This is a genomic window from Streptomyces sp. NPDC054863 (assembly GCF_053610825.1).
In genome coordinates this window covers 1-41007 of record NZ_JBSGZD010000039.1, presented here as the reverse complement: position 1 = coordinate 41007, position 41007 = coordinate 1, and the positions used below count along the sequence as shown (strand labels likewise).

Sequence of the window (41007 nt, the reverse complement as noted above, 5' to 3'; positions counted from 1 at the left end):
GCTCGCTGGGCTCATAACCCAGAGGTCGCAGGTTCAAATCCTGTCCCCGCTACTGTGCAGGATCCGAAGGCCCGGGACTCGCGAGAGTCCCGGGCCTTCGGCGTGCCCGGGGCAGCGGGCTCAGCCGCGCAGGGCCTCCAGCTGTTCCAGGAACCACTGCTGCGGGGGCAGTGCCGTCGCAGCCGCGGCCAGGCGCTTCGTGCGTTCCGCGCGCTCCGCCGGTTCCATCGTCAGCGCCTCGTGGAGCGCGTCGGCCGTGCCCGTCACGTCGTACGGGTTGACGACGATCGCGTCGGCGCCGAGTTCCTCGTACGCGCCCGCCTCCCGGGACAGGACCAGCGCGCAGCCCTCGTCCGAGACCACCGGGATCTCCTTCGCGACCAGATTCATGCCGTCGCGGATCGGGTTGACCAGGGCGACGTCGGCGAGCCGGTACGCGGCGAGCGAGCGGGCGAAGTCGTCCTTGACGTGCAGGACCACCGGGGTCCAGGTGGGCGTCCCGTACTCGGAGTTGATGTCGTCGGCGATGCGCTGCACCGACTCCGTGTAGTCGCGGTAGACGGCCAGGTCCTGGCGGGAGGGGTAGGCGAAGGCGATGTGCACGACGCGGGTCCGCCATTCGGGGCGGGTGTCCAGGAGGTGTGCGTACGCGAGGAGGCCGCGCACGATGTTCTTGGAGAGCTCGGTGCGGTCGACGCGGACGATCGTGCGGCGGTCGGTGCCTCCGACCTGCTCGCGGAGGGAGGTCAGACGTTCCTCGACGTCCGGCCGGTGTGCGCGCTCGCGCAGGAAGTCAGCGTCGGCGCCGAGGCCGTGGACGCCGATCCGCTTGCCGTCGAGGGCCTCCTCGCCGAGGATCTCCAGCGCGCACGCCGTGAACGCGTCCGCCCAGCGGCGGGTGAGGAAGGCCGCCCGGTCCGCGCCGAGAATGCCCCGCAGGAGCTGCTCGGCGATGTCGTCGGGAAGCAGCCGGAAGTAGTCGACCGGGGCCCACGGGGTGTGCGAGAAGTGGCCGATGCGCAGGTCGGGGCGGAGCGCGCGGAGCATCCCGGGGACGAGGCAGAGGTGGTAGTCCTGGACGAGGACGGTGGCGTTCGGGGCCGCCGACTGGGCCAGGGCCTCGGCGAAGGCCAGGTTGTAGGCCTCGTACGCAGCCCACCGGCGCCGGAACTCCGCGTCGAAGACGGGCTCCACCGGGGTCTGGTAGAGCAGGTGGTGGACGAACCACAGGACCGAGTTCGAGATGCCGTTGTACGCGGCCGTGTGCGTGTCCGCGTCGATGTCGAGCATGCGGACACCCGGCTCGCCGACCCCGCGGCGCACCGCCTCCCGGTCTCCTTCGCCGAGTGCGGAGCACACCCACAGCGCGTCCGCGTCCGGGCCGATCGCGGAGAGCCCGGAGACCAGGCCGCCGCCGCCGCGCTTGGCGGTCAGCTCCCCGTCGTCGCCCAGGGCGTACGTCACCGGGCCGCGGTTCGACGCGACGAGGACCTGGGCGGCGGCGGGGGACCGCGGAGGGTCGTACTGGGAAGCCATGTGGCGAAACCTAGCCGGTCCGCGATCCCCTCAAACGTGCGTACGGGGCGGCATGCCGATGATTCGGGCGGCGGTCCGCCGATTCAGGCCGCGTGCCGCTCCGCGTACTCCGCGATCTCCCGCATCGGCGGGCGCTCCTCCGTGTCCACAGGGTGTGTACGGGGGACGAAGGCGGTGCCGACGCGCTCGAACTGGGTGAGTGCGGGGCGGATCAGATGGCCCCGGGAGAGCCGGAGCTGGGCCGTGCGGTAGATCGCGGCGGCCATCCGGCCCAGGGCCTGGCCGTCCTGGTGGCGGTGGATGCGCACGCCCACGTCCACCTGGGCGAGCGCGTCGAGCCCGACCGTGTGGAGCGAGTCGATGAGCAGGCCGAGCTCGACCCCGTATCCGACGGGGAAGGGCAGCCGCTCCAGGAGGGAGCGGCGGACCGCGTACTCCCCGCCCAACGGCTGTACGAATCCGGCCAGTTGGGGCCAGTGGAGATTGAGGAGGGGGCGGGCCATCAGCTCGGTGACCCGGCCGCCCTGACCGGCTGCCCCGTCCAGCGGGCGGTCGTACGTCGCCTTCACGAAGTGCACGCCGGGGTCGGTGAGCAGCGGGCCGACGATGCCCGACACGAACGACGCGTCGAAGTCCTTCAGGTCCGCGTCCACGAAGCAGACGACGTCGCCCGTGGTCACCAGGAGCGACCGCCAGAGCACCTCGCCCTTGCCGGGCACGGCCGGAACGCGCGGCAGGATCTCGTCCCGGTGCACCACCCGGGCGCCCGCCTCCGCGGCCTCCTTCGCCGTGTGGTCGGTCGAGCCGGAATCGATCACCACCAGTTCGTCCACCAGGGGTGCGCCGGGGCCCATCAGGTCCCGGCGGATCGTGTCGACGATGCGGCCGACCGTCGCCTCCTCGTTCAGGGCGGGCAGGACGACGCTGACGGTCTGGCCACGGGCGGCCTTGGCGGCGAGCAGCTGCTCCAGCGGGCGGTCGGCGGCGGTCCAGGACCGCGTGCTCAGCCAGCGCTCCACCTCTTCCAGCACGCCCGTCACTCCTCAGTCCTGGAGACATCTGTGATCTATCTCGCGGTCCGGACGGCTGGCACGCCCGTCCGGGGGTTCGGTTACAGTCTTGAACAACGCGGACGACCGTCGCATGTCGGGGTCTGTACGCACACAAACACCCGGGCCGTACGCACGGCACCCGGAGTCATAGCGCTCATCCAGAGGGACAGAGGGAAACGGCCCGTTGAAGTCCCGGCAACCCCCCGAACGACCGCGAGGTCAGGTCGGGAAGGTGCCAATTCCGTCTCGTGGCGAAAGCCGTCGCGGGGAAGATGAGGAAGGACCTCGCCATCATGGCTGTGCAGACCACCGAAGCCACTCGGGCCGCCGAAGCCGCTCGGAACACCACTCCCGTAGACCTCGGCCCCGCCGCCGCCCTCTCCTGCCGCGAGTGCGGGGAGCGCTTCGAGCTCGGCCCGATCTTCGCCTGCCAGCTGTGTTTCGGCCCGCTGGAAGTGGCGTACGACCTCCCGACCGGAAGCCCCGAGGAGCTGCGCAAGCGCATCGAGGCCGGCCCGGAGAACATCTGGCGCTACGCCCCGCTGCTGCCCGTCCCCGCCGACGTGGCCACCAAGCCCAGCCTGAACCCCGGCTTCACGAAGCTGGTCAAGGCGGACAACCTGGCCCGTGAGCTCGGCGTCACCGGCGGTCTGTACGTCAAGGACGACTCCGGCAACCCGACGCACTCCTTCAAGGACCGCGTCGTCGCCATCGCCGTCGAGGCCGCCCGTGCCTTCGGCTTCACGACGCTCTCCTGCTCCTCCACCGGCAACCTGGCCGGCGCGGTCGGCGCCGCCGCCGCGCGGGCCGGCTTCCGCTCCTGCGTGTTCATCCCGCACGACCTGGAGCAGGGCAAGGTCGTCATGGCCGCCGTGTACGGGGGCGAGCTCGTCGGCATCGAGGGCAACTACGACGACGTGAACCGCTTCTGCTCCGAGCTCATCGGCGACCCGCTCGGCGAGGGCTGGGGCTTCGTCAACGTCAACCTGCGCCCGTACTACGGCGAGGGTTCCAAGACCCTCGCGTACGAGATCTGCGAGCAGCTCGGCTGGCGGCTGCCGGACCAGATCGTCATCCCGATCGCCTCGGGCTCGCAGCTCACGAAGATCGACAAGGGGTTGCAGGAGCTGATCAGGCTCGGCCTCGTCGAGGACAGGCCGTACAAGATCTTCGGCGCCCAGGCGGAGGGCTGCTCGCCGGTCTCCACCGCGTACAAGGCCGGTCACGACGTCGTGAAGCCGCAGAAGCCGAACACCATCGCCAAGTCGCTGGCCATCGGCAACCCGGCGGACGGCCCGTACGTCCTGGACATCGCCCGCCGTACGGGCGGCGCCGTCGAGGACGTGAACGACGAGCAGGTCGTCGACGCGATCAAGCTCCTGGCCCGCACCGAGGGCATCTTCGCGGAGACCGCGGGCGGCGTGACCGTCGGCGTCACGCAGAAGCTCATCGAGGCCGGTCTGCTGGACCCGACGCTCACCACGGTCGTGCTCAACACGGGAGACGGTCTCAAGACGCTGGACGCGGTGGCCCCGACCACGGGCCCCTCCGCGACCATCCGGCCGAGCCTGGACGCGTTCCGCGACGCCGGCCTGGCCCGCTGACACCCTCGACCCGTACGACGTACGCAACGGAAGGCTGAACACCATGAGCGTCAAGGTCCGCATCCCCACCATCCTCCGCACGTACACCGGCGGCGAGTCCGAGGTCACCGCCGAGGGCGCCACCCTGTCCGAGGTCATCGCCGACCTGGAGAAGAACCACACCGGCATCGCCGCCCGCGTCCTGGACGACCAGGGCAAGCTGCGCCGCTTCGTGAACGTGTACGTGAACGACGACGACGTGCGCTTCGAGAGCGGCCTCCAGACGGCCACGCCGGACGGCGCGGGCGTCTCGATCATCCCGGCCGTCGCGGGCGGCTGATCCCGCGAGGGGCGGTCAACCGCCCTCCCGTTCACCCAAGTTGCCCTCTCCGCTCACAAGCGGAGGGGGCAATTCTCTATGGTTGAAAGAGGTAGAGTAGGGGAAGCCCCGCTCTCCGCCTGTGCCCCGCGCATATGAGAACGAGAGAAGATGCGGGCCGCGCCCGCGAGCCTTTTGCCGCCGATGCGCACACTATGTCCGGCCCGACTTGCCCTGGAATCACGGTAGTTGACCGATCCGGGCGTTCAGGCGTGCGCAGAATTCTCGTCCGATTGACCTGTTGCAGAGGGCAGTTGGGCGGATACATTCAGCCGCGGTCGACGCGCTTCGGCGCACACCTACCGCGTTCCTGTCGGCGGGTGGGGTCTGACCCGGGGCCGCGAAGTGCGGTCCCGCGCAAGGGCCAGTAATAGGGGAGTTAGGCATGGCTCAGGGCACCGTCAAGTGGTTCAACGCGGAGAAGGGGTACGGCTTCATCGCGGTCGACGGTGGTGCGGATGTTTTCGTCCACTACAGCGCGATCCAGATGGACGGCTACCGCACCCTTGAAGAGGGTCAGCGAGTCGAGTTCGAGATCTCGCAGGGCCAGAAGGGTCCGCAGGCGGACATGGTCAAGCTCGCCGTCTGATCTCGGCGCGATCGGCCACAGACGCACTACCGATACTCACGCGCTCAGGGCTCGTACCTCGTCACAAGGGGTACGGGCCCTTGGTGCGTCCGGCGCCGGACGCCCGGCATCCGGCCCACGGCGTGCTGTTCCCGCCAGGATCTGTGGTAGCCGCTTGCACTCGCAGGGGTCGAGTGCTAATCATTGGCGTTAGCACTCTCCCAGTGAGAGTGACAGAAACTTGGACCAGGTAGGTGAGGTCCGAAGGGTGCGGGGGTAAGGAATCCTCCGCATTCTCGGGCCGTCCGTCGCGGGCACCGACCACCGGTCCGGAGAAATCCACCCCGTCCTGGGAGGACCACTTCACATGGCCAAGATCATCGCGTTCGACGAGGAGGCCCGGCGCGGCCTCGAGCGTGGCATGAACCAGCTCGCCGACGCCGTCAAGGTCACCCTTGGCCCCAAGGGCCGCAACGTCGTCCTTGAGAAGAAGTGGGGCGCCCCCACGATCACCAACGACGGTGTCTCCATCGCGAAGGAAATCGAGCTGGAGGACCCGTACGAGAAGATCGGCGCCGAGCTCGTCAAGGAGGTCGCGAAGAAGACGGACGACGTCGCCGGTGACGGTACGACGACCGCGACCGTCCTCGCGCAGGCGCTGGTTCGTGAGGGCCTGCGCAACGTTGCCGCCGGTGCCAACCCGATGGCCCTGAAGCGTGGCATCGAGAAGGCCGTCGAGGCCGTCTCCGCCGCGCTCCTGGAGCAGGCGAAGGATGTCGAGACCAAGGAGCAGATCGCTTCGACGGCCTCCATCTCCGCCGCCGACACCCAGATCGGCGAGCTCATCGCCGAGGCGATGGACAAGGTCGGCAAGGAAGGCGTCATCACGGTCGAGGAGTCGCAGACCTTCGGCCTGGAGCTTGAGCTCACCGAGGGCATGCGCTTCGACAAGGGCTACATCTCGGCGTACTTCGCGACCGACATGGAGCGTATGGAGTCCGCGCTGGACGACCCGTACATCCTCATCGTCAACAGCAAGATCGGCAACGTGAAGGACCTCCTTCCGCTGCTGGAGAAGGTCATGCAGTCCGGCAAGCCGCTGCTGATCATCGCCGAGGACGTCGAGGGCGAGGCGCTCTCCACCCTCGTCGTCAACAAGATCCGTGGCACGTTCAAGTCCGTCGCCGTCAAGGCCCCGGGCTTCGGCGACCGCCGCAAGGCCATGCTGAACGACATCGCCATCCTCACGGGCGGCACGGTCATCTCCGAGGAGGTCGGCCTCAAGCTGGAGAACGCCGGTCTCGACCTGCTCGGCCGCGCCCGCAAGGTCGTCATCACCAAGGACGAGACGACCATCGTCGACGGTGCGGGCGAGAGCGAGCAGGTTGCCGGTCGCGTCAACCAGATCCGCGCCGAGATCGAGAACAGCGACTCGGACTACGACCGCGAGAAGCTCCAGGAGCGCCTGGCGAAGCTGGCCGGCGGCGTGGCCGTCATCAAGGCCGGTGCCGCCACCGAGGTCGAGCTCAAGGAGCGCAAGCACCGCATCGAGGACGCCGTTCGCAACGCGAAGGCCGCCGTCGAAGAGGGCATCGTCGCCGGTGGTGGCGTCGCCCTCCTCCAGGCCTCGGCCGTCTTCGACAAGCTGGAGCTCACGGGCGACGAGGCGACCGGCGCCAACGCCGTCAAGCTCGCGCTGGAGGCCCCGCTCAAGCAGATCGCCGTCAACGGTGGTCTTGAGGGTGGCGTCGTCGTGGAGAAGGTCCGCAACCTGCCCATCGGTCACGGCCTGAACGCCGCGACGGGTGAGTACGTCGACATGATCGCCGAGGGCATCCTGGACCCGGCGAAGGTCACGCGCTCCGCCCTCCAGAACGCCGCGTCGATCGCCGCGCTGTTCCTCACCACCGAGGCCGTCATCGCCGACAAGCCCGAGAAGGCCGGCGCTGCCGCCCCGGGTGGCATGCCGGGCGGGGACATGGACTTCTAAGTCCCCCTCTCGCTGGTAGCAGTACGTACGCCCACCGGGGCGGTATCCCTTCGGGGGTGCCGCCCCGGTGGCGTTCCCGGCTGGGCGTTCCCAGGTGGCCGGCCGGGGCCGGTCGTCACAAGCTGAAGCGCATGGACTCCCTGGACTCAGTGATCGTCGACATCAACGACGCCTTCTGGAGTTACCTGCTCATCCCGCTGGTGATCGGCGCGGGGCTGTACTTCACGGTCCGGTCGAGGGCCGTCCAGGTGCGGATGTTCCCCGAGATGATCCGGGTGCTCGGCGACAAGGCGCTGCCGGACGCGCAGGGCCGCAAGGCCGTCTCGTCGTTCGGCGCCTTCACGATCTCGGCGGCGGCGCGGGTCGGGACGGGGAACATCGCGGGGGTGGCCGCCGCGATCACGCTCGGCGGGCCCGGCGCGGTGTTCTGGATGTGGGTGATGGCGACGGTCGGTGCGGCTTCGGCCTTCGTCGAGTCGGCGCTGGCGCAGCTGTACAAGGTGCGCGACCACGACGGTACGTACCGGGGCGGGCCCGCGTACTACATGCAGCGCGGGCTGGGGAAGCGGTGGCTGGGCGTGCTGTTCGCGGTGACGATCACGGTCACCTTCGGGTTCGTCTTCAACGCGGTGCAGGCCAACACGATCGTCTCGGTCGTCGGCGGGTCCTTCGGCGGTGCGGCCTCGTGGCGGGAGCCGGTCATCGGGGTGGCGCTGGCGGTGCTGCTCGGTCTGGTGGTCTTCGGCGGGGTACGGCGCATCAGCAGCGTGACGCAGGTGCTGGTGCCGGTGATGGCGCTGTTGTACCTCTTCCTGGGCGTGGCCGTGGTCGTCCTCAACATCACCGATCTGCCGCGGGTGCTGGCGGACATCGTGGGCAGCGCCTTCGGGTTCCGGGAGGTGGCGGGCGGGGCGATCGGCACGGCGATCCAGCAGGGCATCCGGCGCGGGATGTTCTCGAACGAGGCGGGCCTCGGGTCCTCGCCGAACGCGGGCGCGGCGGCGGAGGTCTCGCACCCCGTCAAGCAGGGCCTCGTGCAGGCGCTGGGCGTCTTCTTCGACACGATCCTGATCTGCACCATCACCGCGTTCATCATCCTGACGACCAACCCGGAGCTGGCGGGGGCCAGGCAGGGCGCGGACCTCACGCAGAACGCACTGACGTCGTCGCTGGGCGGCTGGGCCGGGCACGTCCTGACGGTGGTCGTCTTCATGCTGGCGTTCAGCTCGATGATGGGGAACTACTACTACGGGCAGTCCAACATCGAGTTCATCACCGGGGACGAGAAGAAGTGGGTGCTGCCGGTCTACCGGGCGCTGGTGCTGACGGTCGTCTTCCTGGGGGCGCTCGGGTCGGTGTCCATCGTGTGGAACCTCGCCGACATCTTCATGGGGTTCATGGCGCTGGTGAACATGGTGGCGATCATCCCGCTGTCGGGCATCGCGTTCCGGCTCCTTGAGGACTACCGCGCGCAGCGCAGGACGGGCATCGACCCGGTGTTCGTACGGGACCGGATGCCGGAGCTGCGGGACGTGGACTGCTGGCAGCGGTAGCGCCCTTAGGGGCGCGGGGCTCTGTTGGATTTGCGGCTCCGCCGCGTGGGCGCGGCCAGCCACCACGCACCCGCACGTACGGACTAGACCCCGACCGGCGTCTTCGGCTCCGCCGGGTCCGCAGCCGTCTCCGCCGCCGGAGTGTTCAGCTCCGACAGCATCGTCTTCGTGAAGCCGAAGTAGTACGTGGCGGCGAAGCCGACGATGTAGCCGATGAGGAGGCCGCCCGCGTAGACGGCGATCGTCGTGCCGAGGCCGTGGTTGCCCTGGAGGAGCGGGAAGAGGGCCCAGCCGGACGGGCCGATGGCCGTCGAGCCGACCTTGTCGCCGAGCATCGAGAAGAGCCCGACGAACGCGCCGCCCGCCGCGCCGCCCGCGCACGCCGTGATGAACGGGCGGCCGAGGGGGAGCGAGACGCCGTAGATGAGGGGCTCGCCGACGCCCAGGATGCCTGCCGGGAGGGCGGACTTGATGGTGTTGCGGATCGAGTGGTTGTTCTTGAGGCGCAGGAAGACGGCCGCCGCGCAGCCGACCTGACCCGCGCCCGCCATCGCCAGGATCGGCAGCAGGACGGTGAAGCCCTGCTGCTCGATGAGGGTGGTGTGGATGGGGATGAGCGCCTGGTGCAGGCCGAGCATGACGAGCGGGAGGAAGAGACCGCCGAGGACCAGGCCCGCGAAGGCGCCGGTGTGGTCGAGGAGCCAGTCCGCGCCCGTACCGATGGCGGTGGAGATCTCACCGGCGACGAACATCAGGCCGAAGATGGTGACCAGGCCGGAGAGCAGCACGGTGAGGGTGGGTGTGACGAGGACGTCGAGGGATTCGGGCACCCAGCGACGGCACCACTTCTCGATGTGTACGGCGAGGACGGCCGCGGCGAGTGCGCCGAGCACACCGCCCTGGCCGGGGGAGAGGATCTGGCCGAACGCGTCGATCTTCGCGACGCCGGGGAAGACGATGATCGCGGCCACGGCCCCGCCCAGGATGGGCGTACCGCCGAACTCCTTCGCGGTGTTGAAGCCGACGAAGACCGCGATGAGCGCCATGAAGCCGGACGCGATGGCGGCGAGCGCCGGGGTGACGGCGGGCAGCCAACCCAGGTTGATCAGCAGGCCGTTGAGGCCCGCGATGATGCCGCAGCCGATGAGGGCGGGGATCAGGGGGACGAAGATGTTGGCGATGCGGCGCAGGAAGAGCTTGAACGGGGTGGCGTTCTTGGCCTTCCGGGCGGCCTTGAGGGCGGCGCCCTCGGCGGCCAGTTCCTCGGCGGTCGGCGCGTGCGCGGCGGAGGTCCTGCCCTCTTCGACGAGGGCCTCGAACTCGGGGGTGACGCGGGCGACCGTGCCGGGCCCGAGGACGATCTGGTACGTGTCGTCCTCGACCACGCCCATGACTGCGGGCAACGCCTTGAGCGCGTCGTCCTGGACGCGCGTACGGTCGCGCAGGCCCAGCCGGAGGCGGGTCATGCAGTGGACGACCGAAGTGACGTTGTCCGCGCCGCCGACGAGCGGAAGGATCGCGGCGGCAGTGGCGCGGTTCTTGTTCTCAGGGGTGTCGGTGCTCATGGTGCGTGGTGCCTTGCTGTGCGGGGGAGGGGGGTTACTTCTGGTGCGCGGACCTGAGGGCCGCGCGCAGGTGCCCGTGCTCTTCGTCGAGCAGGGTCTTCGCCGTGGGGCCGTCGACGTCGCCGATGAGGATCAGGATGGCGTTCTTGACCTCTCCGTCGGCGGCCGTGAGGGCGGCCTCGATCTCGGTGTCACCGGCGCCGGTGGCGAGGGAGACGATGCGGCGGGAGCGGGCGCGCAGCTTCTCGTTGGAGGCGCGGACGTCGACCATCAGGTTTCCGTACGTCTTGCCGAGGCGGATCATGACGAGCGTCGAAATCATGTTGAGGACGAGTTTCTGGGCGGTGCCGGACTTCAACCTCGTTGATCCGGTGAGGAGTTCGGGTCCGACGACGACCTCGATGCCGTGCTCGGCGGCGGCAGCGAGGGCGCTGTCCGCGTTGCAGGAGAGGCCGACGGTGAGGGCTCCCCGCCTGCGGGCGTGCTCGACGGCGCCGATGGCGTACGGGGTGCGGCCGGAGGCGGAGATGCCGATGACGCTGTCGTTCGCGTCGACCTTGAGCGCGTCGAGGTCGGCGGCGGCCAGCTCCTTGCTGTCCTCGGCGCCCTCCACCGCCTTGACCATGGCGGAGGGGCCGCCCGCGATGAGGCCGACGACCTCGCTCGGGTCGGTGTTGAAGGTGGGCGGGCACTCGGAGGCGTCCAGGACGCCGAGGCGCCCTGCCGTACCGGCGCCCGCGTAGATCAGCCGGCCGCCGCGCGCCATCCGCTCCGCGATCCCGTCGATGGCGGCGGCGATCTGCGGCAGTTGCGCGGCGACGGCCGCAGGGACGGTCGCGTCCTCGCTGTTCATCAGGGCGGCCAGCTCCGGGGTGGACAGCTGGTCGATCTCGGCGAGCTCGGGGCGGAACGCCTCGGTGGTGAGGGTGTCGAGCTGGGCGCGCAGCTCGCCGTAGGGGGAGGCGGTGTTGTCGGTGGGGGTGCTGGTCATGGGGGAGGGGTCCTTATCGGGTGGTGCGGGGGTCGTGGCGGTGGGCGAGTGCCTCGTACGAGGCGGCGAGTGCGGGGCCCGCCGTGTCGTACGTACGCTGGGCGACGCCCACGAACAGGCAGTCCACGACGAGGAGTTGGCTGGTACGGCTCGACATGGCGGCCGGTCGCAGTTCGCTCTCGCGGGCCGTGGAGGTGGTGAGGACGTGGTCGGCGTACTGGGCGACGGGCCCGCCGGGGCGGCCGGTGATCGCGAGGGTCGTCGCACCGTGCTCGAAGGCGACCCGCAGCGGCTCGATGGTGTCGCCGGTCGACCCGGAGTGGGTGATGGCGATGGCGACGTCACCGGCGCGCAGCAGTACGGCGTTGGTCACGGCGAGGTGCGGGTCGCTGTGTGCGTGGGCGAACAGTCCGATCCGCAGGAGCTTCTGTGCGAGGTCCATGCCGACGAGGGCGGAGGCACCGGCGCCGTAGATCTCGACGCGGCGGGCCTGGGCCAACGCGTTGACCGCGGCGCCGAGCTGGACGGTGTCCAGACCGGCGGCGGTGTCGGCGAGGGTCTGCTGCTCGTCGTGCGCGAGCTTGGCGACGACGTCGGCGATCGGGTCGTCGACGGCGATGTCGGCGGTGACGGCGGGGGCGCGCCCGGACTGCTGGTGGGCGGCGAGTCCGGCGAGGGCGAGGCGGAGGTCGCGGTAGCCGGGGTAGCCGAGGAGGCGCGAGGTCCGTACGACGGTGGCTTCACTGGTCCCGGTGAGTTCGGCGAGTCCGGTGACGGTGAGCGCGGCGCACCCGGCGGGGTCGCTCGCCACGGCCTCGGCGACGCGCTGCATGGAGCGGGTCATGGAGGGGGCGAGGGTGCGGACCTTGGCGGCCAGGGCGGCCGGGGCCGGGGCGGCGGAGGCGGCCGGGGCCGGGGCGGCGGAGGCGGCCGGGGCCGGGGCGGCGGAGGCGGCCGGCGTGGCCGGGGCCGACCTGCTGGAACTTTTCTTCAGTGCATCGCTCACCTCTGAAAGATATTTTCAGGGAGGGGGTTCGTCAACGGTCCGGAGGTCCCGGGAGCGGTGGGACTTTGGTCACCCCCTTCGACCCGCGCGACAATTGCCTCATGGACCCCCTCGAACAGTCCCTGCACACCGCCCGCGCGCTCGTCATGGCCGACCTCGCCGCCCGCGACGTCGCCGACGCGGACGTCGTGTCCCTCGTGGAGGACGCGGTGACCCACCGCCGGTGGTGGGTCGAGCAGTGGCCGGAGGGGGCCGATTTCGTCGCGGGCCTGATCGCCCAGGACGTACAGGACGCCCTCCTGGAGAAGTACGGCCGCTGGCCGCTGTGCTCCGTCTGCCACGAAGGCGACCCGCACGCCCTGGAGGTCGAGCCCGAACTCGGCCCCGACCCGCACTGGGTCTGTACCAAGGCCGTCGTCGCCGTCGCCCCCGTCGGAAAGCTGCCGCCCGCATGACGATCTACATAGACCCGCCGACCTGGCCGGGCCACGGCCGCCTCTGGTCCCACCTGGTCAGCGACGTGTCGTACGACGAACTCCACGCCTTCGCGGCGGGCATCGGCTGCCCGCCCCGCGCCTTCGAGCGCGACCACTACGACGTGCCGGAGGGGCGGTACGCGGACGCGGTCGCGGCGGGCGCGCTGGAGATCGGCAGCAAGGAGCTGGTGCGGCGGATCACGGCGGCGGGGCTGCGGCGCCGCAAGCACGGTTACGGGGGCGAGTGAGGCAGCGCCGGTCGGCGTCTGTCGGGGATTGATCGGTGAGGTGTCGGTGGGGGCTGGCACGTTGGACGCATGTCGTCATCCACGTACTCCTCCCCGCCCTGGGACGTTCACCGGCTGCCGCGTGCCGAGGGCCGTGTCTTCCTGGTCACCGGCGGCAACGCGGGCATCGGGTACTTCGTCGCCGAGCAGCTGTCCGCGACCGGAGCCACCGTCGTGCTGGCCGGCCGCAGTCCCGCGAAGGCGGAGGCTGCCGGGGCCTCGATCCGTTCACGCGTACCGGGCGCGCGGGTGCTGTCCGTACGGCTGGACCTCGCCGACCTCGCCTCGCTCGGACCTGCGGTGGAATCGCTGGAGCGGGAGGTGGCACATCTCGACGCGGTGGTCCTCAACGCCGGTGTCGCGCTCGACGACCCGCCCCGCGAGGAGACCGGGGACGGCCATGAACGCATGTTCGGTACGAACCACCTGGGGCACTTCGCGCTGACCCGGCTGCTGATGCCGCTGCTGTCGGCCGCACCGGCGGCCCGCACCGTGACCGTGGGCAGCTTCGCGGCGAAGTCGGAGCGGCTCGACCCGGACGATCTGCAGTCCCGGCAGGACTACCGCCCCAAGCGCACTTACGGACGCTCCAAACTGGCCCAGATGTACTTCGGCCTCGAACTCGACCGGCGTCTGCGCGCCGCCCACAGTGCGGTGGCGAGCGTCGTGGTCCACCCCGGCGGTGCGCTGGACCCGCTCACTCCGTCGCGCCCGCCGGTCCATGTGCGGACCGCCGGTGCGCGGCTCCGCGCGGCACCGGCCGCCCTCCTCGTCCAGGGCAAGGACGCCGGTGCGTGGCCCGCGGTCCGGGCGGTGCTCGACCCGGACGTGCGCGGCGGGCAGCTGTGGGGACCGCGCGTCTTTGGCCTGCGGGGCAGGCCCCGGCGCGAACCGGTGTGGAGCCACCTCACCGACACCGCTGTCGCCGCGCGGCTGTGGGAGGCGAGCGAGGAGCTGACCGGAACCGGGTTCGGAACCGGGTTCGGTACCGGCGCGGGCTTCGCCACCGGCACCGGCTAGTCCCACTGGCCCGGGCCCCACCGGCCCGTGGCCCCTCGGGCTAGTGGCCCTCGGGCTAGTGGGAGGAGGAGCGGACGCTCTCCGCGGCGACCTCGCCCGTCGCCGCGGTCCCGTTCCCGCTCCCGGCCCCGGTCCCGGAGTCGGCCGAGCTCGCCACCAGCCGGGAGTGCTTCGCGTCCGAGCGCTGCCAGCGCAGCGACAGGAGTACGAGGCCCACCGCGACCACCGTCATGGAGGCCCCGGCCCACGCCGTGGCGGAGAATCCCCACCCGGCGTCGATGACCGTGCCGCCGAGCGCGGGTCCGCCCGTGTTGCCGAGGTTGAACGCGGCGGTGGTCGTCGCGCCGGCCAGCGTCGGCGCGGCGCCCGCCACGTTGAACATCCGGGCGTTGAGCGCCGGGGCGGTGAAGAAGGCCGAGAAGCCGAGGGCGAAGGAGAGGGCGATCGCGACCGCCGCCGTCCCGCCGAAGAGCGCCAGGGCCGCCAGCAGCACGGTGGAGGTACTGATCCCGCCGATCAGCACCCCGAACGGCCGCGCGTCCGCGATCATGCCGCCCACGGTCGTCCCGACGAGCGCCCCGACCCCGAACAGGCCGAGCACCCACGGCACCCACTTCGAGTCCAGTCCCGCCACGTCCGTCAGCAGCGGCGACAGATAGCTGAACGCGCAGAAGACGCCACCGGCGGCGAGGGCGGTGACGGCGACGGAGATCAGTACCTGCCGGTCCCGGTAGATGCTCAACTCCCGCTTCAGCTGCGGCTTCTCGTCGGGGACGGGGATGCGGGGGATGAGGGTGACCACGCCCACCAGGGCGACGGCGGAGGCGGCGCCGACCGCCCAGAAGGCGGAGCGCCAGCCGAGGCTCTCGCCCAGGAAGGCACCGGCCGGGACGCCGAGCACGTTGGCGATGCTGAGCCCGCCGATCATCACGGCCATCGCCCTGGCCCGCGAGCCCACGTCCACCATCGCGATCGCGACGGCCGCCCCGACCGCCCAGAACCCGGCGCACGCGAAGGCGCTCACCACACGGGAGGCGAACAGCAGCTCGTACGAAGGTGCCAGTGCCCCCGCCACCTGCCCGAGCCCGAAGACGGTGATCAGCGCGATGAGGGTGGTGCGGCGAGGAAGCCGCAGGGTGGCCACCGCCAGCAGCGGAGCCCCGATGACCATCCCGATCGCGAAGGCGGATATCAGCAGGCCCGCCTGCGGAATGGACACGTCCATGTCCCGCGCGATCGGCGGCAGCAGCCCCGACAGCATGAACTCGCTCGTGCCGAGGGCGAAGACGGCGAGGCCGAGCATGTAGACGGCAAGGGGCATACGGGCGCGGGCGCGCGGAGGCGACTGACGCGCCTGATCAGAGGGAGGCATATCCGCCTTCAACAAGCCGCCGAACCCGCCCATTCCCGCTCTGACGTGCGACGATTTGGTGCACTTGGCGAGGCTTTCAACTCTCCTGATGCATAAGCACGGTACGGACGGTAGAGATATGGATCATGCCTACCGAAGAGCTCGACATCCGAGTGGCCGAAGAAGCGATCCACGCCCTCCGCGAGGCGCTGATCGCCGCCGGTCTGAACCTCCCCTCCCTCACCCTGGACTCGGCGTCCTGCGCCCGCGACGTCCCCGTCCCCCTCATCGACCTGGGCCGGTGCGACGTGGCGACGGCGCAGCGGCTGGCGGCGGTGATCCGCGCGGGGGGCGGGGGCTGAGCGGCCCCTCACCCAGCGCCCCCGCTCAGTGCTGCGCGCTTTCGCGCTCCCGCTCCTGCTCCCGCATGTCGTACCGGATGCGCGCGGCCTTCCCCCGTACGACATCGGCGGCCAGTCCGCGCTCCTCGGGTACGTACGGCTGGCTGCGGCAGGGTCGGCAGAGCCCGCCGGGCAGCGTGGCGGGCTCCCCGGGCACGCCGCACTCGCTGCACTCCATGATCCGTACGCCCTGCCGCGGCGCGGGCAGCTCGGGCGGCAGCTCCCTGATCAGCTTGGCCTGCACGAACGCGAACGGGCTGTGCACGACCTTCGGCACGATCTGCCCGATCCCGCGCAGCAGCCGGTCCTCGGAGGCCCCGCGCCGGAGCCACTCGGCGGCGTAGGGGGCGAGCTCGCGGCACGCGTTCTCCGACAAGGTCAACTGGGGTACTTGATGGGCCAGTTGGGCCATGGCCCGGTAGGCACGCTCTTCCACTTCCTCGCCTTGGGGCGTGTCCTCTTCCGTGCTCTCGCCGCGCACCATGGACTGCCACCAGGCGTCGGGTCGCTGAGTGCGGGAGAAGTACGTGCGCTGCACCCAGCGGACGGTGTCGTCCGCGCCGCAGAGGGGTTCGCGGAATCGCCGCAGGTGGCCGGCGGCGGAGAGCTTGCGGAGGGCGGAGGCGACGGCCTGCTGTCCGTAGGCGGGGATCTCGCGGGAGAGGGTCTTGATGCTGATGTCGGAGCCGTCCGGCAACCGGTCGACGTAACCGGCGATGGCGGCTTCCCGCACGTTCAGATGCCCGAAGTCCGCTGCGCTGCGCGGTTGTTGGTCGGGCGCGGACTGCTTCCCGAAGCCGGGACCGGCCATCGGGTGCGCGGGCGCGTGGGGGGCAGGACTAAGCTGCTGAACAGCCATGGGGATCGCCTTCTCGGTTTCGATCTCGGTGGTCAGACCCCTGTGTGGTGTTGGTAGCACCGCATGGGGGTCGTTCTGTTGTGACGCACGGTACACGCTCACCACGCATGGTCGCGACACGGTCACGAAAAGTCATCTCACTTGCCACTGCGGCAAGTTGAGCGCTCGCGCAGGCCCGCGCACGCACGCGCCCGCGACCGGGGTGGGTGGTCGGGTAAGACCCGACCACCCATTCCTCAGAGAAAGCATCTCGACCATCGAGTCTTGAGTCTCCTCCCGTCGGCCGAGGTGAAAGCACCCGCTGGGAATCAGGCGTGACCAGTAGCTGGTCGGGCACTTTCTCTTCATGGAACATGGCGTCGCATGGGCGTTTGGGCTTGCCGAGGGTCTGCTGGCTGAGGCGTTGCCTCGGCGGTGGGCGCATTCGCAGGGGGTGGCGGAGCGGGCTGCGGGGCTGGCTCATGTGCTGGGGGCGGATGCGGAGCTGTTGAGGGCTGCGGCTGTACTGCACGACGTGGGATATGCGCCGTCCATCGCCGCTACCGGGTTTCATCCGCTGGACGGTGCGCGTCATCTGCGTGTGGCGCACGGGGCCGATGAGCGGCTTGTGCGGCTGGTGGCGAACCATACCTTCGCTCTGTGGGAGGCAGAAGAGCGTGGGCTGCGCGAGGAGTTGGAAGCCGAATTCCCATTGCTGGAGCAGCCGTTCCTCATCGACGCGCTGGTCTACTGCGACGTGACCACGACACCTGACGGGCGGCCGACCACTTCGGTGCAGCGGGTGGCCGAGATTCGGGGCCGGTACGGGGACGACAGCGTGGTTGGCCGGTTCATCCGGCGCGCAGCGCCGGAGTTGCACACGTGCGTGGCTCGGGTGGAGTCCCGTCTGGCTGCTGCCACGGAGGGGCCCGCTCACCCCAGGTAAGGGTATTTCCCGGTCAGATAGTGGTCGATCTGTTCACGCATGCTGACATGGATGTCGAGACGGGTGAGGTCGTCGGGCAGAGCCCACCGGACGCCATCCGCTTCGTCGTTGATGGTGGGAACGCCGCCGATGGGGCGGCCGATGTAGGTGGCCTCGTACTGCTGACGGATCTCGCCGTCGGTGTACGCGACGATGTGCGCGGGGTTGGAGTAGACCCCGAGGAAGCCGGTGATCTCGGCGAGGATGCCGGTTTCCTCCTGGCACTCCCGCACGGCGCACTGGGCAGGGCTCTCTCCGATGTCCTGGGCTCCGCCGGGCAGCGCCCACTGGCCGGTGTCGCGTCGTCGTTGCAGCAGGACGGCTCCCTGGTCGTCGACGACCAGGAGGTTGCTGGCAGGGATCAGGGTGTTGGCCCTGGGGGCCATGGGGTCCTCGTAGTACTCAGTCCTGCCCACGGAAATTCTGCTCCTGACGTTCAGGGGTCCAGGGGTGTGCGGTGCTCCACACGGCGGTGAAGCTGGTTTCGTAACCTCCGAACCATCCTTCCTCACCGCTGCGTTCGAGCTGCATCAATGGGTTGGCGCTGGCCGGTTGCCCCCAGACGTGCGGGTTTACCAGCAGGTGGTCGTCGTAGCGGAAGAGCGAGTTGTAGAGGGTGGTGTCGTGGAGGCGGACTTCGCAGCCCGGTACGCCGAGGAGTTCGCGGTAATACGTCAGCGAGGCTCGGACCTTCCCGGCCAGGCTGTCGCCGATGCCCTCTTCCTGACCTCGGAGCGCGATGGCACGGCCGTCGGGATCGCCGAAGCAGAGCCGCACCCGAACCCCGTCCTGCGCGCGTGCACGCAGCATCCTGGCGATCGACGGATTGGTCTGGGCAAAGAAGGTTCCGGAGAAGACCAGGACGTCGATCTGGCGCGTGGCATCGAGGAGGAGGGAGAGCCACAGCTCGCGCGGGACGCTGGCCCGGTTCGGGTAGACAGCGACCATTTCGGGGCCGAGGTCGTTGTTGCCCGCACGCCGGGGCCACAGTTCCGACTCCTCGGTGCCCAGTCGGCATGCCACCGCCCATCGGTGACGTCGGTGCGGGACCCTCCCCGAAAGCCACCGGTCCACCGTCTTGGGGTCGACCGAGCAAGCGGACGCCAGGCCCTCGGCAGTCAGCCCGCTTCGGACAAGTGCGTCCCGAAGTTGCGTGTTCACAATGAGTATCCAAGCGGGCTGACTGCCTGCGCCACAAGGCCACCAGGCGGTCTGCCGTCTCTGCTTAGGGTGGACCGGTGCCACTCATCGTGCTCTGGGACATCGACCACACGCTCATCGAGAACGCGGGCGTCAGCAAAGAGATCTACTCCGCTGCGTATACGGAGTTGGCAGGGAAGCCTCCGCTTCGGCCTGCCCGGACCGAGGGGCGTACGGATCGCAGGATTCTCGCGGACATGTTCCGCGACCACGACGCAGAGCCGCCGACCTGGGAGTGCGTGCTCCCGGCGCTGGAAAGGGCGGGAGCCGGACGGGAGACAGACCTGCGTACGCGTGGGCATGAACTGCCAGGTGCGCGTGCGGCGTTGAAGGCTGTTGCGGCCGAGCGCGGGATCGTGTCGTCCGTGCTGACGGGAAACATTGCGGCCAATGCTCGTGTGAAGCTCGGGGCCTTCGGGCTGGATGCGCTGCTGGACATGGCGGTGGGCGGCTACGGGGCCGACTCGGAGAACCGGGCGGACCTCGTGGGCTGTGCCCGGCAGCGCGTACTCGCGGCGTACGACCTGCCGTCCCGTACGCCCGTCGTGCTTGTCGGGGACACCCCCCGGGACGTCGAGGCTGCTTTGGCCTCGGGCTCGGGTGTGGTGGCCGTGGCTTCCGGTACGGACAGTGCTGAGGACCTGCGGCACGCGGGGGCCGAGACCGTGCTGCCCGACCTGCTCGAACTCCCCACCTTGATGCACTACTTGTACGATCGGAACGGCGCCTAGTCAAAACGTCCCGGGACGTCCCCGAAGCGTCCCGTGGCGCGGTTACGGCGTCCCCTGCCCGTGCCGCACGCTCACCTCATCGCCGCCATCGACCCGGCGGTCGAGGAGAGGAGCAGCCGGCATGCAGCAGTCATCGACCACGATGAGCCCGCCTGTCCACCTGGCACTGCCGCTGGAATTGCCGACGCCCGTCAATGGATGTGGCGTCTGCGCGGCACTCGTACAACAGCGGGAGCGCGCCTGCGCCGCACACGATTACTCGGCGGCGACTGACGCGGACGTCGAACTTCGCAATCATCCGCACGGGAGTCCGGCGTGAGGGATGAACCACCAATGAATGTCTACCCGTTGATGGTGCTGCGCGTATCCCGCGACGGCGGGCGGACGTGGTCTGCGACCCAGGTGGTCCGCAGCACGGACACGCTTACGCCGTTGGAGACCGGTGTCTGGCCGCCGTGCCGGTGCGACCGGTGCGCGGGGCGGGGCTCGTGACCTCCACAGCCCCGGCCCGTCGCAGAGTTCGCAACGATCACCAAGAATCGAAGGAGACCGCAATGGGATGGGGAACCGGCAAGGGTGGCGGCGGGGGTGACGGCAAGCATTCGGGTGCCAAGGATCCGGGGTCGAGCAAGCCGTCCTCCGACACGGCGAAGCCGAAGCCCGAGCCGAAGCACAAGGGGAAGTAGGCGCGAGGGAATGGCCATGATCGGAGCAGAGGAGCGGGCCGCCATGCGCGGCCTGCTCGCCTCGGTGAACGAGAACCTCGGGGCCGCGATGGCCCCGGCCTGGGAAAGTGCCTACTGGGCGGTGCCGCGGCACTGCTTCCTCCCCGCCACGGTGTGGGCGGGTGACGACCTTGTCGAGTGCTCGCGCGGTACGGCGCCGGAGACCTGGCTGCGGCACGCGTACGCGGACACCTCGGTGGTCACGCAGATCAACGACGGCCAGGAGGCGGGGGCTGATGACCGCTGGGCGTCGTGCTCGGCGTCGGCTCCCTCGATCGTCTTCCGCATGCTCGACATGCTCGACGTACGGCCCGGCCAGAAGGTGTTGGAGATCGGCACGGGCACCGGGTGGAACGCGGGCCTCCTCGCGCACCGCCTCGGCGCGGACCTGGTGACCACGGTCGAAGTCGACCCGGTGCTGTCCGCGCAAGCGGCACGGCGTCTCCATGGGCTCGGCCTGGAGCCGCAACTCATCTGCGGTGACGGGGCCTTCGGGGACGAAGCGGGCGGACCGTACGACCGGGTCCTGGCCACCTGCTCGGTGCGCTCGGTGCCCCCGGCATGGATCGCCCAGACGAAACCGGGCGGGGTGATCCTGCTGCCGTGGGAGTCGCCGTGGCTCTGTTACGGACTGTTGCGGCTGACCGTGGACGGGCACGGGGCGGCGTCGGGCTTCTTCTCCCCGCACTCGGCGTTCATGCTGATGCGCGGCCAGCGCACCGACCTGAAGATCTACCGGGACGTCGTCCGTGACGGCCACGAGCCGGCCGAATCCTTCACCCGGCTTGCTCCCGGGGCGGTCGCCGGGGACGACTGGGCCGCCCAGTTCGCCATCGGCCTCCAACTCCGGCGGGTGTGGCGGGCCTGGCACGAGGACCCCGACGTGGAAGGCGTCGAAACCCGCCTCTGGCTGGCCACCACCAATGCCGAATCATGGGCGGCAGTGGACTGGGACGGGAAGAGCTCGGAACGGTTCACCGTGTGGCAGCACGGCCCCCGCTTCCTGTGGGACACCGTCGAAGCCGCCTACGACTGGTGGCGCAATGCGGGCAGCCCCGGCCCGGAACGCTTCGGCCTCACGGTGACCCCCGACGGCACCCACACACCGTGGCTGGACACCCCGGACCGCCTCGTACCCCTACTCGGCTGATCCCCCCCGCCCACCCAAGGTAGGGGTTCGAAAAATGTCTCACTGAAACGTGTAAGTGAGACATTCCTGAGAGGGGGTACGGAGAGCCTGGGTTACCGGTGGGTCGAGCGGGTCTTCCGCTTCGCGGGGGACGGCTTGTGGTGGGCGGGGGGACGGGCCGTCGTCGGCTTCTCGCCGGCGCTGCTGCTGGGTTCGACCGGGCCCACGTACGTCCCCGGGTGCGTTGCCCCGTCCTGGAGCAGCACCGGCTGGAACGTCCACGGCAGCGAGGTGCTGTGGGTCTCGCCCGGCGGGGTGATCACGATCTTCGAGACCTTGAACTCGGCGTCTTTGCTGTTGCCCTCCGCGGAGTAGGGGAGGTAGGTGATCGTGAAGGAGCTTTCGGCGCCCGGCTTCAGCGTCACGTGCTGCGGCTTCTTCGCGGTCTCGCGGCCCAGTGACCAGGTGCCGTCGCTGGTACCGGTCGGGGCGGCTACCAGGTCGACGCCCGGGTAGCCGTTGAGGGAGCAGGGGGCGGTGCCCTTGTTGGTGAGGGTGAGGGTGATGTCGCCCTGGGAGTTGACCTCCTGGGCGCCGCTGCCGGGGGCGACGGCGAAGGCGAGGCCGGCGGTGGTGCAGTGGGTGGAGGCGGCGATGCCCTTGTTCTTGCCCTTGGGTTTGGTCTTGGACCTGCTCTTGTCGCTACCGGGGCTGTCGGGGTTGTCGTTCGTGCCGTTGTCGGAGCCGGGCTGTGCGGGAGCCGGAGCGCTGCTGTTCGCGCTCGCGCCCGTACCCGTACCCGCTCCTGTGTCGGAGCTGTTGCTGCAGGCCGTGAGGCCGAGGCCGGCTGCGAGGAGAGCGGCGGCGAGTGGGGCGGTGCGCAGGCGCATGGACTTCCCTGGTGTGGATTGTTGATCGTTTGGCTACGTACGGCTAAGACAACAGCGCACCGGGAGTGGTTGCAGCATCCGTGTAAGCGAATGGTGCTGCTTCGGCGTACCTGCGGTGGGGGAGGAGGGCACATTCGCGCGGGTCCCGGCCCGCCCCGAAAGCCACCGTCCCGAAAACCGGTGGAGCCGCGCTGCCCCGCGCCGCTAACGTGCTCCCGCACCAGGTCGACCTGTCCCCCCTGCTGTTGAGGACGTGCCGTTGTACACCAAGTGAGACACCCCGAGCGCTGATTCGTCGCGCGTCGCGCATGCGCGCCGTGCTCCTTTTCGCTGCGGTCTTCTCACTGGAACCGGTGTATTTCCATGTCTAAAACCTGGGTGGTCGTTCCCACCCGCCTGCCCGTTGTTCTCCGCCGTTGCCACAGGTGCGCCTCCGAGCGCTTCCGGGCACACGGCAAATTCCGCGTCAACGCCCATCACAAGCTCATCGACGCCTGGCTCCTCGCGCTGTGCACCTCGTGCGGCGACACCACCAGGATCACTGTCCTGGAGCGGGTCAACGTACGGTCCGTACGCCCTGAGTTCCTGGACCTGCTGCACGACAACGACCTTGGTCTGACAGGTGAGTTGCTCCAGGATCCGGTCCTGCGGCGCCGTAATCGCATCGCTCTGGACTGGGCCGATGCCTGGCGTCTCGACACCGGCGGATCGGATCAGGTGGATGCGGAGTCGGAGGGGGAGGCGTCGGAGGGTGAGGCGGTCGAGGTCTCGGTCCGTTTCGCGGCGCGGATTCCGGTCCGGCCGGTGCGGCTGATCGCCGAGGGCTTCGGCCTTTCGCGGGCCGAGGTCGGGAGACTACTCGCCGAGGGGAAGCTCGTCTCGGCGGTCCGTCTGAGCGGCAAGACCTCCGGCGACTTCGCCTTCATGCTCAAGCGGTAAGTGGGTACGGGGGAAGGCCTGTTCGGCGAGATTGCGGGGCAGGCCCTCCCCTCCCGGCCGGTTACGCGGGCAGCGGCCGGGTGTCGATCACGTTCTTCATGACGAGGGTGGAGGTCAGGCGCTGGACCCCGGGCAGCCGGGCGAGCTGCTGGTCGTACAACTGCTGGAAGGCGACCAGATCGGCGGTGGCGACGCGCAGAAGGTAGTCGGGTTCGCCGAAGAGGCGCTGGGCCTGGAGCACGTGCGGGATGTCGGCGACGGCCGATTCGAAGGCGGCGACGGTGTCGGGGGCCTCCCAGCGCAGGGTGACGAAGACGAGGGCCTCGAAGTTCAGGCCGACGGCTGCCGGGTCGATGACTGCCTGATAACCGCGGATCGCACCTTCGCGTTCGAGGTCACGCAGCCTGCGGTGACAGGGAGAGACGCTGAGCTGTACGCGCGCGGCAAGCTCGGTGATCGTCAGACGGCCGTCCAACTGCAGCTCGGTAAGAATCTTCCGGTCCAGGGCATCCATGGAGAAGATCCTCCCTCAAATCTCGCGATCATGGGGTAAAGACGCAAACACCTTCGGGCATATCCGACCTAGCCTTCCCTCTGGATCAAGAAGTGCGAGAGGGAACGATCGATGGATACGACGACGCTGGCGGCATTCCTGGCAGTGGATCTGCTGCTGGTGTTCACCCCCGGCGCGGACTGGGCCTATGCGATCTCCGCCGGACTGCGGGGGCGCTCGGTCGCGCCCGCCGTCACGGGGCTGGTCGCCGGACATGCGGCTTACGCGCTGGTGGCCGTCGCGGGTCTGGCGGTGATCGTGGCGAGCTCGCCGGCCGTGCTCACCGCTCTCACCGTGGCAGGTGCCGGATATCTGCTGTGGCTGGGGTGGGGCGTGCTGAGGCAGTCCGCGGTACCGGCGGCTGCCGGGGAGAGCGCGGACACTTCCCGCATGCAGGTCATGCTCAAGGGGTTCGGGATCAGCGGCCTGAACCCGAAGGCGCTGCTGCTGTACTTCTCCCTGTTTCCGCAGTTCATCGACACCGGATACGGCTGGCCGGTTGCCGCGCAGACCGGTCTGCTCAGCACCATGCACCTGACCGCGTGCGCCGTCGTCTACCTCGCCGTCGGCGTCCTCGCCCGTACGGTCCTGACGACCAGGCCGTCGGCCGCCCGGGCCGTCACCCGCGTCAGCGGTGTCATGATGATCGCCATCGGCGTCTTCTTGCTGGTGGAGAGCCTGGCCGGCTGACCCGCCCCGAGGGCCGGACGAGACGGCGCCGGGGGCATCTGCTTCATGCCGGTGACGGGCGTCGGGCAGAGCGGCAACGAGTCGTGGACGGTCCTGGCCGATCCGGCGGGGAACGCGTTCTGCGTGGTCCGTCCGAAGGGGACCCTCATCGGCCGGGCCCCGGCCGGGCGCGCCCCGTCTTCACGTAGAACTCGCCTTCTGTGCAAGGCTGTTCGCCACTGTGGCGATGGGGGAGCTGAGGGTTGATGAGCGCGTCTGTGTTCAACGTCAACTTCGACTGTGGGGATGCGTACCGGCTGGCGGAGTTCTGGAGCCGGGTGGTCGGGCATCCGATGGACGAGGCGGACCGGCCTGGGGACTCGACGGCGCGGGTCATGATGCCGGGTGGCATCCACCTGTTCTTCGCGGAGGTCCCCGAGCGGCAGCCGGGCGGAGCCGGGAAGACCGGCAAGAACCCGGTCCATCTGTGCCTCCAGCCGGACGGGCGGCGGGACGACGAGGTGGAGCGGTACGTGGCACTCGGCGCGAAGGTCCTGGACGACCGGCGGAAGCCGGACGGGGGCGGGTGGGTCGTGTTCGCCGACCCCAACACACCTGACTACCAGTTCTGGAGAACAGAGAGTTCTACAGAACCGGGGAACCCCGTACGGCACCGGAGCCGTACGGGGCTTTCTGCTTTTGGGCTCGTCTAGCTACGGGGCCGGAAGTCGTCCGGGGTCGGCCCCGGGGTGAGCTTCGGCGCGCACGTCGGGCAGGCGTACAGCGTCGTTCCGGGGCCGCTGGTGCTCTGTATGCACCGGACGATTACGGGGGCCGTGGTGTGGCGCTCGCAGCCGATGCAGAGCACCGGAGTCGGCTCGGGAAGGGTTCCGTTCAGCCACTCGCGCGTCATGTGCTCGTCCCCGTCGGTGTCGGTCGTCTCGGTGCTGGTGCTGGTCCACTTCTGTGCAAAGGCGTTGGCGTGGTCGCCCTGGTGGTGCTCGGGAAGGACGCACGGGATGCGGTGTATCCCGATGGCCGGTCCGCGCTCCCATCCGTGGCGGCGGGCTCCGCACTGGTCTCCCGTGGTTGCCGTGCTCATGCGATCACCGACACCGCGAACGCAGAGCGGGGGAACGGGGCACCCGGGTAGCTGTACGGGTAGTCATGCTCCAGCGCCGTGAACTCCAGCGCTGCCCGGCGTTCCTTCTGTACTTGGGCAAGCGGCATGGTCGTCTCGGCTTGCCGGCGGAAGAACGCGGCGGCTTCCTCTTTGGTGGGGCCGGTCCACGGTCGCGCCCACGGACTCACTGCGGGCTCGTCGGGCATGGGGGCGGGCTCGGGCCGGTTGTGTGCCTGGTGGCGTCCGTGTGCGGGCAGCAGGAGCCGCAGGACCCACACAAGGATTCGGGCGATAGAGTCGCGCATGTCGTTTCAGCTCCTAGAAAGCTGTTGCGGCGGAGCCCCGGCGGACCGGTCCTAAGCGGTCTGTCGGGGCGTTTTCGTTGTCGACGGTAACCATCTTGTCTACCCTCGTCTACCTAGATGGGTAGACGTACGCATCCGGGCGTGAACATGGCTGGTTGTCTACGGTGGCGTTATGGCAGAGAGCGAGATCGACCACGACGCCCCGACTCCGGTGTACCGGCAGATCGCAGCGTTGATCATTGCCGATATCGAGCGCGGGACTCTGACCGTGAATCGGAAGATCCCCTCTGAATCCGCGCTGGTCCAGCGCTTCGGCGTAGCCCGGGAGACGGCCCGCAACGCAGTGCGCTTCCTGCGGGACGAAGGTTGGGTCTTTACCGTCCCGCAGCGTGGTACCTACGTGGCCGACCGGAGTGAACCGGCGGGCAAGGCGTAGGAACGGAGAGCGCCCCACCGGCACGGGGTCGACACGCTGTGTGTACGTGTCTCCCGTACCGATGGGGCAGAGGCGGACGGTGACTAGCCGTCCTGCCGGTCCGCCGATACAGGGTCGGCGTGTGTCAGCGGACCGGGGTTCTGGGTGTTGAGCGCTGCGGCTATCTGTTCCACCACATCCGCGGGAAGGTAGCCCACATAGACGAGCGGCAGCCCCGGTGCGGTGACGGCGGGGCGCAACGAGCGGTAGAAGCGCTCACGGACACCGATCCTTACTAGGGCCGCCTTGACGGCTTCCGTAGCGTGCTCTGCCGAGCCGTAGGCACCGCGCCATGTCCGCAACTCCATGGCCGACGTGCCCACTGGCGGGCTGGTCGTCATCGGTGTGCTTCCTGCTTGTGTTCGCGGAGCCTGACGTTCTCGTCCGACACTGCGCTGTAGTCGCCCTCCGAGCGGAAGTTCTCTCGGCGGACGCAACGCGACAGACAGTCGTGGCACCCCGGGTGGGGAGAGGGCTCGCGGGGAAGCTCTTCGAGCGCGTACCCGGTTGGCTTCTGCGTGGGTGTGATCGCCATGCGTGCCGTCGTCCCTCCGTGCGGAATGTCGTCTGACGTGATGCTCTTCCGCTTGAGGCAACTGCGGCTAGGGCGTTTCCCGTTGCTGCAACAAGTCGTCTCGGATGCCTTCCAGGAGGGTCCGCATGGGGTTGCCGTGCAGGGCAGTAGCGGCGAATCCGTCGAACTTGGCCACGTAGAGAGTCACGTCACGCGGGTCGGTGACGATCACCTCCGCGTGCACCGTCTCTACCGTCACCGCCCGGTCGTCCCGAATGACGAACGCGTGATTGGCTATGTCGTGCTGCCGTCCACTGAGGGGGACGACCCTCACGTCCAGGTGCGGCAGCCGCGAAAGGCTGATCAGCCGGTCCAGTTGTCCGGCCATGACCAGTGGGGGCACGATCAGCCACCGGAGCACCGGTTCCGTGATGACGAACCGGAGCCGCTTGTTCTCGTCGTACAGCACGGCTTGCCGTTCGAGACGCGCGCTCACCGTCTCTCGTACGGTCTCCGCGCTCAGGTCTTCGTGTCGGGACAGGATGGCGCGCATGTACTCGGGGGTCTGAAGCAAGCCGGGCACCAGGGCGGGTTGAAAGACCCGCAGGAGGTTCATCCGAGCGTCTACGGCTTTGAGTTGCCGCTGCGCCTTGTGAAGTCCCGCGCGCTGGATCAGTCGCCATGCCGTCGCCTCGGTCGCAACGGCGCGGGCGGCATCCATGTACTCGGTCTTCACGTCATCCGATACGCCGATGGCGATAAGGATGCGTTCCACGTCGTCGGCATGGGGGCTGAGCTTGCCCGTTTCGATCTTGCTGAGCTTGCTTGCGGACATGACAGCGCCACGGGCCACCGCTTTGGCTTCCTTGCCGGAAGCGTCCCGCAGTGCCCGCAGCGCTGCACCCAACTCCGAACGGTTCACTCGCCGTGTGTTGCCCACCAGCCCGCGAACGGCACGGCGTGGGAAAGGGCGGTGTCCCGGTAGCCGATGAACTCGGCGGCCTGGTCATCGGGCAGCACGTCGGCCCGGAGGAACTTGCCGTCCGGGGTGTAGTGCATGGGTGCGGGTGTGACCGAGTCGAACAGCCAAAAGTCACCGGCGCTGTCGGGCAGCGGGTTCGGCTGGTCGGTCACGTCCAGGATGAAGAACTCTTCGCCGGCCATGGCGTTGGTGCGATACCCCCACCCAAGCTCGAACCGGAGATACGGAGTCAGGGGGCGGGTCAACACATGGACCCGGTACATACGTCGCCCGGAGTCGACGTAGTTCCGGACTTCCGCCAACCATTCGGCGTTGTAGTCGTCGGGCTTGTCCTCGCCCTTCACGAACGCACGGTAGGCGTCCGTACTGCCCGAGTTGCTGTAGTCGTCCAGCGTTTCCAGGCGGAACGCTTCGCGCTCGAAGGTGTCGAACAGATCCCCGAGGGACCTAGCCAAGCTGATCACCGAACGCCTTCATGATCAGGTCCATCGGGATCTCTACCAACGTTTCGTGCGCGGGAATGTCCAACCCATGACCGGTGGGCGTCTCGCCCTGCACCAGGACCGTGCCCCGATCGGTCTTGTAGATGGTGGGGCAGTCCTTCTTGTCACACGTCGTTGCCAACATGGTCACCTTCACGAGCGTTCCCCTTCCCGTGGTTTCTGGCCTGACTGCCGATCCTTCCGGGGTGGACGAACCTGAGGCAAGAGCTGGAGCTTTCCGGAACGGGAAATCGGCCCATCCTGCCACCCCGGAAGGCCGCGCAAACGCCTCCACCTGCGGCGCGAGTCTTTTGCCTCCCTGCCGTGCTTCTAGGACGGGAGAAGGGGGTCCCTGCCTGGGGGCGGGGTCACTGCCGACGGGGCTGGACCCTCTCGGCAGCCCATCCGCCGGGCTGGTGCTTCGCGGTCTCACGGTTGTGGCACGACGTGCACAGCGGACGCAGATGCTCGAACGCATCCGGATTCACCACACGCCGCGCGAGCAACTGCCGTCGTGACGATGGGAAGTGGTCGGCCACCGTCGCAGTGCGCGAACAGAGCACGCACCACGGATGCGCGTACAGGTACCGCTTACGGATCAGCGGCCAACGTCGGCCGTATGCGCTCGTCCCCGGTGTCACCCGCTGTGCGTTCGCTTCCTTCTCATGAGCGAGACAGCGCCCACCAGTTGTCAGCTCGGGGCACCCCGGGACAGAGCACGGGGGGCGGGGCTTACGCGGCATGGGGGCACCTCCCAAACGGGTGGGGGCAGTTCGTTGCGGCGTCTTCACGCCACCTTGTCGAATACAGGCCGTTCCGCCGAGAGTCATTGATCAGTGACGCTGCGTCCTGCGACGCTCTGACCAGGGCGGCAACGGGCCGACCAGCGAGGGGACAGAGCTATGGCGCAACAGGATGTTCAAGGGACAGTGGCGGAAGCACAGCCCAACAACCAGTTTCGGATTGAGCTGGATAACGGACATGTCGTTACGGGATACAAGAGCGCCCGATACCCCACGGCTGGCAACGTTGCAGTAGGCGACAAGGTCACCGTGAGGATCGAACCGACTAACCCGGATAGGGGCATCATCGTGGCGCGGCAGGGATAGGCGTTCGGCCCCGCTGTTTCGCAGCCCCGGTACGAGCCACCCAACGCCCGTACCGGGGCTTCATGCTGTCCAGCTCGGGGCACCCCGGAGCAGAGCACGGGGGGCTTGCGGGGCAGGAGGCACCTCCATCTGTCAAGGGGGATGGTGGACTGACGAAGCGCCATGGAAAGATCACTGGCGGTCGGCAGAGCGTCGACCGGGGAGGGGTAACTATGAGTGTCAGCAGGAACGATGGGACCGATGACCGCGAGACGTACGTGTATGACGGTGGGCGCGGCGCGTCAGCCCAGATCGAGCCGGACTCATCCGCACCCGAAGAGGGTGGGGTCTCCGGTGAAGTGACTGACTTGGGTTCGATCCCGGCGCAGAACACCGTGACAGAGTCGCCCACCGTCGCCGTAGCCCGCGATCGGCTCGTAGAAGCCATCGGCCGCGAAGCCGCATTCCTCGCCGACCAGCGAGCCGGACAGGCATCCCAGGGGCTCGAAGCACTGGCCCGTGCCTTTGCGCTGGTGTCTGGTAGCGCCGGGGTGCTGGTCGAGGGCGTCACAGCGATTCCCGCCCAAGCAAGGGCCGTCCCGCACAAGGTCGGACTGTGCCTAGAGCTGGAGCCCGAAGGCTCGTAGACCGGCGTGCAGTGGATCGAGAATGACTCCACTCGCTGACACCGCGACAGGCGTGCCCGCCCCGGTACATGCGCCGACACTGTGCCGGGGCGGAGCCATGCGCGGGGTGTGGGGAGTCGAACCCCGTTGCAGCCGGTTTGGGAGCAGGTGACTAGGCCGCCCTACCCGCCGCCGCGTGCACCGTGCACCAGGACGGCCGGTCAAGGCGCGTCCTGGTGCAGCGCGGGCAGCAGCGCTTCAGACTGCGTGTGGGGGCTCCGGCGGGATGACCGGCGGGGCAATCGGAGTTCCGTCCGGTCGGCGTGGTGTGAGATCCACCAGTACCAGCCGGCCAGGGTTGGCAGGGTCTCGCATCTGCTGTACCCCTCGCGGCATCACCGTCTCACCCTCCCCGTTCCTGCCCCGTGCATCCGACCACACCGGGTACCCGTCGGCGTCTCGCGGGAAGTACGGGTAGTCCCCGTTCGGTCCGGGGTCGAGAGCATCCACAGCCATGGTCAGTCCGTCCCGGATATGTAGGCTTCGCGCTTGTCGCTGAGTTCCTGGTCGAACCCGGAACCGAGTGCCGCAGCCTCAGTGTCTGCGTGCGCAACGATCTCTTCCAACAGCCGCGCGTCATACCAGCGATGCTCGGGAATCGTCTGCGTCTCGCCCAAGGCGGTCTGCGCGCGCTGCGCCTCCGTCAGAACGTGCCCGCGCTTGTGACGGGCCGCCCGGTACTCGACGTACGCCGCGAACCACGGTTCCGCGGAAAGGGCAGCCAGGAAGGTATCCCGGGCAGTGTCACCGGAGTGGGCCGCATCGTCAGCGCGCTCCCGCCATGTGTCGACGACCTGGCGGTTGTACTCCGCCGCACGCTCCGCGCGCCGCGCCAACTCCGCTTTCTGCGCTGCACGCAACTGTGCTTCGGCTTCCGCCAGAGGGCCCGACATGCTTTCTGCCTGTGCCCGCAGCTTCTCGACCTGCGCGGCTGCCTGTTCGATCTTCGTAGCCATCTTCACTTACCGCCCTTGCTCACGTCGCGCCCGTACTGCGCGGCAATCTGCTTGTCGTTCTCGTAGTAGCCAAGGCTCATGCGAGCCGTCGGCCCCATGCGCTCGAACATGTCCGGCTGCGCATCGCGGAGCACAGCAAGCTGCTCCATCGACTCGTTCCACCGCCACATGTCCGCCTGGGCTTGCCCCTTGTCCCGCTTCCCGTCCAGGAAAACGGCTCGGTTCAGACTGTCGCTCATTACTGATCACTCCATCTGTGTTCGGGCATGAAAAAGCCCCCATGACCTGTCAAGGGGGTGAACTGGTCTCGCTATGCGGTTTGTTGAGACTTGCGCTTGCGGTAGTCGGCTTGCTTGCAGCGTGGGGAACAGAACCGTTTGGGGCGTCCCCTGCCGGTCCATCCGGCGTCGTTGCCGCAATGGATGCACCGGGCTTCCTGCCGGGCTTTCAAGGCGTCCTCTGCGGCATACAGAAGGTCTTCTTGGGCGTGCATGCAGTCGTAGCCCGCCTCCTCGTTGTAGTCGCAGTACTGCTGCCGGGGATGCATGGCTTCAAAGAGTTCCCCGCACAACGGACACGGCAGCATGGGCGGGCGGGCGTCCGGCCGGTGGCGGGCCCGGTGGGCTGCCTGCCGGCAGGCATCGGAGCAGTAGCGTTCTTGGCGTCCAGTCAACCGGACGTCGCACCGGTCGCAGTACTCCGCCTGATCAGCACGGCCGTAGAATCCCACCGAGTACCCCCGATCTGCCGCGTATCGAATTGCAGTGATGAGTCACGGTTCCCTATTTTCTTCTTAGTTTTATAGAGAAAAACTAGAAACTGTTATGAGTCATCGGAATACGTAGTCATGACTGCCCCGCCTCCTTCCGCTGCTGCTTGTCGAGTTGGGCAGCCCACTGACGGCAGGCACCGGAGCAGAACCGGGGCGGTCTTCCACGGCCCCCGTAGGACAGTCGGACACCGCACCCGGTGCGTGCGCACTCCGGTCCCTCGGAAAGGCGTTCTGCGATCCGTAGGGCAGCGCCCGCGAGCCGGTGCACGTCTGCCGCGCTGCCCTCGCCCTGGTGGATCAGTGCCCACGCTGCCGTCTCGGTGCGCGCCAATGCCCGCATCAGCGCGTCATGTTGGGTTGTGCTCACGAGACTCCCTTGCGTGTGGTTGTGCTGGTGGTCAGCGGAGTTGCGTCGATGGCGCGGACCCTTGCTCTCCCGGGTTCCAGGGAGAGCAAGGGTTTCTTCTGCCCATCAGTAGGGACGGAGGGATTCGCGTCCTGCCCCATCGGCAGGAGCGGAGCTTTCCGGGGGGCCCAGGTAGTAGGGACCTAAGGTGTTCCGCATATTGGAACAATCGGCCCTTTTTGAAATGTGATCTGTATCGCACTACGTTGTGTAGCGCTTTACGCGGCAACCAGTTCGCGGGCAGCGTCAACCAGCCGCACGCTTGCCCCCTCGGTCGGGGTGTCTCCGCGTTCTTGGGATTCCTTGTCCCCAGCGACTACGGCCACGGCTTCCGCTGCGGGGTCCAGCTCACCCGACATGGTGAAGTCCACACGGCGTACGTCGAGCTTGCGCCACCCGCCCCGTACACCGCGCCGCACGTCCAGCCGAACCCCTGCCTCAATCAGCATGGCGCGCTTGCCCGCTGTGTCCTTCGTGGCCCACTCGTCGGCGAACGTGCGGCCCGTGGGGGTCACGATGCGCTGCGGCTCGGTCTTCTCTGCCGCTTCGAGCGTGGCTATGCGGTTGTCGAGAGCGTCCGCACGGGACTGCCACTCTGCCGCTGCGTGCTTGGACTTCTGCCGGCCCTGTTGCTTCTGGTGCTCGGCGAACTCGGCGACCGTGGCGCGTAGTTCCGGCTCGGGGTCATACCCGGGAATCTCAACTATGTGCATCGTCTGGACGGACCCGACCCGTGCCAGGAACTCGGCGGTCACGTAGTAGTCCACCCAATCGCCCCGGACGTGCGCGGGGGCTTCGCACTCGTCGCCCCGAGCGTGGAAATTGCACTTGTAGACCGGTGCTTGATTCTTCTTGCTCTCCTGCTTGTTCAGGTACATGCGTCCCCCGCACGAGTCGCAGTGGATCACCCGCAACAGCAGTGCGTCCGTGTCGGTGCGCTCGGTGTTGTCGACGCTGCGAGAGTCCAGCAGTGCCCCGATGCGGTCGAACTCGGCACGCGTGAGGATCGGGGTTTCGCTCGCCATGACGGGGTTGCCGTCTGCGTCCCGCACCGGCTTCCCCTTGTGCATCTTCCACCCGAGGAGCGATTCACTGCGGAGCATGCGCGTGATGGAAGCGGGGGCCCACTTGAATACCTCCCGCACGACGTGCGAACCCTTGGCCCCTCCCGTCTTGCCGCCGGTCTTGCGCCCGTTCTTCACTGCCCAGTGATCGCGCGGGCTCGGGACGTTGTCCGCATTGAGTCCGGCGGCAACGGCGGACACGGTCTTTGTCTTGCCGGTCTCGGTCTCCAGCAACTCCCGAACGATGCGTTCAATGATCAGCACGGCGTCCGGGTCCGGGACGAGCGTCCAGCCGACCCCACCGTGTTCGGCGGGCATGGGGGCGGGCATGTAGCCGTACGGGGGGCGCGAGCCACGCCACCGGAACGGCATCTTGCGTATGGCTGCCATGGCCCCGGTGACACGGTCTTTGATGCTCTGCGACTCCACCTGAGCGGCGAAAGCGAGCATCATCATCATGAGTTCGCTCATGGGGTCCATGGGGTTGCGGAAGTCAAAGACGAGCCGACCCGCGCCGATGCCCTCGGCGAAGACGAGCATCTTTCGGTGCTGCTTGGCCCACTTCGCAAGCTCGTGCATGTGCGCCATGGATCGGATGGCACGGTCAAAGCGCCACCACACCAGCGCGTCAAAGTCATCGGGGCGGGCAAGCCAGGCACCGAGCTGTTCCCGCTCGAACGGGCCGAACTTGGAAGCTGACACGTCAAGGTCGACCGCTTCGCGTAGCTGGTCGCCTTCGCCAAAGTTGATGTTGAGTGCTGCCGCTGCCATGTCGTCGGCTTCGCGCTGCCGCTCGGGGCTGGTGGTCTCGTCGGTGAGCACGGAGAGGCGTACGCACCGCACGCCCCGAAGGGTCTCGGTCTCGTACACCGTGCCCGCGAGTGGGTTTCGGGGTGTCTCTGTCATCCCCCCTGTAGGGACCAACGGGGTTCCGCTACCGGGCTTGACCAGCGTAGATGCCACCATGACCGCACTCCAGAACGTCTAGTTCTGTGTGCTGGGAGATCCTGAGGGGAACGAATTCTGCGTGCTGCGGAGTGCGGAGGAGCGTGCCGCGATGGAGGGGAGCGAGGGCTCCTAGGGCGCTGGTCCGCTCAGGTTCGCTGCTCGTCGGCCGGTGCTTGGAGCAGCCGGGCCAGCTCGTCGCCGGCCTCTTCGTAACCGGCGTCGGAGATCCGTTGCAGCTCGCGCAGGTCGCCGGCGGCGGTGGCGCGTCGGGTGAGGAGGAACCCGGCGTGCATGCAGCCCTCGTCCAGCAGCTCGCTCACCTCCCCGAGGTCACCGGCTGCGTCGGCGAGGTCGGCCAGTCGGTCCAGGGCGGTTTCGTTGCCTTCGTCGGCCAGGGCGCGCAGGGTTTCCCGGTCAGCGGATGGGGTGGTTGGGGTGGAAGGGGCGGTTGGGGGGTTCGGGGGTTCGTCATGGCTTCATGCTGCATCCCTGCCCCAGGGGCAGGGTCAAGTGGGACGATGGCCGGGTGATCACCATCGGGCAGTTGGCCGGGTATGTCGGAGTGTCGGTCAAGACCGTCCGCGTCTATCACGACAAGGGGCTGCTCCCTGAGCCCGACCGCGACGCGTCCGGCTACCGGCGGTACGGTGCGCGCGACGCCATCGACCTGATCAAGATCCGGATGCTGGCCGAGGCCGGTGTGCCGCTGGCCCGTATCCGGGAACTGCGATCGGCGTCCGACGACGACTTCCGGCAGGCGCTGCGTGAGATCGACGACGTGCTGACCGCCCGCATCCGTGGCCTGCGGTCTACGCAGGAGCGCCTGCGCGGGCTCGCCGACGGGCAGGCGGCGCAGCTGCCGGTGCCCGACGAGGTCGGTGCCCATCTGGAGGCCTTGGCCCACTGGGGGTTCACTCCGAGATGGGTGGACCTGCAACGCGACCTGTGGACGCTCGTGTTCGCCACCCGTCCGGAGCATGCGAGCACACTGTTTCAGGACCAGTCCGAGTCCCTGGCCGACCCGGCGCTGCGGCAGCTCTTCCTCGCCTACGACCAGGCGTACGACCTCGGTGCCGAGGATCCCCGTATCGAGGACCTTGCCCGCCGGATCGTCGGGGCGACCCGGGAGCGATACGGATCCGGCGTACCGCCCGAGTTGCCCGAGTCGCCCGAGCTGCCTGGAATGGGTGACGCTTCCGGGATTCCTGCCCTGATCCAGGGGGCGGTCAACGCCTCGTCCCCCGCGTGGCAGCGGCTCGACACGCTCATTCGCGCACAGCTTGGTGTGTGAATCCCGGCTTGGTGCTTGGTGCTTGGTGCTTGGTGCGCGGTGCGCGGTGCGCGGTGCGCGGTGCTCGGCGTTTAGGCGCTAGGCGGAGAGCAGTGTCAGCTCAGTCGTGAGGTTGTGGCGGGCGGGGGCTTCCCAGTGCTTCGTGCCGTGGGGGGTGCGGAACAGGCGGGGCAGGGCGAGGAGTTGGGTCAGGACTGCTGCGCGGCCTTTGCGGAAGTCCGGGTCCGGGACGAAGGCGTACTCGTCGCGGACTGCGGACGCGTAGGCGGCGTAGGCCTCCGGGGAGGCGGCCAGGATCGCCAGGTCCGCGTCGCAGAGGGCCTCGCCGTTGGTGTCTTCGGGGGCCGGGTCGTGGGTGGTGGTGAGGCGCACCAGGCGGGCCACCTCCGCGGTGGCGGTGGCGGGAAGGCCGAGTTCCGGGAGGGCGCGTTCGGCGAGGCGGGCGGAGCGGTCCTCGTTGGTGTCGCGCTCGGGGTGGTAGACGGCGTCGTGGAACCAGGCCGCCAGGCGGACCAGGTCCGGGTCGGCGGCGTGGTCGGCGAGGGTGTCGAGGTGAGTGAGGACCGCGGCGAGGTGGGTGGGGGTGTGGTAGCGGCGTTGGGGCTCCGACCAGCGGGTGAGGAGGTTTTGGGCGTAGGGGGTGGGGTCTGGGGTCCCCTGGGTCCCCTGGGCCCCTTGGTTCCCCGGGGTGGTGGGGCGGGTGGCTTCGATGGTGGCTGACCAGCGGTGGAGCAGGTCGGCGGTGACGGGGGTTTCGGGGTGTGGCTTTGTCATGGGATCAGTGTGCGGGGCATGGGGCGCGGGGCGGGTGTGGTGGTGCGGGTGGGTGGGCCGCTTCGCGGATTTGGCCCCTCCCCGCCCCTTCCCGAAACCGCTGCCGCGGGGCTGGGGGCTTCACGGTCGGCGCCGGTGGGGGCTGGGGTTCGGGGCTGCGCCCCGGGCCCGGACTGCGTCCGCGCGTCCTCAAACGCCGGACGGGCTGGAAGTGCGGGTTGGGCTGGAGGAGCCGGTCGGGTTGGAAGTGCGGGTTGGGTTGGAAGTGCGGGTTGGGCTGGAGGTGTCGGACGGGCTGGAAGTGCGGGTTGAGCTGGAGGTGCCGTTGAGGGTGCCGGACGGGATGGGTGTGTTGGCTGGGGTGGTGTGTGAGGGCTGGGGCTCGGGGAGGGGGGTGGGCGTGTTCGGTGGGGGCTTTGGCAGGTGGCGGAGCGAGGCGGTGGCCAGGGTGGCGTGGAGCAGGGCTGCGACGAGTGCGGCGGCGTGCAGGCCGGTGACGAAGGCCGACTTCGCTTCGTAGGCGGTCGCGGTCGTCAGGGCGGGCAGGGTCAGGGTTTCGCCGAGCGTGCCGGCGGCGTCCGGGCCCTGGAGGCGGAAGATCAGCGCGGCCAGTGAGCCGAGGAGCGCGATGCCCAGGGCGCTGCCGATCTCGTTGCTGGTTTCGGCGATGGCTGCCGCCGAACCGGCGCGCTCTGCGGGGACCGCCGCGATGGCCGTGTCGGCGACCACGGAGAAGGAGATGCCGTAGCCGATCCCGGCGACCACGGTGGACGCGACGTACCACCCGATGCCCGACGTGACGGTCGTCGCGAGCAGGAGCAGCAGCCCGCCGGTGATGAGGAAGTGGCAGGTGATGAGGGAGGCGCGGGTTCCCGTACGGGTGAGGAGGGCTGGGGTCGCGATGCACGTGACGGTGAGCGCGGCGGCGCCGGGGAGGGCGATGAGGGCCGCGTTCAGGACGGTCAGGCCCAGGACGGACTGGAGGTAGATGCCGCCCAGGTAGGCCATCGACGACCAGGCGGCGAGGGGGAGGAGGCCCGTCAGGGTGGCCACGGTGAAGACCCGGTCGCGGAAGAGGCGGAAGTCGATCAGGGGGTGGGGGAGGCGGAGTTGGCGGTGTACGAACCACCGGAGGGCGAGCAGTCCGACGAGGCCGGTGGCCAGGGGGAGCGGTGCCGGGCCTTGCGCCGCCGTGTGCTTGATCGCGTAGACGGTCAGGAGGATGCCCGCGGCGGAGAGCAGCACGCTCAGTGCGTCGATACGGCCGGGGCGGGTGGTGCGTACCTCGCGGAGCAGGGCCGGGGCCAGGGCCAGGAAGAGTGCGGCCACGGGGAGGTTGATGAGGAAGACGGAGCCCCACCAGAAGCCGTTGAGGAGCTGTCCGCCCACGACCGGGCCGATCGCGAAACCGGTGGCGAAGGTGGCGGCGAAGATGCCGATCGCCTTGGTGCGCCTGCGCGGGTCGGTGAAGAGTTCGCTGAGGACGGCCAGGGCCGAAGGGAGGAGTGTCGCGCCCGCCGCACCCATCAACGCGCGGAAGACGATGAGGAGTTCGGGGGTGGGGGCGAATGCCGCGCCCGTCGAGGCGAGACCGAAGGCCGCCGTGCCGGCGAGCAGGAGCTTCAGCCGGCCGTACCGGTCGCCGATGTTGCCGAACGCGACCAGCAGCGAGGCGACGGCGAATCCGTACACGTCCAGGATCCACAGTGCCTGGTCGGCGGTGGGCGAGAGCGCTTCGGAGACCGCGGGCATCGCCAGGAAGAGCACCGAACTGTCCATCGCGACCAGCAGGACGGGGCCGAGGACCACGACCAGGCCCAGCCAGGGGGAGCGGGGTGTGGGTTGTCTGCCAGGTCGGGGCGGTGGGTTCCGCCGGTCCGGCAGGTTCGTTGTGTTCATGGGAGAGAGGCTGTGGCCGTTTCCGTACCGCAGCCATCCCCCTGCCGTGGGTACACCTCGCAGGGGTGGGCAGGGGCGTGGGTGTCCGGCTGCGGGCGATCTACGCTCGGGGCCATGGCCATGGAACCGGAGAGCCTCGGGGCTTACCTCAAGAACCGCCGCGACCGCGTCACCCCCGCCGACGCCGGGCTGCGTACGTACGGAACCACCCGCCGCGTGCCGGGGCTGCGCCGGGAGGAGCTCGCCCAGCTCGCGGGGGTCAGCGTCGGCTACTACACGCGGCTGGAACAGGGCCAGGCCGGTACGGCCTCCGGTCAGGTCCTCGACGCGCTGGCGAGTGTGCTGCAGCTGGGTGAGGTCGAGACCGTGCACCTGCACAACCTCGCCCGGCACTGCGCCACTTCACGACTCGTACGCCCCCGGCCGGAGAAGCCGCACGCACGCGTGCTGTCGCTCCTGGAGTTCCTGGGGGAGGCCACTCCGGCCGTCGTGCTCGGACGCCGTGGGGACGTACTGGCCTGGAACCGCACCGGGCGCGCCCTCGTCGCGGAACACATCGACTTCGACGCGCCCCACGACCTCGCGCGGCGGCCGTCCGTCCCCCGGATGTTCTTCCTCGATCCCCTCACCCGCGACCTCTACAGCAACTGGGACACCATGGCCCGCACCCACGTCGCCTATCTGCGGCTCACCGCGGGCCGTTACCCCGACGACGCCCGGCTCGCCGAGCTCATCGGTGAACTCGCCATGCGCAGCGCGGAGTTCGCGAGGATGTGGGCCAAGGGCGAGGTCGCCGACTGCACCGTGGGTGCCATGCGGCTGCGGCATCCGACCGTCGGCGGGCTCGACCTCGACTATCAGGTGTGGCTCCAGCCGGAGAGCCCCGACCACCGGCTGGAGGTGTACACCCCGAACGACACGGCATCCGCGGACGCGCTGCGGCTGCTGACCAGTCAGGTCGCGCGGGCGGACCGGCGGGATCCGGAGAATGCGCCGGCCTCGCGGGTGGACCGGCGGGAGCCGGAGACCGCACCGGCCTCGCGGGCGGACGCGTGACCCGGAGCTGAGGACTAGGGCGCCGCCCGGGTGCCCCCGGAGAGCCGGGCGGCTCTGGCGTACGCGCGGACCAGCGGGCGGGTGTCGTCCCTGCGCCAGGCCAGCGCGAAACGGGACGGGGTGACGCCGACGACCGGGACCGTGATCACGTCGCCGCGCAGCAGGAGCGGTGCGTTGCCGGAGGCGACGAGCACCACGCCCCGGCCCGCGACCAGCGCTTCGTACGTCTCGTCGGGGCCTGCCACCACCGCGCCGATCCTCGGGGGCGTGCCGTTGCGGGCGTCGGCGGCCAGCCAGTAGTCGCGGAGCGGGCCCGCCGTGGGCGGGAGGGCGAGGAAGGGCTCGTGGAGGAGGTCGGTGAAGTCGATCGCGATGCGGTCCGCCAGCGGGTGGCTCGTGGGGAGGGCGACCAGGCGGGGTTCCTCGGCCAGGACCAGGTGGGCGTAGCGGGACGGTTCGGGCAGTGGGAGCCAGACGAAGGCCGCGTCGCTGCTGCCGTCGGCGAGGCCCGCGGTCGGGTCCGACCAGCCGACCTGGCGGACGGAGGGGGTGGCTTCCGGGTGTTCGGCCGTGAAACGGGAGCGGATCGCGGGCAGCAGGCCGCCGCGCCCCGGACTGGTGCTCATGCCGATGTGCAGGACGGTGGTGGTCCGTGAACGGAGCTCGGCCAGGGCATTCATGCCTAACTGCCAGGTTTTGAGGGTGTGTTGGGCGTGCGGGAGAAGTGCTTCGCCTGCCTGGGTCAGGCGAACCTCGCGGCGGTCGCGGAGGAACAGGTCCGCGCCCAGGTTCCGTTCGAGTTGGCGTATCTGTTTGCTGAGGGCGGGCTGGGAGACGAAGAGGGACTCGGCGGCGCGCGTGAAGTTCAACTCCCTTGCCACAGCCAGGAAGTAGCGCAGATCTCGGGTGTGTGTGTCCATAGCCGATGGTTATCACTGGAGGTCGCGGGCGTGGGTGGCCGGGGGTGGGCGGGGTCGGCGGGAGAAGATGCTGCGAGACGCGGTGATCCAGAGCTGATCACCTTTAGCGTGGGCGCATGACTCGTATGACGCGTACGGCTGATGAGGGTGCAGGAGTGCGGGATGCGTGGCTTCCCGAGCGGTTGCTGATGGCCGAACGGGAGCCGTTCGTACGGCTGTTGAGGTCACGGGCCACCGAGGAGCACTTCGAGGTGCGGACCTGTTGTCCCGGGTGGACGGTGCGGCACGTGGTCGCGCACTGCTCGGCGGCGCTGGACCGGGTGCTCACGGGGCGGTTCGAGAAGGACACCTTCTCGGCGGAGGCCAACGACCGGGACATCGCCGAGCGGGCGGACTGGCCGCCGGCACGGCTGATCGACGAGCTGGACCGGGGGTTCGGCGAGGCGGGGGCCGTGATGGCGGCGCAGGAGGACGGATCGCTGGACGCGATCGCCCTCGGGGAGTGGGTGCACGCGGGGGACGTGCGGGAGGCGTGGCGAGTGGGCGGTGCGTACGGCGGGAAGAGCGTCGGGCCCGCGCTGGAGCTGCTGGCGCATCTGACGTACGTACGCAAGTCGCCTTCGCTGGTTGCGGAGTTGGGGGACCGGGGGACGCTCAGGCTCGGTGCGGACGGCGGTGCGGACGGCGGTGCGGGCGAGTACGTCGGGGACGCGGCGACCTTGATGCGGCTGTACGGGAACCGGCCGCTTGCCGGGACCCGGTACGAGCTGAGGGGGGTCACGGAGGCGGAGTTGGTCTTCTTCAAGTAGTTCACGTAGAGGGCATTGCGTGGGGGCGGGACCCGTGCGG

46 protein-coding genes and 1 riboswitch are annotated in these 41007 nt (G+C 69.1%); of the genes, 22 read left to right on the top strand and 24 right to left on the bottom strand.

Features of this window, described 5'->3' with window-relative positions:
* Positions 1–120 precede the first annotated feature (120 nt).
* On the bottom strand, positions 121–1536 hold the full coding sequence (locus ACWGIG_RS10910) for an alpha,alpha-trehalose-phosphate synthase (UDP-forming) (protein WP_453321218.1): 1416 nt from the start codon (positions 1534–1536) through the stop codon (positions 121–123).
* An 83-nt stretch (positions 1537–1619) separates the two neighbouring features.
* The gene (locus tag ACWGIG_RS10905; protein WP_453321217.1) at positions 1620–2567 is read right to left on the bottom strand and encodes a glucosyl-3-phosphoglycerate synthase; all 948 of its coding nucleotides are present in this window, start codon (positions 2565–2567) and stop codon (positions 1620–1622) included.
* 172 nt (positions 2568–2739) lie between these two features.
* Positions 2740–2867, top strand: a riboswitch (SAM riboswitch).
* Between the two features lie 14 nt (positions 2868–2881).
* Here ACWGIG_RS10905 and thrC point away from each other — a divergent pair.
* The 5 genes from thrC (at position 2882) to ACWGIG_RS10880 (ending at position 8661) form a co-directional block, all read left to right on the top strand.
* Complete coding sequence (gene thrC, locus ACWGIG_RS10900) at positions 2882–4192, top strand: threonine synthase (protein ID WP_453321216.1); 1311 nt, start codon at positions 2882–2884, stop codon at positions 4190–4192.
* A gap of 43 nt (positions 4193–4235) precedes the next feature.
* On the top strand, positions 4236–4511 hold the full coding sequence (locus ACWGIG_RS10895; RefSeq protein ID WP_453321215.1) for a MoaD/ThiS family protein: 276 nt from the start codon (positions 4236–4238) through the stop codon (positions 4509–4511).
* 424 nt (positions 4512–4935) lie between these two features.
* Entirely contained in the window at positions 4936–5139 is a 204-nt protein-coding gene (locus ACWGIG_RS10890; RefSeq protein WP_005315736.1) for a cold-shock protein, read from the top strand.
* Between the two features lie 346 nt (positions 5140–5485).
* Positions 5486–7108: a chaperonin GroEL gene (gene groL, locus ACWGIG_RS10885; protein ID WP_453321214.1), complete on the top strand. Its 1623-nt coding sequence runs from the start codon at positions 5486–5488 to the stop codon at positions 7106–7108.
* Positions 7109–7239: 131 nt separating this feature from the next.
* A complete protein-coding gene (locus ACWGIG_RS10880; protein WP_453321213.1) occupies positions 7240–8661 on the top strand; it encodes an alanine/glycine:cation symporter family protein in 1422 nt (473 codons plus the stop codon).
* 83 nt (positions 8662–8744) lie between these two features.
* Here the strand turns inward: ACWGIG_RS10880 and ACWGIG_RS10875 are convergent, their stop codons facing one another.
* Genes ACWGIG_RS10875 through ACWGIG_RS10865 form a run of 3 tightly spaced genes read right to left on the bottom strand, consistent with a single transcriptional unit; the run spans position 8745 to position 12094 of the window.
* A complete protein-coding gene (locus ACWGIG_RS10875) occupies positions 8745–10226 on the bottom strand; it encodes a PTS transporter subunit EIIC (protein ID WP_453321212.1) in 1482 nt (493 codons plus the stop codon).
* A gap of 34 nt (positions 10227–10260) precedes the next feature.
* Positions 10261–11217, bottom strand: coding sequence for an N-acetylmuramic acid 6-phosphate etherase (gene murQ / locus ACWGIG_RS10870; RefSeq protein ID WP_453321211.1), 957 nt, complete (start codon positions 11215–11217; stop codon positions 10261–10263).
* Positions 11218–11230: 13 nt separating this feature from the next.
* Positions 11231–12094: a MurR/RpiR family transcriptional regulator gene (locus tag ACWGIG_RS10865; protein WP_453321221.1), complete on the bottom strand. Its 864-nt coding sequence runs from the start codon at positions 12092–12094 to the stop codon at positions 11231–11233.
* Positions 12095–12324: 230 nt separating this feature from the next.
* Between ACWGIG_RS10865 and ACWGIG_RS10860 the strand changes: the two genes are divergently transcribed.
* The 3 genes from ACWGIG_RS10860 (at position 12325) to ACWGIG_RS10850 (ending at position 14006) form a co-directional block, all read left to right on the top strand.
* Positions 12325–12678: a hypothetical protein gene (locus tag ACWGIG_RS10860; protein ID WP_453321210.1), complete on the top strand. Its 354-nt coding sequence runs from the start codon at positions 12325–12327 to the stop codon at positions 12676–12678.
* The gene (locus ACWGIG_RS10855) at positions 12675–12947 is read left to right on the top strand and encodes a DUF4031 domain-containing protein (protein WP_453321209.1); all 273 of its coding nucleotides are present in this window, start codon (positions 12675–12677) and stop codon (positions 12945–12947) included. Before ACWGIG_RS10860 ends, ACWGIG_RS10855 begins: the two co-directional genes overlap by 4 nt.
* A gap of 69 nt (positions 12948–13016) precedes the next feature.
* Positions 13017–14006, top strand: coding sequence for an SDR family NAD(P)-dependent oxidoreductase (locus ACWGIG_RS10850; protein ID WP_453321208.1), 990 nt, complete (start codon positions 13017–13019; stop codon positions 14004–14006).
* A 55-nt stretch (positions 14007–14061) separates the two neighbouring features.
* Here ACWGIG_RS10850 and ACWGIG_RS10845 read toward each other — a convergent pair whose 3' ends face one another.
* Positions 14062–15327 (bottom strand): Cmx/CmrA family chloramphenicol efflux MFS transporter, encoded by a 1266-nt coding sequence (locus ACWGIG_RS10845; RefSeq protein WP_453321220.1) that lies wholly within the window; start codon positions 15325–15327, stop codon positions 14062–14064.
* Positions 15328–15503: 176 nt separating this feature from the next.
* On the opposite strand from ACWGIG_RS10845, the gene ACWGIG_RS10840 reads away from it, so the two are divergent.
* Positions 15504–15719 carry a hypothetical protein gene (locus ACWGIG_RS10840; protein WP_453321207.1) on the top strand — a complete coding sequence of 72 codons (216 nt, stop codon included), beginning with the start codon at positions 15504–15506 and terminating at the stop codon, positions 15717–15719.
* Between the two features lie 25 nt (positions 15720–15744).
* On the opposite strand, the gene ACWGIG_RS10835 is transcribed toward ACWGIG_RS10840, so the two are convergent.
* Positions 15745–16617, bottom strand: a complete 873-nt coding sequence (locus tag ACWGIG_RS10835; protein WP_453321206.1) for a hypothetical protein — start codon at positions 16615–16617, stop codon at positions 15745–15747.
* 346 nt (positions 16618–16963) lie between these two features.
* Here ACWGIG_RS10835 and ACWGIG_RS10830 point away from each other — a divergent pair, with 346 nt between their 5' ends.
* Positions 16964–17542 carry an HD domain-containing protein gene (locus ACWGIG_RS10830; RefSeq protein WP_453321205.1) on the top strand — a complete coding sequence of 193 codons (579 nt, stop codon included), beginning with the start codon at positions 16964–16966 and terminating at the stop codon, positions 17540–17542.
* Here the strand turns inward: ACWGIG_RS10830 and ACWGIG_RS10825 are convergent.
* Positions 17530–17997: an NUDIX hydrolase gene (locus tag ACWGIG_RS10825; RefSeq protein ID WP_453321204.1), complete on the bottom strand. Its 468-nt coding sequence runs from the start codon at positions 17995–17997 to the stop codon at positions 17530–17532. The genes ACWGIG_RS10830 and ACWGIG_RS10825 overlap by 13 nt on opposite strands.
* Positions 17984–18742 (bottom strand): XRE family transcriptional regulator, encoded by a 759-nt coding sequence (locus ACWGIG_RS10820; protein WP_453321203.1) that lies wholly within the window; start codon positions 18740–18742, stop codon positions 17984–17986. The genes ACWGIG_RS10825 and ACWGIG_RS10820 overlap by 14 nt, the downstream gene beginning before the upstream one ends.
* Before the next feature lie 77 nt (positions 18743–18819).
* Here ACWGIG_RS10820 and ACWGIG_RS10815 point away from each other — a divergent pair, with 77 nt between their 5' ends.
* The 3 genes from ACWGIG_RS10815 (at position 18820) to ACWGIG_RS10805 (ending at position 21387) form a co-directional block, all read left to right on the top strand.
* The gene (locus tag ACWGIG_RS10815; RefSeq protein WP_453321202.1) at positions 18820–19512 is read left to right on the top strand and encodes an HAD family hydrolase; all 693 of its coding nucleotides are present in this window, start codon (positions 18820–18822) and stop codon (positions 19510–19512) included.
* A gap of 554 nt (positions 19513–20066) precedes the next feature.
* Positions 20067–20198, top strand: coding sequence for a hypothetical protein (locus ACWGIG_RS10810; protein WP_453321201.1), 132 nt, complete (start codon positions 20067–20069; stop codon positions 20196–20198).
* A 16-nt stretch (positions 20199–20214) separates the two neighbouring features.
* Positions 20215–21387: a methyltransferase domain-containing protein gene (locus ACWGIG_RS10805; protein ID WP_453321200.1), complete on the top strand. Its 1173-nt coding sequence runs from the start codon at positions 20215–20217 to the stop codon at positions 21385–21387.
* A gap of 92 nt (positions 21388–21479) precedes the next feature.
* Here ACWGIG_RS10805 and ACWGIG_RS10800 read toward each other — a convergent pair whose 3' ends face one another.
* Complete coding sequence (locus ACWGIG_RS10800; RefSeq protein ID WP_453321199.1) at positions 21480–22256, bottom strand: DUF4232 domain-containing protein; 777 nt, start codon at positions 22254–22256, stop codon at positions 21480–21482.
* A 363-nt stretch (positions 22257–22619) separates the two neighbouring features.
* Here ACWGIG_RS10800 and ACWGIG_RS10795 point away from each other — a divergent pair, with 363 nt between their 5' ends.
* Positions 22620–23195 (top strand): DUF1062 domain-containing protein, encoded by a 576-nt coding sequence (locus tag ACWGIG_RS10795; protein ID WP_453321198.1) that lies wholly within the window; start codon positions 22620–22622, stop codon positions 23193–23195.
* A gap of 61 nt (positions 23196–23256) precedes the next feature.
* On the opposite strand, the gene ACWGIG_RS10790 is transcribed toward ACWGIG_RS10795, so the two are convergent.
* Positions 23257–23709, bottom strand: coding sequence for an Lrp/AsnC family transcriptional regulator (locus ACWGIG_RS10790; RefSeq protein WP_453321197.1), 453 nt, complete (start codon positions 23707–23709; stop codon positions 23257–23259).
* A 111-nt stretch (positions 23710–23820) separates the two neighbouring features.
* On the opposite strand from ACWGIG_RS10790, the gene ACWGIG_RS10785 reads away from it, so the two are divergent.
* Both ACWGIG_RS10785 and ACWGIG_RS10780 read left to right on the top strand, forming a co-directional pair.
* Positions 23821–24438, top strand: a complete 618-nt coding sequence (locus ACWGIG_RS10785; RefSeq protein ID WP_453321196.1) for a LysE family translocator — start codon at positions 23821–23823, stop codon at positions 24436–24438.
* A gap of 245 nt (positions 24439–24683) precedes the next feature.
* Positions 24684–25130, top strand: coding sequence for a VOC family protein (locus tag ACWGIG_RS10780; RefSeq protein WP_453321195.1), 447 nt, complete (start codon positions 24684–24686; stop codon positions 25128–25130).
* On the opposite strand, the gene ACWGIG_RS10775 is transcribed toward ACWGIG_RS10780, so the two are convergent.
* Both ACWGIG_RS10775 and ACWGIG_RS10770 read right to left on the bottom strand, forming a co-directional pair.
* Positions 25127–25519: a hypothetical protein gene (locus ACWGIG_RS10775; protein WP_453321194.1), complete on the bottom strand. Its 393-nt coding sequence runs from the start codon at positions 25517–25519 to the stop codon at positions 25127–25129. The genes ACWGIG_RS10780 and ACWGIG_RS10775 overlap by 4 nt on opposite strands.
* A complete protein-coding gene (locus ACWGIG_RS10770) occupies positions 25516–25845 on the bottom strand; it encodes a hypothetical protein (protein ID WP_453321193.1) in 330 nt (109 codons plus the stop codon). The genes ACWGIG_RS10775 and ACWGIG_RS10770 overlap by 4 nt, the downstream gene beginning before the upstream one ends.
* A gap of 172 nt (positions 25846–26017) precedes the next feature.
* On the opposite strand from ACWGIG_RS10770, the gene ACWGIG_RS10765 reads away from it, so the two are divergent.
* Complete coding sequence (locus tag ACWGIG_RS10765; RefSeq protein ID WP_453321192.1) at positions 26018–26281, top strand: GntR family transcriptional regulator; 264 nt, start codon at positions 26018–26020, stop codon at positions 26279–26281.
* Between the two features lie 83 nt (positions 26282–26364).
* Here the strand turns inward: ACWGIG_RS10765 and ACWGIG_RS10760 are convergent, their stop codons facing one another.
* The 4 genes from ACWGIG_RS10760 to ACWGIG_RS10745 form a co-directional block, all read right to left on the bottom strand.
* Positions 26365–26661, bottom strand: a complete 297-nt coding sequence (locus ACWGIG_RS10760; RefSeq protein WP_453321191.1) for a hypothetical protein — start codon at positions 26659–26661, stop codon at positions 26365–26367.
* Positions 26662–26922: 261 nt separating this feature from the next.
* Positions 26923–27756, bottom strand: a complete 834-nt coding sequence (locus tag ACWGIG_RS10755) for a helix-turn-helix domain-containing protein (protein WP_453321190.1) — start codon at positions 27754–27756, stop codon at positions 26923–26925.
* A complete protein-coding gene (locus tag ACWGIG_RS10750) occupies positions 27753–28280 on the bottom strand; it encodes a DUF6879 family protein (RefSeq protein ID WP_453321189.1) in 528 nt (175 codons plus the stop codon). Before ACWGIG_RS10750 ends, ACWGIG_RS10755 begins: the two co-directional genes overlap by 4 nt.
* Entirely contained in the window at positions 28264–28455 is a 192-nt protein-coding gene (locus ACWGIG_RS10745; protein ID WP_124281148.1) for a hypothetical protein, read from the bottom strand. The genes ACWGIG_RS10750 and ACWGIG_RS10745 overlap by 17 nt, the downstream gene beginning before the upstream one ends.
* A gap of 745 nt (positions 28456–29200) precedes the next feature.
* On the opposite strand from ACWGIG_RS10745, the gene ACWGIG_RS10740 reads away from it, so the two are divergent.
* Together ACWGIG_RS10740 and ACWGIG_RS10735 are read left to right on the top strand one after the other, a co-directional pair.
* Entirely contained in the window at positions 29201–29407 is a 207-nt protein-coding gene (locus ACWGIG_RS10740) for a hypothetical protein (protein WP_453321188.1), read from the top strand.
* Between the two features lie 212 nt (positions 29408–29619).
* The gene (locus tag ACWGIG_RS10735; RefSeq protein ID WP_453321187.1) at positions 29620–30033 is read left to right on the top strand and encodes a hypothetical protein; all 414 of its coding nucleotides are present in this window, start codon (positions 29620–29622) and stop codon (positions 30031–30033) included.
* A 497-nt stretch (positions 30034–30530) separates the two neighbouring features.
* Here the strand turns inward: ACWGIG_RS10735 and ACWGIG_RS10730 are convergent, their stop codons facing one another.
* The 4 genes from ACWGIG_RS10730 to ACWGIG_RS10715 form a co-directional block, all read right to left on the bottom strand.
* On the bottom strand, positions 30531–31028 hold the full coding sequence (locus ACWGIG_RS10730) for a hypothetical protein (protein ID WP_453321186.1): 498 nt from the start codon (positions 31026–31028) through the stop codon (positions 30531–30533).
* A gap of 2 nt (positions 31029–31030) precedes the next feature.
* A complete protein-coding gene (locus tag ACWGIG_RS10725; RefSeq protein WP_453321185.1) occupies positions 31031–31267 on the bottom strand; it encodes a hypothetical protein in 237 nt (78 codons plus the stop codon).
* Positions 31268–32424: 1157 nt separating this feature from the next.
* Entirely contained in the window at positions 32425–34176 is a 1752-nt protein-coding gene (locus tag ACWGIG_RS10720) for a recombinase family protein (protein WP_453321184.1), read from the bottom strand.
* Positions 34177–34364: 188 nt separating this feature from the next.
* On the bottom strand, positions 34365–34538 hold the full coding sequence (locus ACWGIG_RS10715; RefSeq protein ID WP_453321183.1) for a hypothetical protein: 174 nt from the start codon (positions 34536–34538) through the stop codon (positions 34365–34367).
* A 206-nt stretch (positions 34539–34744) separates the two neighbouring features.
* Here ACWGIG_RS10715 and ACWGIG_RS10710 point away from each other — a divergent pair, with 206 nt between their 5' ends.
* A complete protein-coding gene (locus ACWGIG_RS10710) occupies positions 34745–35509 on the top strand; it encodes a MerR family transcriptional regulator (RefSeq protein WP_453321182.1) in 765 nt (254 codons plus the stop codon).
* Positions 35510–35587: 78 nt separating this feature from the next.
* On the opposite strand, the gene ACWGIG_RS10705 is transcribed toward ACWGIG_RS10710, so the two are convergent.
* Positions 35588–36283, bottom strand: coding sequence for an HD domain-containing protein (locus ACWGIG_RS10705; RefSeq protein ID WP_453321181.1), 696 nt, complete (start codon positions 36281–36283; stop codon positions 35588–35590).
* Positions 36284–36472: 189 nt separating this feature from the next.
* The gene (locus tag ACWGIG_RS10700) at positions 36473–38182 is read right to left on the bottom strand and encodes an MFS transporter (RefSeq protein WP_453321180.1); all 1710 of its coding nucleotides are present in this window, start codon (positions 38180–38182) and stop codon (positions 36473–36475) included.
* A gap of 120 nt (positions 38183–38302) precedes the next feature.
* Here ACWGIG_RS10700 and ACWGIG_RS10695 point away from each other — a divergent pair, with 120 nt between their 5' ends.
* Entirely contained in the window at positions 38303–39238 is a 936-nt protein-coding gene (locus ACWGIG_RS10695; RefSeq protein ID WP_453321219.1) for a helix-turn-helix transcriptional regulator, read from the top strand.
* Positions 39239–39252: 14 nt separating this feature from the next.
* Here ACWGIG_RS10695 and ACWGIG_RS10690 read toward each other — a convergent pair whose 3' ends face one another.
* Complete coding sequence (locus ACWGIG_RS10690; RefSeq protein ID WP_453321179.1) at positions 39253–40158, bottom strand: LysR family transcriptional regulator; 906 nt, start codon at positions 40156–40158, stop codon at positions 39253–39255.
* A gap of 116 nt (positions 40159–40274) precedes the next feature.
* Between ACWGIG_RS10690 and ACWGIG_RS10685 the strand changes: the two genes are divergently transcribed.
* Complete coding sequence (locus ACWGIG_RS10685) at positions 40275–40967, top strand: maleylpyruvate isomerase family mycothiol-dependent enzyme (protein ID WP_453321178.1); 693 nt, start codon at positions 40275–40277, stop codon at positions 40965–40967.
* Positions 40968–41007: the final 40 nt, after the last annotated feature.

Bases quoted from the DNA above. Each gene is read 5' to 3' on its own strand.
- ACWGIG_RS10730 (WP_453321186.1), bottom strand. From the start codon at position 31,028: ATGGCTACGAAGATCGAACAGGCAGCCGCGCAGGTCGAGAAGCTGCGG.
- ACWGIG_RS10735 (WP_453321187.1), top strand. From the start codon at position 29,620: ATGAGTGTCAGCAGGAACGATGGGACCGATGACCGCGAGACGTACGTG.
- ACWGIG_RS10775 (WP_453321194.1), bottom strand. From the start codon at position 25,519: ATGAGCACGGCAACCACGGGAGACCAGTGCGGAGCCCGCCGCCACGGA.
- ACWGIG_RS10785 (WP_453321196.1), top strand. From the start codon at position 23,821: ATGGATACGACGACGCTGGCGGCATTCCTGGCAGTGGATCTGCTGCTG.
- ACWGIG_RS10765 (WP_453321192.1), top strand. From the start codon at position 26,018: ATGGCAGAGAGCGAGATCGACCACGACGCCCCGACTCCGGTGTACCGG.
- ACWGIG_RS10760 (WP_453321191.1), bottom strand. From the start codon at position 26,661: ATGACGACCAGCCCGCCAGTGGGCACGTCGGCCATGGAGTTGCGGACA.
- ACWGIG_RS10690 (WP_453321179.1), bottom strand. From the start codon at position 40,158: ATGGACACACACACCCGAGATCTGCGCTACTTCCTGGCTGTGGCAAGG.
- ACWGIG_RS10860 (WP_453321210.1), top strand. From the start codon at position 12,325: ATGGACCCCCTCGAACAGTCCCTGCACACCGCCCGCGCGCTCGTCATG.
- ACWGIG_RS10835 (WP_453321206.1), bottom strand. From the start codon at position 16,617: ATGGCTGTTCAGCAGCTTAGTCCTGCCCCCCACGCGCCCGCGCACCCG.
- ACWGIG_RS10795 (WP_453321198.1), top strand. From the start codon at position 22,620: ATGTCTAAAACCTGGGTGGTCGTTCCCACCCGCCTGCCCGTTGTTCTC.
- ACWGIG_RS10850 (WP_453321208.1), top strand. From the start codon at position 13,017: ATGTCGTCATCCACGTACTCCTCCCCGCCCTGGGACGTTCACCGGCTG.
- ACWGIG_RS10840 (WP_453321207.1), top strand. From the start codon at position 15,504: ATGCCTACCGAAGAGCTCGACATCCGAGTGGCCGAAGAAGCGATCCAC.
- ACWGIG_RS10780 (WP_453321195.1), top strand. From the start codon at position 24,684: ATGAGCGCGTCTGTGTTCAACGTCAACTTCGACTGTGGGGATGCGTAC.
- ACWGIG_RS10890 (WP_005315736.1), top strand. From the start codon at position 4,936: ATGGCTCAGGGCACCGTCAAGTGGTTCAACGCGGAGAAGGGGTACGGC.
- ACWGIG_RS10845 (WP_453321220.1), bottom strand. From the start codon at position 15,327: ATGCCCCTTGCCGTCTACATGCTCGGCCTCGCCGTCTTCGCCCTCGGC.
- ACWGIG_RS10770 (WP_453321193.1), bottom strand. From the start codon at position 25,845: ATGCGCGACTCTATCGCCCGAATCCTTGTGTGGGTCCTGCGGCTCCTG.
- ACWGIG_RS10800 (WP_453321199.1), bottom strand. From the start codon at position 22,256: ATGCGCCTGCGCACCGCCCCACTCGCCGCCGCTCTCCTCGCAGCCGGC.
- thrC (WP_453321216.1), top strand. From the start codon at position 2,882: ATGGCTGTGCAGACCACCGAAGCCACTCGGGCCGCCGAAGCCGCTCGG.
- ACWGIG_RS10685 (WP_453321178.1), top strand. From the start codon at position 40,275: ATGACTCGTATGACGCGTACGGCTGATGAGGGTGCAGGAGTGCGGGAT.
- ACWGIG_RS10895 (WP_453321215.1), top strand. From the start codon at position 4,236: ATGAGCGTCAAGGTCCGCATCCCCACCATCCTCCGCACGTACACCGGC.
- ACWGIG_RS10695 (WP_453321219.1), top strand. From the start codon at position 38,303: ATGGAACCGGAGAGCCTCGGGGCTTACCTCAAGAACCGCCGCGACCGC.
- ACWGIG_RS10790 (WP_453321197.1), bottom strand. From the start codon at position 23,709: ATGGATGCCCTGGACCGGAAGATTCTTACCGAGCTGCAGTTGGACGGC.
- ACWGIG_RS10880 (WP_453321213.1), top strand. From the start codon at position 7,240: ATGGACTCCCTGGACTCAGTGATCGTCGACATCAACGACGCCTTCTGG.
- ACWGIG_RS10705 (WP_453321181.1), bottom strand. From the start codon at position 36,283: ATGACAAAGCCACACCCCGAAACCCCCGTCACCGCCGACCTGCTCCAC.
- ACWGIG_RS10875 (WP_453321212.1), bottom strand. From the start codon at position 10,226: ATGAGCACCGACACCCCTGAGAACAAGAACCGCGCCACTGCCGCCGCG.
- ACWGIG_RS10725 (WP_453321185.1), bottom strand. From the start codon at position 31,267: ATGAGCGACAGTCTGAACCGAGCCGTTTTCCTGGACGGGAAGCGGGAC.
- ACWGIG_RS10830 (WP_453321205.1), top strand. From the start codon at position 16,964: ATGGAACATGGCGTCGCATGGGCGTTTGGGCTTGCCGAGGGTCTGCTG.
- murQ (WP_453321211.1), bottom strand. From the start codon at position 11,217: ATGACCAGCACCCCCACCGACAACACCGCCTCCCCCTACGGCGAGCTG.
- ACWGIG_RS10700 (WP_453321180.1), bottom strand. From the start codon at position 38,182: ATGAACACAACGAACCTGCCGGACCGGCGGAACCCACCGCCCCGACCT.
- ACWGIG_RS10740 (WP_453321188.1), top strand. From the start codon at position 29,201: ATGGCGCAACAGGATGTTCAAGGGACAGTGGCGGAAGCACAGCCCAAC.
- ACWGIG_RS10720 (WP_453321184.1), bottom strand. From the start codon at position 34,176: ATGACAGAGACACCCCGAAACCCACTCGCGGGCACGGTGTACGAGACC.
- ACWGIG_RS10910 (WP_453321218.1), bottom strand. From the start codon at position 1,536: ATGGCTTCCCAGTACGACCCTCCGCGGTCCCCCGCCGCCGCCCAGGTC.
- ACWGIG_RS10805 (WP_453321200.1), top strand. From the start codon at position 20,215: ATGATCGGAGCAGAGGAGCGGGCCGCCATGCGCGGCCTGCTCGCCTCG.
- groL (WP_453321214.1), top strand. From the start codon at position 5,486: ATGGCCAAGATCATCGCGTTCGACGAGGAGGCCCGGCGCGGCCTCGAG.
- ACWGIG_RS10810 (WP_453321201.1), top strand. From the start codon at position 20,067: ATGGGATGGGGAACCGGCAAGGGTGGCGGCGGGGGTGACGGCAAGCAT.
- ACWGIG_RS10855 (WP_453321209.1), top strand. From the start codon at position 12,675: ATGACGATCTACATAGACCCGCCGACCTGGCCGGGCCACGGCCGCCTC.